The organism is Acidovorax sp. GW835-FHT14B10 (assembly GCF_058793725.1).
On record NZ_JBXAGC010000030.1, the window covers coordinates 1 to 57,396 of the forward strand.

At 66.7% G+C, this 57,396-nt stretch carries 45 protein-coding genes; 22 read left to right on the forward strand and 23 right to left on the reverse strand.

Annotated elements, in window-relative coordinates:
• Positions 1–495: 495 nt before the first annotated feature.
• Positions 496–1,020 carry an OmpA family protein gene (locus tag AC1Q5S_RS18600; RefSeq protein ID WP_303836090.1) on the reverse strand — a complete coding sequence of 175 codons (525 nt, stop codon included), beginning with the start codon at positions 1,018–1,020 and terminating at the stop codon, positions 496–498.
• Between the two features lie 98 nt (positions 1,021–1,118).
• Between AC1Q5S_RS18600 and AC1Q5S_RS18605 the strand changes: the two genes are divergently transcribed.
• The gene (locus AC1Q5S_RS18605) at positions 1,119–1,712 is read left to right on the forward strand and encodes a gamma-glutamylcyclotransferase (protein ID WP_303836088.1); all 594 of its coding nucleotides are present in this window, start codon (positions 1,119–1,121) and stop codon (positions 1,710–1,712) included.
• A gap of 337 nt (positions 1,713–2,049) precedes the next feature.
• On the forward strand, positions 2,050–2,571 hold the full coding sequence (locus tag AC1Q5S_RS18610; protein WP_303836086.1) for a superoxide dismutase family protein: 522 nt from the start codon (positions 2,050–2,052) through the stop codon (positions 2,569–2,571).
• Between the two features lie 8 nt (positions 2,572–2,579).
• Here AC1Q5S_RS18610 and AC1Q5S_RS18615 read toward each other — a convergent pair whose 3' ends face one another.
• The 3 genes from AC1Q5S_RS18615 to AC1Q5S_RS18625 are packed head-to-tail and all read right to left on the reverse strand — an operon-like array spanning position 2,580 to position 5,908.
• Positions 2,580–3,152 carry a nucleotidyltransferase family protein gene (locus AC1Q5S_RS18615; RefSeq protein WP_492239209.1) on the reverse strand — a complete coding sequence of 191 codons (573 nt, stop codon included), beginning with the start codon at positions 3,150–3,152 and terminating at the stop codon, positions 2,580–2,582.
• Complete coding sequence (locus AC1Q5S_RS18620; RefSeq protein WP_492239210.1) at positions 3,152–5,431, reverse strand: xanthine dehydrogenase family protein molybdopterin-binding subunit; 2,280 nt, start codon at positions 5,429–5,431, stop codon at positions 3,152–3,154. The genes AC1Q5S_RS18615 and AC1Q5S_RS18620 overlap by 1 nt, the downstream gene beginning before the upstream one ends.
• Before the next feature lie 15 nt (positions 5,432–5,446).
• Positions 5,447–5,908, reverse strand: a complete 462-nt coding sequence (locus AC1Q5S_RS18625) for a (2Fe-2S)-binding protein (protein WP_303836080.1) — start codon at positions 5,906–5,908, stop codon at positions 5,447–5,449.
• A 176-nt stretch (positions 5,909–6,084) separates the two neighbouring features.
• Between AC1Q5S_RS18625 and pdxH the strand changes: the two genes are divergently transcribed.
• A complete protein-coding gene (gene pdxH, locus AC1Q5S_RS18630; RefSeq protein ID WP_303836078.1) occupies positions 6,085–6,723 on the forward strand; it encodes a pyridoxamine 5'-phosphate oxidase in 639 nt (212 codons plus the stop codon).
• A gap of 108 nt (positions 6,724–6,831) precedes the next feature.
• Here the strand turns inward: pdxH and AC1Q5S_RS18635 are convergent, their stop codons facing one another.
• The 4 genes from AC1Q5S_RS18635 to AC1Q5S_RS18650 form a co-directional block, all read right to left on the reverse strand.
• Positions 6,832–7,779, reverse strand: coding sequence for an AEC family transporter (locus AC1Q5S_RS18635; protein WP_303836076.1), 948 nt, complete (start codon positions 7,777–7,779; stop codon positions 6,832–6,834).
• 123 nt (positions 7,780–7,902) lie between these two features.
• Complete coding sequence (gene chrA, locus AC1Q5S_RS18640) at positions 7,903–9,135, reverse strand: chromate efflux transporter (RefSeq protein WP_492239211.1); 1,233 nt, start codon at positions 9,133–9,135, stop codon at positions 7,903–7,905.
• Positions 9,136–9,152: 17 nt separating this feature from the next.
• Positions 9,153–10,100, reverse strand: coding sequence for a sensor domain-containing diguanylate cyclase (locus AC1Q5S_RS18645; RefSeq protein ID WP_303836072.1), 948 nt, complete (start codon positions 10,098–10,100; stop codon positions 9,153–9,155).
• A 39-nt stretch (positions 10,101–10,139) separates the two neighbouring features.
• The gene (locus tag AC1Q5S_RS18650; protein WP_492239212.1) at positions 10,140–11,060 is read right to left on the reverse strand and encodes a FapA family protein; all 921 of its coding nucleotides are present in this window, start codon (positions 11,058–11,060) and stop codon (positions 10,140–10,142) included.
• Positions 11,061–12,040: 980 nt separating this feature from the next.
• On the opposite strand from AC1Q5S_RS18650, the gene AC1Q5S_RS18655 reads away from it, so the two are divergent.
• The 4 genes from AC1Q5S_RS18655 to AC1Q5S_RS18670 all read left to right on the forward strand — a co-directional run bounded on the left by AC1Q5S_RS18655 (position 12,041) and on the right by AC1Q5S_RS18670 (position 18,822).
• A complete protein-coding gene (locus AC1Q5S_RS18655; RefSeq protein ID WP_492239213.1) occupies positions 12,041–13,591 on the forward strand; it encodes an ATP-binding protein in 1,551 nt (516 codons plus the stop codon).
• Complete coding sequence (locus AC1Q5S_RS18660) at positions 13,588–14,298, forward strand: response regulator (RefSeq protein WP_492239214.1); 711 nt, start codon at positions 13,588–13,590, stop codon at positions 14,296–14,298. Before AC1Q5S_RS18655 ends, AC1Q5S_RS18660 begins: the two co-directional genes overlap by 4 nt.
• Before the next feature lie 76 nt (positions 14,299–14,374).
• Positions 14,375–16,288, forward strand: a complete 1,914-nt coding sequence (locus AC1Q5S_RS18665; protein WP_492239215.1) for a potassium transporter Kup — start codon at positions 14,375–14,377, stop codon at positions 16,286–16,288.
• Positions 16,289–16,473: 185 nt separating this feature from the next.
• Complete coding sequence (locus AC1Q5S_RS18670) at positions 16,474–18,822, forward strand: putative bifunctional diguanylate cyclase/phosphodiesterase (RefSeq protein ID WP_492239216.1); 2,349 nt, start codon at positions 16,474–16,476, stop codon at positions 18,820–18,822.
• A 221-nt stretch (positions 18,823–19,043) separates the two neighbouring features.
• Here AC1Q5S_RS18670 and AC1Q5S_RS18675 read toward each other — a convergent pair whose 3' ends face one another.
• From AC1Q5S_RS18675 to msrA, 3 genes are all read right to left on the reverse strand, one after another.
• Positions 19,044–21,137 (reverse strand): TonB-dependent receptor domain-containing protein, encoded by a 2,094-nt coding sequence (locus AC1Q5S_RS18675; RefSeq protein ID WP_422205450.1) that lies wholly within the window; start codon positions 21,135–21,137, stop codon positions 19,044–19,046.
• Between the two features lie 194 nt (positions 21,138–21,331).
• A complete protein-coding gene (locus AC1Q5S_RS18680; RefSeq protein WP_492239217.1) occupies positions 21,332–21,802 on the reverse strand; it encodes a hypothetical protein in 471 nt (156 codons plus the stop codon).
• A gap of 82 nt (positions 21,803–21,884) precedes the next feature.
• On the reverse strand, positions 21,885–22,424 hold the full coding sequence (gene msrA / locus AC1Q5S_RS18685; protein WP_303836064.1) for a peptide-methionine (S)-S-oxide reductase MsrA: 540 nt from the start codon (positions 22,422–22,424) through the stop codon (positions 21,885–21,887).
• Positions 22,425–22,520: 96 nt separating this feature from the next.
• Here msrA and AC1Q5S_RS18690 point away from each other — a divergent pair, with 96 nt between their 5' ends.
• From AC1Q5S_RS18690 to AC1Q5S_RS18715, 6 genes are all read left to right on the forward strand, one after another.
• A complete protein-coding gene (locus AC1Q5S_RS18690; RefSeq protein WP_303836062.1) occupies positions 22,521–23,201 on the forward strand; it encodes a TetR/AcrR family transcriptional regulator in 681 nt (226 codons plus the stop codon).
• Between the two features lie 5 nt (positions 23,202–23,206).
• Positions 23,207–24,394, forward strand: a complete 1,188-nt coding sequence (locus AC1Q5S_RS18695) for an efflux RND transporter periplasmic adaptor subunit (protein ID WP_492239218.1) — start codon at positions 23,207–23,209, stop codon at positions 24,392–24,394.
• 6 nt (positions 24,395–24,400) lie between these two features.
• Positions 24,401–27,628 carry an efflux RND transporter permease subunit gene (locus tag AC1Q5S_RS18700; protein WP_492239219.1) on the forward strand — a complete coding sequence of 1,076 codons (3,228 nt, stop codon included), beginning with the start codon at positions 24,401–24,403 and terminating at the stop codon, positions 27,626–27,628.
• A 24-nt stretch (positions 27,629–27,652) separates the two neighbouring features.
• A complete protein-coding gene (locus tag AC1Q5S_RS18705; RefSeq protein WP_422203294.1) occupies positions 27,653–28,366 on the forward strand; it encodes a protein-L-isoaspartate O-methyltransferase family protein in 714 nt (237 codons plus the stop codon).
• 21 nt (positions 28,367–28,387) lie between these two features.
• Positions 28,388–28,729 (forward strand): rhodanese-like domain-containing protein, encoded by a 342-nt coding sequence (locus tag AC1Q5S_RS18710; RefSeq protein ID WP_303836054.1) that lies wholly within the window; start codon positions 28,388–28,390, stop codon positions 28,727–28,729.
• 61 nt (positions 28,730–28,790) lie between these two features.
• Positions 28,791–30,113 (forward strand): TolC family outer membrane protein, encoded by a 1,323-nt coding sequence (locus AC1Q5S_RS18715; protein ID WP_492239220.1) that lies wholly within the window; start codon positions 28,791–28,793, stop codon positions 30,111–30,113.
• A 39-nt stretch (positions 30,114–30,152) separates the two neighbouring features.
• On the opposite strand, the gene AC1Q5S_RS18720 is transcribed toward AC1Q5S_RS18715, so the two are convergent.
• The 3 genes from AC1Q5S_RS18720 to AC1Q5S_RS18730 all read right to left on the reverse strand — a co-directional run bounded on the left by AC1Q5S_RS18720 (position 30,153) and on the right by AC1Q5S_RS18730 (position 35,940).
• Positions 30,153–32,843, reverse strand: a complete 2,691-nt coding sequence (locus tag AC1Q5S_RS18720) for a bifunctional acetate--CoA ligase family protein/GNAT family N-acetyltransferase (RefSeq protein ID WP_492239221.1) — start codon at positions 32,841–32,843, stop codon at positions 30,153–30,155.
• A gap of 175 nt (positions 32,844–33,018) precedes the next feature.
• Positions 33,019–34,377 (reverse strand): 3-deoxy-D-manno-octulosonic acid transferase, encoded by a 1,359-nt coding sequence (locus tag AC1Q5S_RS18725; RefSeq protein ID WP_492239222.1) that lies wholly within the window; start codon positions 34,375–34,377, stop codon positions 33,019–33,021.
• A 174-nt stretch (positions 34,378–34,551) separates the two neighbouring features.
• On the reverse strand, positions 34,552–35,940 hold the full coding sequence (locus AC1Q5S_RS18730; RefSeq protein WP_492239223.1) for a phosphomannomutase/phosphoglucomutase: 1,389 nt from the start codon (positions 35,938–35,940) through the stop codon (positions 34,552–34,554).
• A 131-nt stretch (positions 35,941–36,071) separates the two neighbouring features.
• Here AC1Q5S_RS18730 and AC1Q5S_RS18735 point away from each other — a divergent pair, with 131 nt between their 5' ends.
• The 4 genes from AC1Q5S_RS18735 (at position 36,072) to AC1Q5S_RS18750 (ending at position 42,516) form a co-directional block, all read left to right on the forward strand.
• On the forward strand, positions 36,072–37,682 hold the full coding sequence (locus AC1Q5S_RS18735) for a DNA-3-methyladenine glycosylase 2 family protein (protein WP_492239233.1): 1,611 nt from the start codon (positions 36,072–36,074) through the stop codon (positions 37,680–37,682).
• A 62-nt stretch (positions 37,683–37,744) separates the two neighbouring features.
• On the forward strand, positions 37,745–38,275 hold the full coding sequence (locus AC1Q5S_RS18740; protein WP_492239224.1) for a methylated-DNA--[protein]-cysteine S-methyltransferase: 531 nt from the start codon (positions 37,745–37,747) through the stop codon (positions 38,273–38,275).
• Positions 38,272–39,207: a DMT family transporter gene (locus tag AC1Q5S_RS18745; protein ID WP_492239225.1), complete on the forward strand. Its 936-nt coding sequence runs from the start codon at positions 38,272–38,274 to the stop codon at positions 39,205–39,207. The genes AC1Q5S_RS18740 and AC1Q5S_RS18745 overlap by 4 nt, the downstream gene beginning before the upstream one ends.
• Before the next feature lie 9 nt (positions 39,208–39,216).
• A complete protein-coding gene (locus AC1Q5S_RS18750; RefSeq protein ID WP_492239226.1) occupies positions 39,217–42,516 on the forward strand; it encodes a sensor domain-containing protein in 3,300 nt (1,099 codons plus the stop codon).
• 106 nt (positions 42,517–42,622) lie between these two features.
• On the opposite strand, the gene AC1Q5S_RS18755 is transcribed toward AC1Q5S_RS18750, so the two are convergent.
• The 4 genes from AC1Q5S_RS18755 to AC1Q5S_RS18770 all read right to left on the reverse strand — a co-directional run bounded on the left by AC1Q5S_RS18755 (position 42,623) and on the right by AC1Q5S_RS18770 (position 47,931).
• The gene (locus tag AC1Q5S_RS18755; RefSeq protein WP_492239227.1) at positions 42,623–44,602 is read right to left on the reverse strand and encodes a propionate--CoA ligase; all 1,980 of its coding nucleotides are present in this window, start codon (positions 44,600–44,602) and stop codon (positions 42,623–42,625) included.
• A gap of 180 nt (positions 44,603–44,782) precedes the next feature.
• Entirely contained in the window at positions 44,783–45,388 is a 606-nt protein-coding gene (locus AC1Q5S_RS18760; protein WP_303837250.1) for an isochorismatase family protein, read from the reverse strand.
• A gap of 24 nt (positions 45,389–45,412) precedes the next feature.
• Positions 45,413–46,360, reverse strand: coding sequence for a ribose-phosphate diphosphokinase (locus tag AC1Q5S_RS18765; protein WP_303837252.1), 948 nt, complete (start codon positions 46,358–46,360; stop codon positions 45,413–45,415).
• Between the two features lie 2 nt (positions 46,361–46,362).
• Positions 46,363–47,931 carry a thymidine phosphorylase family protein gene (locus AC1Q5S_RS18770; RefSeq protein ID WP_303837271.1) on the reverse strand — a complete coding sequence of 523 codons (1,569 nt, stop codon included), beginning with the start codon at positions 47,929–47,931 and terminating at the stop codon, positions 46,363–46,365.
• A 147-nt stretch (positions 47,932–48,078) separates the two neighbouring features.
• On the opposite strand from AC1Q5S_RS18770, the gene AC1Q5S_RS18775 reads away from it, so the two are divergent.
• On the forward strand, positions 48,079–48,642 hold the full coding sequence (locus tag AC1Q5S_RS18775; protein ID WP_303837254.1) for a C40 family peptidase: 564 nt from the start codon (positions 48,079–48,081) through the stop codon (positions 48,640–48,642).
• A 38-nt stretch (positions 48,643–48,680) separates the two neighbouring features.
• Here the strand turns inward: AC1Q5S_RS18775 and AC1Q5S_RS18780 are convergent, their stop codons facing one another.
• Complete coding sequence (locus tag AC1Q5S_RS18780) at positions 48,681–49,055, reverse strand: hypothetical protein (RefSeq protein ID WP_303837256.1); 375 nt, start codon at positions 49,053–49,055, stop codon at positions 48,681–48,683.
• A 248-nt stretch (positions 49,056–49,303) separates the two neighbouring features.
• On the opposite strand from AC1Q5S_RS18780, the gene AC1Q5S_RS18785 reads away from it, so the two are divergent.
• The 4 genes from AC1Q5S_RS18785 (at position 49,304) to AC1Q5S_RS18800 (ending at position 53,658) form a co-directional block, all read left to right on the forward strand.
• Positions 49,304–49,555: a GlsB/YeaQ/YmgE family stress response membrane protein gene (locus tag AC1Q5S_RS18785; protein ID WP_303837258.1), complete on the forward strand. Its 252-nt coding sequence runs from the start codon at positions 49,304–49,306 to the stop codon at positions 49,553–49,555.
• A 14-nt stretch (positions 49,556–49,569) separates the two neighbouring features.
• Positions 49,570–50,064: a hypothetical protein gene (locus AC1Q5S_RS18790; RefSeq protein ID WP_303837261.1), complete on the forward strand. Its 495-nt coding sequence runs from the start codon at positions 49,570–49,572 to the stop codon at positions 50,062–50,064.
• Positions 50,065–50,224: 160 nt separating this feature from the next.
• Positions 50,225–53,056, forward strand: a complete 2,832-nt coding sequence (locus AC1Q5S_RS18795; protein ID WP_492239228.1) for a DEAD/DEAH box helicase — start codon at positions 50,225–50,227, stop codon at positions 53,054–53,056.
• Between the two features lie 107 nt (positions 53,057–53,163).
• Entirely contained in the window at positions 53,164–53,658 is a 495-nt protein-coding gene (locus AC1Q5S_RS18800) for an EVE domain-containing protein (RefSeq protein ID WP_492239229.1), read from the forward strand.
• A gap of 36 nt (positions 53,659–53,694) precedes the next feature.
• Here AC1Q5S_RS18800 and AC1Q5S_RS18805 read toward each other — a convergent pair whose 3' ends face one another.
• From AC1Q5S_RS18805 to AC1Q5S_RS18820, 4 genes are all read right to left on the reverse strand, one after another.
• A complete protein-coding gene (locus tag AC1Q5S_RS18805) occupies positions 53,695–54,690 on the reverse strand; it encodes a class I SAM-dependent methyltransferase (protein WP_492239230.1) in 996 nt (331 codons plus the stop codon).
• Between the two features lie 188 nt (positions 54,691–54,878).
• On the reverse strand, positions 54,879–55,100 hold the full coding sequence (locus tag AC1Q5S_RS18810) for a DUF3079 domain-containing protein (protein ID WP_303837267.1): 222 nt from the start codon (positions 55,098–55,100) through the stop codon (positions 54,879–54,881).
• 45 nt (positions 55,101–55,145) lie between these two features.
• Positions 55,146–57,005, reverse strand: a complete 1,860-nt coding sequence (lpdA, locus tag AC1Q5S_RS18815) for a dihydrolipoyl dehydrogenase (RefSeq protein WP_492239231.1) — start codon at positions 57,003–57,005, stop codon at positions 55,146–55,148.
• Positions 57,006–57,021: 16 nt separating this feature from the next.
• On the reverse strand, positions 57,022–57,396 hold a 375-nt coding region (locus AC1Q5S_RS18820; RefSeq protein ID WP_492239232.1), incomplete at its 5' end, for a 2-oxo acid dehydrogenase subunit E2.

Here is a 57,396-nt window from a genome sequence, read left to right on the forward strand (position 1 = left end):
TGCTTTGCCGTCATCTCTTGACTCCTTGTCGGTATTTTCAACAAGGCCAAGAACTCCACTGTTCAGGGGCAAGGTCACTTGCGCCCGTTCGGAAGCGATGGGTGCCTCAGCCCTATTTCCCACTTCCCGGATGGCTTCAGTCTGGGTTTTGCCATGTCACATCTCCATCGCTTCAATGAGATGGATCATCGCATGATCTGATCAAGTTTCAGCCGCCATCTTGTGGCGTCTTCAGGTGCTTTTGAGGCGTCTATCAGCCCTCATGCACTCAATAAGTTATTGATTTATATATATTCCAAAGATGAAGGCAAACACAGCAATCAGCTACAAGATTGAACTGATCCAGCGCGCAGAGGGTACGGGCGGCGCTGGTTTACGCTGATTAATTTACTATTAAATAAATAGCGGCTGGGGATTTACCGACAAGCGCTAGCAGAATGTTTGGACCATAAAAAACCCGGCATTGCCGGGTTTTTGTTCAACGCAAGCGCTTGGTCACTGGGCGCTCAGCGCCACTTCCACGCGACGGGCTTCGGCGTTGCTGCCGCTGGCGGTGGTTTCCTCGGGCTTCTTCAGTTCGATCTTGTCTTCTGCCACACCCAGGGCCTTGAGCGCGTCGCGCACGGCAAAGGCGCGTTGCTTGGCCAGCTCGGCATTCAGGGCGGCATCGCCCGTGGTGTCGTGGAATCCCGAAACCACAGCCGTCTTGCCCTCGGCTACACCCTTGACCACATCGGCCAGAGCTTCATTGGCGCCCGCAGCCAGGTCGGCCTTGGCGCTGGCAAAGTAGAACTTCACCACGCCGTTTTCCACGCGCACGCTGGCGCCGTCGGTGGCTGCTGCGTCAGCGGCTGGTGCTGCTGGCGCGTTGCTTGCTACAGCGGTTGCAGCGGGCTTGGGTGCTGCCGAGCCGCCCACGCGCTTGACCACCACGGAGCCCACCACCACGGAAATCAGCAGTGCAATCAGCGCAATCAGGAAACCGAGGGCAAAACGTTCTTGGCTGTCGTCGTCAGACATGGGAAATCCTCGTAAAAATGGTGGTGCCCGTAGCGCGCAACCCACAAGGCGGCGCATCCGGTCTGTTGAAACAAAGCCTTGGATTGTAGAGTGAACGCATGACGAATCTGCCCGCCCCCCTGCGAGATCCTGCACCCATGCTGGAGCGCGCCCTGTTCGAATGGGGCGGCCACGAGGACCTGTGGGTGTTTGGCTATGGCTCGCTCATCTGGCGCCCGGATTTTGACTACGCAGAGCGCAGAGCCGCCAAGGTGCACGGCTGGCACCGCGCACTCAAGATGTGGAGCCGCGTCAACCGGGGCACGCCCGAATGCCCGGGCCTGGTGTTTGGCATGCTCTCGGGCGGCAGCTGCCGGGGCATGGTGTTCCGGGTGGACAAGGCGCATGCCCCGCAGGTCCTGGCCAACCTGTGGCAGCGCGAAATGGTCACCGCCGTGTACGACCCGCGCTGGCTGGCCTGCCAGACCCCGCACGGCCCTGTGCGCGCCCTCGCCTTCACCCTGTCGCGCAAGAGCCCCAACCACACCGGCGTGCTGCCCGACCAGGAATACCGCCGCATTTTCGAGCAGGCCAGCGGGCGCTTTGGCACCACGCGCGACTATGCGCGGAGCACCCATGAAGAGTTGCTCCGGCATGGTATCCAGGACCAGGCCCTGGCCCGTCTGATTGCGCTGACACACCATCGGCACTGAGCCCAGGCCTCCTTCGATAAAGGGCCATGCGCCTGGTTGCCACCACATCCCTCATCGCAGGCCTCGTTGTCGTCAACGTTCGCGATGGTTCGCGGGTCGGAGCCGTGCGGGCGGTGAGGCTGACAGCGGCAGCCAAAGGCAATGGGGGCTGGCGGTGTGAGCCGCTGGCTCTGGCACCGTTGCAATCGCCGGGGATGGCCGTTGTCGTTCCATACCGCAAGATGGAGAATACGCCACGGGGCACGAAGGTGCTGGCCTGCGGCGCCTGTGGCAGGCACCCCACCCTGTGTGAGTGCCGGCCGGTGCTTACCGCCAACCTTTTTCAGGAGTCTCAGGCATGTCATTGCACACCGTTTTCCTATCGGCCGCCCTGGTGGCCTCTCTGGCGGGCTGCGCCGCCTATTCCGCGGGTCCCAGCGCCACCGCCCAACTCCAACCCACGCGCGGCAACACTGCTGCCGGCACGGTGACGTTTGTCCAGTCGGGCGACCTGGTGAAGGTGTCGGGCACCATCAGCGGCCTGAAGCCGGGCGCAGAGCATGGTTTCCACATCCATGAAAAAGGCGATTGCTCCAGCGGCGACGGCCTGGGCACCGGCGGCCACTTCAATCCGGGCGGCAAGCCGCACGGCCACCACGGCATGGGCGAGCACCACACGGGCGACCTGCCCAGTCTCAAGGCCGACGCCAGCGGCGTGGCTGCATTCCGCTTCGAGTCGCGCACCATTCGCGTGGGTGGCAGCGCCAACGACATCGTCGGCAAGGGCCTGATCGTGCACCGCGACCCCGACGACTACCAGACCCAGCCCACCGGCAATGCCGGTCCGCGCCTGGCCTGCGCCGTGATCACGGCAAAGTAAACGCTCCGCTACTGGCGCGCTGCCAGCAACTGCGCGGCGCGCCCCAGGTCCTGCACGGTGTCCACATCGGTCACGGTGCCCACGTCTTGCACCTCCACCCACCGCACCCTGCCCTGCTGCGCCTGCTGGCGCACCACGCTCGCGGCGCCCTGCTCGCCCGCCAGGGCCAACAGCCCGGGCAGGCATTGCGCCGCAAAACCCACGGGGTGACCGCGCTCACCCTGGTGCACCGGCACCGCCACGGCACAGTCGGCCAGGGCGGTGGCGATGGCGCGCAGGGTTTCGGGCTGGACCAGCGGCAGATCCCCGGGCAGCACCAGCCAACCGGGGGCACCCGCCGTGGCGCGCACCGCTGCGGCAATCGAATCGCCCATGCCGGGGTGGCCCGCATCCTCCAGATGCCAGGGCAAACCGCTGGCGCGCACGGCGGCCAGCGTGTGCTCCAGCACCGTCCGCCCCGCCAGCGGAGCGCGCAGCTTGTGCACGGCGCCGCCCGATGCGGCAAAGCGCTCGCCCCGGCCCGAGGCCAGTACCAGCACCACGGGCTGCGCGACGGAAGGAATGCGGTCTTCTCCTGCCATCACGCCAGCTTGAATGGCAGCTCGCGCGGCGTCTTGCCCGTGATCTGGGCAATGGCGTTGGCAAACGCCGGTGCCAGCGGTGGCAGGCCGGGTTCGCCCATGCCGGTGGGTGGGTCGGCACTGGGCACGATGTGCACGGTTACCTGGGGCATGTCGGTGATGCGCGGCACGGCGTAGTCGCCAAAGTTGCTTTGCTCCACCACACCGTCCTTGAGCGTGATGGCAGCGCCCGGCAGGCACATGCCCAGGCCCATCAGCGCGGCACCCTGCACCTGGGCTTCCACACTCTTGGGATTGACCACCAGATTGCAGTGCACGCCGGCGGTGATGCGGTGCAGCCTGGGCGTGCCGTCTTTCACCGACGCCTCGACCACATAGGCCACCACCGAACTGAACGACTCGTGCACCGCGACGCCCCAGGCGCGGCCGGCCGCCAGCTTTTTCTTGCCATAGCCCGACTGGGCCACGGCCAGCTGCAGCGCCGCCTTGTGGCGCGGGTGCTTGTCGCCCATCAGGGCCATGCGGTAAGCCACCGGGTCCTGCTTGCTGGCGCGGGCCGCCTCGTCGATCAAGGTTTCCATCACGTAGGCCGTGTGGGTGGAGCCCACGCTGCGCCACCACAGCACGGGCACGTTCACGTCGGGGTGGTGCACCGACAGCTTCATGGGCACATCGTAGGGCTCCTTCATGCCTTCGATGGCGGTGGCGTCGATGCCGTTCTTGAGCATGAAGGCCTCGAACGGCGAACCCTTGGTGATGGACTGGCCGACGATGGTGTGGTCCCACGCCAGGATCTTGCCCTGTGCATCCAAACCGATCTCGGCGCGGTGCACATGCATGGGGCGGTAGTAGCCGCCCTGGATGTCGTCCTCACGGCTCCACAGGGTGCGCACCGGCGCGCTGAGGCCTGCCGTGCGCGCGGCCTTGGCCACGCCGCAGGCCTCCACCACGTAGTCGCTGGTGGGAATGGCGCGGCGGCCAAAGCCGCCACCGGCCATCTGGGTGTGCACCTTCACGTTCTGCGGTTGCAGGCCCAGCGTCTTGGCGGCAGCCATGGCGTCCAGGCCGGGCATCTGGGTGCCCATCCAGAGTTCGGCCTTGTCACCATCCAGTTTCACGGTGCAGTTGAGCGGCTCCATGGGCGCATGCGCCAGGTAGGGGAACACGAACTCGGCGCTGATCTTGTGCGCAGCCCCCGCCAGCGGCGCCATGTCGGCCTGCATGGCCACGTTGCCCGGCTTGGCCGCCAGTTCGCGGTACTGCGCCAGCAGTGCGGTGGTGTCGGGCTTGGTCACCGCGCTGGTGTCCCACTCCACCTTCAGGGCATCGCGCCCCTGCTTGGCGGGCCAGTAGCCGTCGGCCACGATGGCAACGCCCTCGCCGCCCCGGTCGGTGGGCACGCGCAGCACGGCTTTCACGCCCTGGATGGCTTTGGCGGCGCTGTCGTCCAGCGCCTTCACCCTGGCGCCAAACACCGGTGGGCGCGCCACCACAGCCGTGAGCATGCCGGGCAGGCGCACGTCGATGCCGTAGTCCTGCTGGCCGCTCGATTTGGCCTGGGCATCCAGCCGCCCGGTAGGTTTGCCGATCAGGCGGAACTGCTGGGGGTCCTTGAGCACGGCCTTTTCGGGCACGGGCTGCTGCATGGCGGCTTCTGCCAACTGGCCGTAGCCCAGCTTCTTGCCGCCGGGACCGACCACAAAGCCGTTGCTGGTGCGCAGGGCCGACGCGTCCACACCCCACTGCGCGGCAGCCGCCGAGACCAGCATGGCGCGGGTGCGCGCGCCGAGTTCGCGGTACTGGGTGTACGAGTTCTTGATGGAGTTGGAGCCACCCGTGAGGTGCATGCCCATCATCGGGTCGGCATAGGCCGCGCTGGCATCGCCGTGCACGCTGCGCACCTTGCTCCAGTCGGCATCCAGCTCTTCGGCCAGGATCATGGGCAGGCCGGTCTGCACGCCCTGGCCAAAGTCCAGGCGGTTGATGGTGACGGTGACCGTGCCATCGGCGTCGATGCGCACGAAGGCCGAGGGCTGCTCGAACGGTTTGAGGCCTGCCGGTGCGGCGGCATTGCCCTGCGCGCCCGCCACCAGCGGAAACGCGCCCAGCGCAAAACCCGACGCCGCAGACACCTTGAGGAAGGTGCGGCGCGCCACGCCTTCCGGTGCGTCGGATACTCCTGAATTCGTAGCTCCTTGCGCTTTATCCATCAACGCCTGAAGGTGTTTTGGCATGAAAAGATGGGCCTGACCCTGCAGGGCATGAGCGTCGAAGTGCATGGTGTTCTCCTTCCATCAGGCCAGGGTTTTGGCCGCGTCGTGGATCGCGGCGCGGATGCGCACATAGGTGCCGCAGCGGCACACATTGCCCGCCATGGCGGCGTCGATGTCGGCGTCGGTGGGTTTCTTCTTGCCTTGGAGCAGCGCGGTGGCGCTCATGATCTGGCCGCTCTGGCAGTAGCCGCACTGCGCCACGTCGTGCTTCACCCAGGCCGCGTGCACGGCCTTGCCCACCTTGTCGCTGGTAGTGACGGCCTCGATGGTGGTGATCTTCTGGCCCGCAGCGGCTGAGATCGGCGTGACGCAGGAGCGGATGGGCGCGCCGTTCAGGTGCACCGTGCACGCACCGCACAAGGCCTGGCCGCAGCCAAACTTGGTGCCGGTCAGGCCCAGCGTATCGCGCAGGGCCCAGAGGATGGGAGTGGATTCGTCGGCATCCACAGCCATGTCTTTGCCGTTGATATTCAGGGTGGGCATCGTGGGTTCTCCTGGGGAAAGAGGAAATTCATGGGCGCACGAACAGGACCGCACACAGGGCCGTGCAATCAACCCGTGCGGCACGTTACGCCTTCCGCGCATCCCTGCGCGCGCACAAGGTTACTTGGCGCACCGACAGGGCCGCCGATTGCATCGGGGCGTGCACAATCGTACCCATGACCACCTCCATCGCCGACCTCCGCAAGAGCTACGAGCGCGCCGAACTCAACGAAGACGCCTCGCACGCCGCCCCCCTGCAGCAGTTTGACCAATGGCTGAAAGAAGCCATCAGCGCCGAAGTGCCCGAGCCCAACGCCATGACCGTGGCCACCGTGGGCAGCGACCTGCGCCCCAGCACCCGCGTGGTGCTCATCAAGGGCTACGACGCACGCGGCATCGTCTGGTTCACCAACTACGACAGCCGCAAGGGCCGCCAGATCGCCGGCAACCCCTATGTGGCCCTGCAGTTCCACTGGGTGGAGCTCGAACGCGTGGTGCGCATCGAGGGTGTGGTGGAAAAGGTCAGCGACGCGGAAAGCGACGAATACTTTGCCAGCCGCCCGCTCGATTCGCGCATCGGCGCCTGGGCCAGTCCGCAAAGCCAGGTGATCTCTGGCCGTGGCGTGCTGGTGGCGAATGCCGCCAAATATGGTGCGCAGTTCATGCTCAAGCCCCCGCGCCCGCCGCACTGGGGCGGCTACCGTTTGAAGCCCGAGCAGTGGGAGTTCTGGCAGGGCCGCAAAAGCCGCCTGCACGACCGCCTGCGCTACCGCCAGGACGGCGGCGCCTGGGTGCGCGAGCGGCTGGCGCCCTGAGCGAACCTATTCCATTGCGCAACCCTCCGTGGGGTTGTTGCGTTGCCTTGCCGTGCTGCCGCACTGCCTGCGGCTTCGCGCCTGGACGCGAATGATCTGGACGCGGAATTACAGCCGGGCGGCCAGCAGCAGCGCCACCGGCACCGTGATTAGCGCCAGCGCGGTGGACACCGCAATGCTGGCGGTGACTTCATCCTGCGCCACCCCGTAGCGCTGGGTGAACAGAAACACATTGGCGCCCACGGGCAGCGCCGCCGCCGCCACCATCACGGCCAGCGACAGCCCCGACAAGCCCAGCGCCCAGCCCAGCGCGCCCAGCACCAGCGGATGCACGATGTTCTTGACCAGGGCAATGCGCAGCGCGGCCTTGAAATATGTGCCCACGGTGCTGAAAGCCAGCGTGACCCCCACCAGCAGCAGTGCCAGCGGCCCCAGCGCCTGCCCCAGCAGCTGCAGCGGCTTGCCAAGCACCTCGGGCACCACCAGCCCGGTCTGCGCGAACAGCAGCCCGGCAATGATGGGCAGCGGCACGGGGTGCACGATGCCATTGCCCATGGCCTGCAGCACTGTGCGCAGCAGGGAGTGCTGCGGGCCGTCGCCCGAACGGGCGCGTTCGCGCGCGGCGGCCAGCTCGAACACCACCGTGGCGGCGGTCAGCAAAATCAGGGCGTGCACCGAGATCAGCGTGAACAGCGTGACCAGCCCGGCCTCGCCAAACACCAGCCCCACCAGCGGCACGCCGATCATGATGGTGTTGCTGAAGGTGTGGGCCAGGCCGCGCGCTGCCGCCAGGCTGCTGAAGCCCTGTACCACCAGCGTGGCGGCAAAGATCAGCCCGGCGGCGGCGAAATACACGGCCACGGGGCCAAAGTCGAGGTCCTGCACCTGCACGGTGCTCATGGTGCGAAACAGCAGCGCGGGCGTGAGCACCATGAAAACGAGGTTGGACAGATCCTTCACCGAAGCGGCCCGGATCCAGCCGCGCCGCCCCGCAAAAAAACCCAGCGCAATGAACAGGATGACCGGAACCAGGGACGTGAAGACGGGAGAGTTCAAGGTAGGACGGGCGCGGTGCGCAAAAAGCCGAGAAGAAAGCCCGGCACCCTGGCGCCGAAACTACTGTTTTGATAGCTGACGGCGCTTTTCCATCAAGCGCCAGCGGCTATTTTGGCTTAAAAATCACAGCCACGCGGCCAACAGCGCGCCCCCCGCACCGCAGGCCAGCACCACCGCCCAGGGCGGCGCGCGCCAGAACACCAGCGCCACAAAGGCCGCCAGCGCCAGGCCAAAGTCGGCGCCGCCGTGGATGGCGCTGGTCCACACCGGGTCGTACAGCGCCGCCAGCAGCAGTCCCACCACGGCGGCATTCACGCCCGCCAGCACCGCCTGTGCATGCGGGCTGCGCCGCAGGGGCTCCCAGAACGGCAGGGCACCCGCCACCAGCAGAAACGAGGGCACAAATATCGCCACCAGGCACACCGCCGCCCCCAGCCAGCCGCCCGGCCAGACCTGCATGGACGCGCCCAGAAACGCCGCAAACGTGAACAGCGGCCCCGGCACCGCCTGCGTGGCGCCGTAGCCGGCCAAAAATGCATCGGCAGACACCCAGCCCGGCCCCACCACCTCGGCCTGCAGCAGCGGCAGCACCACATGGCCGCCGCCAAACACCAGCGCACCCACGCGGTAGAACGCGTCCACCATGGCCAGCAGCGAACCGGGCCACAGGCGCACGGCCAGCGGCAACAGCACCAGCAGCGCCGCAAACGCCACCAGCAGCACCGCCCCGGTGCGCCGGTGCAGCGGCACATGCAGGCCATCCGGCGCGCCGATGGCCGGCTCTGGCGCAGCCGCCCTGCCCCGCCCAAACAGCCACCAGCCGGCCGCGCCCGCGGCCAGCATTGCGCCCACCTGCCCCACCACGCCGGGCACCAGCAGCACCCCGCAGCAGGCCAGCGCCATCAACGTGACCCGCGCCCGCCCCACGCACAGGCTGCGTGCCATGCCCCACACCGCCTGCGCCACCACGGCCACCGCCACCACCTTGAGTCCGTGCATGGCGCCTGCGGGCAGCATGGCATACCCGCCGGCCAGGCCCACGCCGAACAAGGCCAGCACCAGCGCCGATGGCAGCGTGAACCCCAGCCAGGCGGCCAGCGCGCCGGGCATGCCCGCCCGCATCAGGCCCAGCGCCATGCCCACCTGGCTGCTGGCCGGGCCGGGCAGAAACTGGCACAGCGCCACCAGATCGGCATAGCTGCGCTCGGTCAGCCACTGGCGGCGCTGCACGAGTTCATCACGAAAGTAGCCCAAGTGCGCCACCGGACCACCAAACGAGGTCAGGCCCAGGCGCAAAAAGATCCAGAACACCTGCCATGCAGAGGTGGTGTCACCGCCAGCACTGGGTGGCGGCATGGGCCGGGCCGGCGCGCTCAAGCTGCCACCTGGACCGTCTCGATCCGGTTCCTGCCGTTTTTCTTGGCCGCATAAAGTTGCTGGTCCACCACCTCGATGAAACGAGAGGGCTTGGTGTATTCGCCTGGCGTGACGGTGCCAACCCCGATGCTGACGGTGACGCGCTGGTCCAGCGGGGATTGCGCGTGCGCTATCGCCTGCTTCTGAATCAGCCGCTGGCAGCGTTCGGCAACTTTCAAGGCCACCGCGGCGTCGGCTTGCGGCAACAGCACGACAAACTCTTCACCGCCAAAACGCGCGACCAAGTCGCGCGGGCCGTCCAGCGCCAGGCTCAGCGTTTGCGCAATCTCGATCAGGCACCGGTCACCGCGCACATGCCCGTAGAGATCGTTGTACTGCTTGAAAAAATCGATGTCGAACAAGAGGATGGACAGGGGTTGCCCGTTGCCGCGTGCGCTTTCCCATTCCACTTCGAGGCTGGCATCAAACCGACGCCGGTTGGCGATGTTCGTCAACCCGTCCTTGAATGAAAGCGCTTCCAGCTCTTTTTGCAGAACGAGCAACTTCTCTTCGGTCTTCTTGCGTTCGCTGATGTCGAACATGAAGCCAATCAGCGCGTCGGGTTCGCCCTTTTCATTGCGCACCACATGCACCACATCGCGCAGCCAGACATAGCCGTTGTCCTTGGTCAGAGCACGGTAGTCCGCCTCGTGATCGATTCCGGCCTGGGACTGGGCCACGCAGAAATTCACCACGTGGTCGCGGTCCTCGGGGTGCATGCGCGCCGCCCAGTCTTCCACGGTCATCCAGCTTTGCGGGTTCCAGCCCAGCAGCGCTTCGATCTGGGGCCCGATGTAGGCAAACTTCTTGGTCGCCCAGTCGATCTTCCAGGGAATGGCCTGGGTCGATTCCAGAAGGGTTCTGTAAACCGCGTCGTCGTTGCTGAGGTCACTCACGTCGGACATGCTCCATCCCTCCGGGGTCAATGTTGCTGAAATTATTGCTTACTGACGTGACGGCATCGCACAAGCCCTGCTTCGGTCGATTTCAGGGTGCAAGGGGCTCGCCCCCAGCCACATGCCACTGCGCAGGCCCTCGGGCCGCTCGCGCGACCATACCTGCGCGCAGGCCTTCCAGGTTTCTTGCTGCACATTCAACCCGGCATACACGCCATAGCCCGGGCCCGCGCATATCTCGCCGCCCGCACACAGGCTTTCGCCGGCCTTGATCGCGCCCTGGGTGTGAATGCACTCGCCCGCCTTGATGCCCCAGCCCGCCTCCAGATGCGCCACGCCGGTGATGGCACCGCCCACCACGATGCCCTGCCCCACCCGCAGGCTCTCGGCACCGGTCAGGTGGCCGCCCACGCGCAGGCCCTTGCCGCACTCCACCAGGCCATGCGCGAGGAGGTTCTGCCCCACAAACCCGCCACCTTTGAGCTGCAATGCGCCGTGGCACACCACATCCCACCCGGCCCGCAGGTCGCCAGCACAGGTGATGCTGCCCTCGGCTTCCACGCCCCATTCGGCGCGCACATCGCCGCCGGCCTGCAACGTGCCCTGGCTGATGATGCCACCCGCCACACGAATGTCTTCCCCCGCCACGATGGCGCGCCCCGCACGCAGTCCGCCGCCCGCGCGGATCGACCGCCCGGCCTGGATCACCGTGGCCACGTCGATGGAGCCGCGCACCTCGACCGTGCCGGCAAACACGATGGCCTCGGCCTCCAGTGCATCCACCGCCAGCACCGCACTGGTGGGGCCAAACTGCGCCAGCAGCCAGCAGGCATCCTCCACCCGCCCGGCGTTGACCAGGGTGTCCAGCGCTTCCTGGTAGCCCGTGCCATCTTCCACATGGCGGCTGAACCAGCGAAAACCGTCCGCACAAGGGCTTTTGGCCCGCAGAAACTTCTTGGTGAATTCCATGGCCATCACTCCGTGCGCCGCGTGGCGGCCGCAACGAAAACCGGGGCGCGCATGGCGCATAAGGCGCAGGTGGACGTGGGGCCGCCGGCAAGGTCCTGGGGGAACATGGATGCATCTCCTGAAGGAGCGGCCCGGCGTGCACGACAAAGCCACCGGCCGCCATCGCGCTGGGCGGGTGCCCGGCGATGGATGTTCTGCGCAGATGTGAGGGAAAGAAGGTTTATCGCCGGGCCAAGGAATGTGCGACCGGCTTGTAAGGCCAGATCTCACGCACCACGGCGCCCCCGCCCACGCACAGGCAGCCGGGTAGCGGGCCGGTGTGGAAGAACGTGGGGGACTGGGAAGGCATGGGTGCGGATGGTATCAGTGCAGGGGTATCGCACTGGAATGGGTGGGTTTGCAGGGGTGCGAGCGGAGCGCCATGTGCTGCGATTGGCGGTTACGGCGCGACGGGAAGCAGCCAGGAGCAGGCCGTCAATGGATTCGACAATGGGTTTCCTGAACCGGCAGGATCCCATGCTTCAGCGGCCACGGATCTTTGATATTGACTCGGATGGCAAGAGATAAGATAAGGAAACCGAATAACGAGGACCAACGATGAAACAGCTTTTAGGGATTTTGGCAGTGGTGATTACTTTGCTGAGCGGGTGTGCGGTGTACACGCCGAGCGGCTCGGTTGTCGTGGATAGCCCGCGCGGTGGAGGGAACTTCTGCCCACCTGGGCAGGCAAAGAAAGGCAATTGCTGAGAATTCAGCGCACCCTCAAAAATCCCGCATTTGCGGGTTTTTTGTTGAACCAACGAAAACAAGCTTGTGAAATCAAGCTATTGCTCCGGCGTTGTTCAACTTTCGGCTTGTGGCTGGAGTTGCCTCCCCACCCACTGCTGCTGGAGACGCCGCTGAACTCGGTCAATTCCTGAATCACGAGTAGCCTTCCGCCCCATACGATTTCCTGACGCAGGCGGCGTTAGGCTCATGCCATGGGCAATAACAATCTCTCGCGCACCATCCTCGCCCTGCTGGCCTGGACCATCGCCTGGACTGGGATGGTCGGGCTGGAAAGCCGGCTGGACCTGGCCAACCTGTCCATGCTGCTGGTGCTGGCCTCGGCGCTGTCCGCCCTTTGGCTGCCCAGTTGGGCCAGCCTGGCGGCCAGCGCAGTGGCGGTAATGGCCTTCAACTGGTTCTTTGTTCCACCAAGGCTGACCTTCTCCGTGGATCTGCGCCAGAACGCTCTGCTGCTGGTGGCCCTGCTGCTGGTGAACTGGATCATCGCAGGCCTGGTCATTCGCCAGCGCCGCCTGGCCGAGGCCGCGCGCACGGTGGCAGCACGGGAAGCGCGGCTGCGCCAGTGGGGCGACATTCTGCGCGATGCCGGGGACCCTGCCGCCCATGCTGCGGCGCTGCGCACAGCTCTGCAGGAAGCCACCGGGAGCGCGGTGGCGGTGTCGGTCCTGCGCGCGTTGGGGAGTCCACCGGATGACGCTGCTGCCCTGCAGGTGGGTGAGCCGGACGACGAGCAGCGCGCCGGCTTGGCCCTGTGTGTGCGCGATGGGCGTGCCATAGGCGCCGGCAGTGGCCGTTACGACGGGCTGCCCGACGCCTATCTGCCCCTGCGCGGCCGTGGCGTCACCCTGGGGGCTGCATTGATCACGGGCTTGGCCCGTCACCCGCAGGGGCACGAACTGCGCCCCCACCTGCAGGCGCTGTGCGACCAAATGGGCAGCGCCCTGCACCGCTCGCTGATGGCGGCGCAGGAGCAGCAGGCGCGCGATCAGGCCCAGCTGCAAGCCACCCGCAACGCCCTGCTGGCGGCCATCTCGCACGACTACCGCACGCCGCTGGCCTCCATCATGAGTGCAGCCTCTGCCCTGCAGGAACAGGGCGAGCGCATGGACAATGCACAGCGCCAGCTGCTTGCCGCCGGCATCGTCGAAGAAAGCGAGCGACTTGCGCAGCTGACCGACAACACCCTGCAGCTGGCGCGGCTGGATACACCGGCGGTGCAGTTGCGCTGTGACTGGGAGTCAGCGGAAGAGATCGTCGGCGCTGTGCTGCGACGCGCCCGGCGCCGGCCCGAGGGTGCCCGCGTGCGCGCCAGGGTGGAACCCGATCTGCCCCTGCTATGGTGCGACGCAACCCTGGTATCGCAGCTGCTGGACAACCTGCTGGACAACGGCCTGAAGTACAGCCCGGCTGATACGCAAGTGGAACTGCACGCTGCGCGCGATGGGGAGCACGCGGTGCTAGCCGTGAGCGACCAGGGACCGGGCATTGCACTCGCTTGGCGGGAGAAGGTGTTCGAGGTTTTCCAGCGCGGCGACACGGGGGCAGCGGGGCCCCATGCGGACGCTGGTCGTGGTGCAGGCGTGGGCCTGGCCGTGTGCCGCGCCATCGCCCGCGCACACCAGGGCGAACTGCTTTTGCGCCCGGGCGCCGAAGGCGGCTGCCGCTTCGAATGCAGGCTACCGCTGCACGGAGAGGGCCCGCCGCCACAGTCGGCACCGGTGGCCCAGGAGACCCGGCCATGAGCCATCGCATCCTGCTGGTGGAGGACGACCGGGTGCTGCGCAGTTCGCTGCGCGAGGCACTGTCCATCGAGGGTTACGCTTTGCGTACCGCGGCCAGCCTGACCGACGCTCGGGCACAGCTACAGCACGCGCCGCACGGTGAGACCATTGACTTGGTGCTGCTGGATCTGGGCCTGCCCGATGGCGAGGGCCAGGCGCTGCTGGCCGAGTTGCGCCGCAGCAGCAACATGCCCGTCATCGTGATTTCGGCCCGCGAGTCCGAGGGGCAGAAGATTCGCCTGCTGGACGAAGGCGCCGACGATTACTTGGTCAAGCCTTTCGGCATCGGCGAGCTGCTGGCGCGCATGCGCGTGGCCCTGCGCCGCAGCGGCCGCGCCAGCGAGCCGGCGCTGCTGCACTACCGCCACGGCCCACTCGCAGTGGACCTGAAGGCCCGCCGCGTGCGGCTGGCCGATGTCGACGTTCGCCTCACACCCACCGAATACGCCCTGCTCGCACGACTGGTACGCCAGGCCGGCCAGGTGGTCACGCATCGCCATCTGCTGGCTGACGTGTGGGGCGCCGAGCACACCGAACAGACCCATTACCTGCGCCTGTACATGGGCCAGCTGCGCGCCAAACTGGAGGCCGACAGCGCCGACCCGCAGCACCTGCTGACCGAGCCCGGGGTGGGTTACCGGCTCGCCGAGCCAGACGCCACAGACTGAGGGCAACTCGGGTTACTTATGCCATCCTGATGTGTGGTGGTGCATCGTGGCAGCCTTGCGCATCCAAGGACCCTCCATGCAGCACCCCGACACCGCCCCCCTGCCCGGTACGGCTTCCCACACAGGCCACAAGCAGGGCCTCGCAGCCCTCACGCTGGCCGCCATCGGCGTCGTCTATGGCGACATTGGCACCAGCCCTCTTTACACCGTCAAGGAGATATTTGCGCCGCACACCGGCGTGCCGCTGGACGCACCGCACCTGATCGGCGCGGTCTCCACCATCATCTGGGCACTGATGCTGGTGGTTACGCTCAAGTACGTGATCTTGATCCTGCGCGCCGACAACCACGGCGAAGGGGGTGGCCTGGCGCTGACCGCACTCGCCGCCCGCGCGGTGGAGCGGCGTCCCGCCTTGCGCCGCGGTCTGCTGCTGCTGGGAGTGTTCGGCGCCACGCTGTTCTACGGCGACAGCCTGATCACTCCGGCCATTTCGGTGTTGGGCGCCATGGAAGGGCTGGAAGTGCTGACCCCGGCGCTCAAGCCCTGGGTGGTGCCGGCCACGGTGGCCATCCTGATCGGGCTGTTCCTGGTGCAGCGCTTCGGCACCGCGGTAATGGGCCGCTTCTTTGGACCGATCATCGTGCTGTGGTTCACCGTACTCGGCGCGGTGGGTGCCTGGCACATCGTGCAGGAGCCGGCCATCCTGGCGGCCCTGAACCCACAGTACGCCTGGAAATTCCTGTCAGCACGCGGCTGGCATGTCTTCGCGGCAGTGGGTGCCATCGTGCTGGCGCTGACCGGCGCAGAGGCGCTGTACGCCGACATGGGCCACTTCGGCCGCAGGCCGATCCAGATCGCGTGGACCGGCCTGGTGCTGCCCGGCTTGGCACTGAACTACCTGGGCCAGGGCGCGCTGCTGATAGGCGACCCGGCGGCGATTCAGAATCCCTTCTACCGCCAGTTCTCCGAGGCTTGGCTGCTGCCCGCGCTGGCGCTGGCCACGCTGGCTGCCATCATCGCCTCGCAAGCCGTCATCTCTGGCGCGTACTCGTTGACCAAGCAGGCGATCCAGCTGGGCTTCCTGCCGCGCATGCGGGTGCGCTACACCAGCGCACGAGAAATGGGCCAGATCTACATGCCCGGTGTCAACTGGGCCCTGCTGATCGGCGTGCTGGCCGTGGTACTGTTCTTCCGCAGCTCCTCAGCGCTGGCCAGCGCCTACGGCATTGCAGTGACGCTGACCATGATGATCACCACCGTGCTGACTTATTTCGTTGTGCGCGAAGGCTGGCGCATGCCGGCACCAGTGGCCATCGGCGCCACCGCGTTCTTCTTGCTCATCGACGCGCTGCTGGTGGCCAGCTGCGCGATCAAGTTCCTCGACGGCGGCTGGTTCCCGCTCACGCTGGGCCTGGCGCTGTTCGTGCTGATGAGCACCTGGCGTCGGGGGCGTGAACTGTTGATGGAGAGCATCCGCCGCGACGGTGTGGTGCTGCGGGACTTTATCGCCAAGCTCGATCCCCGCAGCGTGAGTCGTGCTGAACGCACCGCCGTGTACCCGGTGGCCGCCCCCGACACCGTGCCGCAGGCCCTGCTGCACAACCTGAAGCACAACCAGGTGCTGCATGCGCGCAATGTGATCCTCACGGTGCGATTCCACGACGTGCCCTGGATACCGATGGAACGCCGGGTGGACGTGCAGGCTCTGGACCACGGTTTCTGGCGGGTGCAGGTGAACTACGGCTTCATGAACACGCCCGACATACCGAAGGCGCTGGAGCTGACCGCCTCGCACGGGCTGGCGGTGCCGCTGTTCGAGACCAGCTACTTCCTCAGCCACGAGACCGTGGTGCCCTCACCGGGCGGCGGCATGCCGGACTGGCGCAAAAAGCTGTTCGCCACCATGAGCCAGAACGCCGGCGGCGTCGTGGAGTTCTTCCGCCTGCCGGGCAACGCAGTGGTGGAGCTTGGAACGCGGGTGCCGATATGACGGCCGGGTGGCGGTGGAATTTGGACCTGGGCCAAGGGTGTGGCAACCTGGTCAGCAGGTCGCATAAGCTGTCATCGTCGCTTGCTTGAACGCGCCGACAATCTGCTTTGGTGACCACAGTGTTCGCAACTTGTCCGATAGGCCCTGCGCGGTTTACAGTCGATCAATAGGGAGCCGAAGGGACGATGAAAAAAAATATTCTGAGTGCACTGTCGCCATTCCGAAGTGTCCGGACCCGTTTCTCGGTGGCCATGGGTGTGCTTGGTTTGGTGTTTGGTCTGTTGCTCACGGGCATCATCGGCTGGCGGACCGAGAGAGATCTACGGGCCGCAGCGCATGACAGCCTTAATTCCATTGCCTCTAGTATTGCGCACCGACTCAATGAGGACCTGGCCAACCGCCACACCGAAGTGGCCATGATGGCAGACCTGTTGAACAGCAAGCTGTTATCGCCTGATTCCATCGGGCAGGTGATTGATGGACTCAAGGGCCGTCAGCCGGTCTACGCTTGGATTGGCCTCGCAGACAGGCAGGGCGTGGTGTTGGCTGCTACTGACGGCCTGTTGCTCGGCCAGAACGTCAGTACAAGGCCCTGGTTTAACACGGCTCTGTCGGGCGGGTTTGTGGGTGATCCGCACGAAGCCAAGCTGCTGGCACCGCACATGAAACGCGGGGCGAATGGTGAGCCCCTCAGATTCGTCGATGTGGCAGTGCCCTTGCTCGACCAAAGCCAGCAAGTGGTGGGGGTTCTGGGGGCCCACTTGTATTGGGACTGGGTCAACAGTGTGGTGCGTAACTCCATCGATCAGCGCGATCGCCAGGGCTCTGTGGAGGTGTTGATTGCGCACAAGAACGGCCACTGGCTGCTGACGCCGCGCCAAGAGATCGCCGCCGACCTGTCTGCGCTGAAAGCCGGGAATACCAACGGTGAATATGTGATGGCCCGCAAAATGGTGCCGCCTGTGAACAGCACCAGCGGTCTGGATTGGACCATCGTCGTCATGGAAGACGTGAAGTACGCCCATGCGGCCATCCGCGAGAGCCGCACCTTCATGTTGCTGTTTGCGGCTGCGCTGGCGGGGACGTTTGCGGCGCTTACTTGGGTGGTCGGTGGCAAGGTGGCGCAGCCAATCGTCAAGCTGGCGCGTGCCACCCAGAATCAGGCTGCATTTGCCGATTACGCCAAAGAGTCCAGTCAGGGCGAAGGCACCGATGAGACGCGGGCGCTGGGCCAGTTCATGCACCAGCTCGCCCACTACGATTCGCTCACCGGCCTGTCCAACCGGAAGGAATTCACAGGCCGCATTGGCCAAGCGATAGCGCGCACCGCCTCCACGCACTCACACAGTGCGCTGCTGCTGCTGAACATCGACAATTTTGGTGTTTTCAACAATATCAAGGGCTACGAAGCCGGCGACCAGATGCTGATTGCCGTAGCCCAGCGACTGCGCGGCCTACTGGAAGAAGACACAGCGCTGTCCCGCATCAGTGGCGACGAATTCGTGATCGTGCTGGAAGATCTGGGGCATGAGACGGCACATGCCGTGGCCCAGGCGCAGGCTGTTGCACACCGATTGCTTCTCAGCTTCAACACGCCGTTTGCCCTGGAAATCGGCACCTACAGCACGCACGCCTCCATAGGCATCTACCTGATCACACCTGAGCCGCGACGCGTGAGTGATGCCGTTTTGTACGCCGAGCTGGCAATGCGTGAAGCCAAACGACTGGGCAGGAACCAGATCGCGGTGTTCACGGACAGCATGCACGCCCAGTTGGCGGAGCAGGTCAAGTTGAAAGAAGACTTGGCGGCGGGCATTCCGAGCCAATTGGTTCTTCTGTACCAACCGCAAGTGGACCGGGAGGGCAAGGTCGAAGGCGCAGAGCTGCTGGTGCGCTGGCGTCACCCAGAGAAGGGTCTGGTATCGCCGGCGCTGTTCATTCCCGTAGCGGAAGAAACGGGGCTGATCATGCCTGTCGGCCGGTGGGTCATGGAGAACGCCTGCCAGCAGATCAACCGCTGGAAAGGCGACCCGCGCCGACAACATCTGGTGCTGTCGGTGAACGTCAGTGCCCGGGAGTTTGCCTCCAAGGACTACGTCTTACAGGTTGGCAGCATCCTGGCCGAAACGGGCGCCAATCCTGCCCGACTCAAGCTGGAATTGACCGAGAGCATCTTGGCCACTGATATCGAAGATGTCATCTCCAAGATGTATCAACTCAAACAGATGGGCCTGACTTTCTCGCTGGACGATTTTGGCACCGGTTTCTCATCGTTGAGCTACCTCAGACGCATGCCTATCGATCAACTCAAGATTGATCAGTCTTTCGTGCGAAACCTAGCGAGTGACCACAATGACGCGTCCATCGTTCGGACCATCATTTCCTTGGGCCAGAACCTGGGTGTGGGGGTGATTGCGGAGGGTGTAGAGGAGTGGTCGCAAAGAGCGCTATTGGAACAACTGGGATGCATCCACTACCAAGGATATCTGTTTGGCAAACCAATGCCACTGATCGAATTTGAGAATACGGTCTGAGCGGCACTGTTCGGTTGGCGGCCGCCAGCGTGAGTTCGGCCACAGCGGCTGAAAAGCAGGAGACGCTGCTTGGCGCGCAGTCGCGGTTTGCCGGCGTACTTACGCAACAGGTCGCAGGGCGTCATCCAAACCCCAAGATCTGACCCAAAAATAGCGACCGGACGGGCAAGGCTCCCACTGCCAGCACGGTCGCTTTACGTCACATCAAAACTCCAGCAACGTCAAAACGCCACCTTCACCCCCACCGTCACATTCCGCCCCATCAGCGGCGCGGCATTCTTGATGAACGAGGTGTGTGCATACGCCAGCCGGTCCGTCAGGTTGTTCGCCTTCAGATACACCTGCCACGGCGCGCCGCTGCTCAGCTGGCCGTTGTAGCTCACGCCCAGGTTCAGCATGCCGTAGCCGGGCGTGGCGGTTTCAAACTCGGCCACGCGGTTCTGGCGCGCCACCTGCACCCATTCGACCTGGCTTTCCCAGGCCTGCCAGCTGGCGTCCAACCGCACCCCTGCGCGGGTGGCGGGGATGCGGGGCAGCAGACCGCCGCCGTCCTGTTTGGCGCGCACGGTGTCGCCAAAAAGGGTGATGCCCAGATGGCGGTTCAGGCGCTGGCGCACCTGGCCTTCGATGCCGGTGAAGGTGGCATCCTGCTGGCTGTATTGCAGCAGTTGCAGGCCATCTACCTCGTCGAGTGTGCGGCCGTAGATGTAGTTGCTGATGCGGTTCCTGAAGAGGCTCACACCAAAGGTGGTGTCGCCGCTGGTCTTGCGCAGGCTGAGGTCGATGTTCTGCGAGATCTCGGACTTCAGGTCGGCGTTGCCGCGTTCGTAGGTGCTGGTGGCCATGTGCAGGCCCTGGGCGTACAGCTCTTCGGCGGTGGGGGCGCGGCTGGCGCGGGTGAACGAGGTGCCCAGCTGGTAGCCGGGCGTGAACTTCCACACCGCGCCCAGCGATGCGGACGTGCCGTTGTGGCTGCGCTCGATGCCACTGGTCTGGGCCTCGGCCGTCTGGCGGTCGTGGCGCAGGGCGGCTTCAAGGCGCCAGTCGCCCAGGCGGACTTCCTCCAGCGCAAAGAAGCCCAGCTTGCGGGTGATGGTGGGCTCGACATAGGCCTCTTCGCCGTCGGCGCTGAACTTGCGTTGCGAGGTTTGCAGGCCGATCACGCCCTTGAAGCCGGCCACGGGTGCGTGCTGCAGCTCGATGCGGGTGTCGTAGGCCTTGTTTTTGAAGGTGGTGCCGATGGCGCCGTCCTCGATCTCGTCGTGCCTGTAGTCGGTAACGCCCGCCCGCAGCCGCAGTGCCGTGAAGCCGGCGAACGGATTGCGCAGCTCGCCCCGGATGTCGAGGCGCTCGCTGCGCAGGTCGACCACGGGCACGTCGCCAGGCGCTTCGGCGCCATGGTCGTCGTCCTCTTCGCCTGCGTGCGCGCCGCAGTGCAAGTGGTCGCCATCGGCGTGGCAGCCGTCAAGGCTGTGGTTGTGGCCTGGCAAACCGTATTTGGCGGTCTGGCGGGTGTAGGCCGCGCCCAGGTAGCCCTGGTCACCCACCCACGACAGGCCCACGCTGCCGGTGTCCGTGCGGTTGAAGCTGCCCGGCACTTTGCTGCCGCCCGACCAGCCCTTGCCCACGCGGTAGTCTCCCGCGTCCCGCGCCACGCCTTCGACGTGCACGGCCAGGTTGCCAGCCCCGCCGGTGAGCGAGAAGGCCCCTGCCCCCTCGCCCGCGCCCGAGTTGGCACGCAGCTCGGCACTGCCCTCGTAACCCTTTTGCGGGATGGCGGTGGGCACTTTGCCATCCAGCACATTGACCACGCCGCCCACGGCGCCGTTGCCATAGACCAGGGCCGAGGGGCCGCGCAGCACCTCGATCTGCGTGGCCAGCAGGGGTTCGGAGACCACGGCGTGGTCGGGGCTGATGGTGGAAGCGTCGTGCAGTTCGGCACCGTCGCTCAGCAGCTTGACGCGCGGGCCGTCCATGCCGCGAATGATGGGGCGGCTGGCACCGGCGCCAAAGTGGCTGCTGGTGATACCGGGCTCGCTGCTGAGCGTTTCGCCCAGGGTGGCCTCGCGGCGGCGCACGAGTTCGTCGCCTTCCAGCACGGTGGTGGGGGTGGTCATGTCGCTGGCGCCCAGTTGCAGGCCGCTGGCGGACACGGTGACGGGGGGCAGGCCGGGTGCTTCGGTGGGTGGCGCGGCCTGCGCATGGGCCAGGCTGGTGCCCGACAGCGTGAGGATGGCGGCCAGCGCGACGGGGCGCAGGGCCGGGTGGCGGCGGCTGCGGCTGCGGGTGCTGTGTGCGTGTGCAAGGAGGTTCATGGTGTTTCTGAAAAGAGGTGCGCGCACCGGCGCGGCCTGGGCCTGGCGCAGGGGCATGGTTTCATGCGTCGGGGCATGAAAATGGAATAAAAAGCGGCTGTAGCGCCTGATCATCAAGCGCCAATAGCTATGAAATAAGAAGTAAACAGCGCGTGCTGCGGTGCAGCCGGGCCGCAGTGTGGTGGCTGCGGGTGTCAGGCCGCGGGGGGGCCGCGTGCCTGGAGCGGCGTAAACCACCGCAGCAGGACGGGTTCGGAGCGGTAGGCCCGCCGCGCTTGCGCGGGCACCACAGCTGGCAGCGCCATGGGGGCGCTGTGCAAGGCATCGCCCAGGGCCAATTGGTCGAGCAAAAGGCAGTCGGGCGCGGCATGGTCGCCCCAAAGTGCCTGCAGCAGGCCTGTGTCGGCGTCTGCCACATGTGCCCTGACCGTGCCGCCTTGGGAGGCCGCCACCTGCGGGGCATGCCCCGCGTGCACCGGGTTGCTGCGCCCACCGTGGGCCACCTCGTGCAGGCGGCCCACGGTGGGGGCGATGACCAGTGCCAGCAGCAGCCAGGTCAAGGCAGCCCGGGCCGAGAGCTGCTGCCGCCAGCGCCCGTGCATGCCCACCCGGCGGGCCATGGCCTGCAGGGTTGAAAGGGCGGTGGGGGCTGCTGGCAGACTCACTTTGATATTACTTTTATAGCTGCTCGCGCTTGCGGGTCGAGCGCTATAGCCCGATTTTATTCGGATCTTTGCCAGCGTCGGTTCAGTCGGGCTTTAGATACCGTGCAAACGTCTTGCGAAACTTCTCCACTTTCGGTCCCACCACAAACGCGCAATAACCGGCGTTCGGATGGTTGGCAAAGTAGTCCTGGTGGTAGGCCTCGGCCACGCTGTAGTTGGCCAGCGGCTGCACCTCGGTGGTGATGGGCGCGCCAAACAGCTTGTCTTGCGACATCTGGCGAATCATATCGTTGGCAATCTTGCCGTGCTCGGGGGTCTCGTAATAGATGCCGCTGCGGTATTGCGTGCCCACATCGTTGCCCTGGCGATTGAGGGTGGTGGGGTCGTGGGTGTGGAAGAAGATTTCGAGGATCTCCTGCAGGCTGATGGCGTCGGCATCAAACGCCAGGCGCACCACCTCGGCGTGGCCGGTGTCGCCTTGGCAGATCTGCTCGTAGCTGGGGTGGATGGTGTGGCCGTTGGTGTAGCCGCTTTCCACGTCGGTGATGCCGCGCACGCGGACAAAAACCGCTTCGGTGCACCAAAAACAACCGCCGCCGAGCGTGATGGTTTGCTGTGTCATGGAAGTTTCCTTGCCTCAGTGGATGTGCAGCGCCGCATTATGAATTGACGCTGTTGCGAGCGCTGGCTACATTACTAACCAGTCAGTCATTAACAGATGCAGTCCGAATCTTCCCCTCTTCCCGGCACGGTGGCCAAACGCGAACGGCGCAAGCAGGCGCGCCCCGGCGAACTCATCGAGGCCGCGCTGGATCTGTTTGTCGAAAAAGGCTTTGCGGCCACCCGGGTGGATGAGGTGGCGGCGCGTGCGGGGGTGTCCAAAGGCACGCTGTTTCTGTACTTTCCAAGCAAGGAAGAGCTGTTCAAGGCCGTGGTGCGCGAAAACATCGCGGGCCGTTTTGCCGAATGGACGCTGGAGCTCGACGCCTTCGAGGGCAGCACCGACGACCTGCTGCGCTACTGCTATCAGGTGTGGTGGGAGCGCATCGGCAGCACCAAGGCCTCGGGCATCACCAAGCTCATGCTGAGCGAAGCGCACCATTTTCCTGAAATCACCCAGTTCTACCAGCGCGAGGTGATGGGCCCGGGCCAGGCGCTGATCCGCCGCATCCTGCAGCGTGGTGTGGACCGCAACGAGTTCCGGCCGCTCGACATGGACTGCGCGGTGTATCTGGTGCTGGCCCCGATGATCTTCCTCATGCTGTGGAAGCACTCCATGGGCGCCTGCGTGCCGGATACCCAGAGCCTGGACCCCGAAAAATACCTGGCCATGCAGGCCGACAACATCCTGCACGGCCTGTGCGCGACTGCGCCCTCCTCCGGTCCTTCAACGACCTGATCGCCATGAAACGCTGGATTGTCTGGATGGCTGTTGCCACCACCGTAGTGCTGGTGGGCGGCGGCGTCTGGCGCGCACTGGCCGCGCGGCAGGCGCAGCAAAAGGCCCTGACCGAATCGAGCGTGCAGGGCAAGGAAGCCGCGCTGGATCTGGCGCCGGGCGAGATGGTCATTGTGCGGCGCCAAAGCCTTGCCCTCGCGGTGCCGGTGTCGGGCGCGCTGCGCGCCGTTGAATCCGCCATGGTCAGGGCCCGCGCGGCGGGCGAGCTGCAGGGCCTGACCCTGAGCGAGGGCGACAGCGTGCGCGCCGGGCAGGAAATCGCCCGCATCGACGCCACCGAGGCGCGGGCCCGTCTGCGCCAGGCCCAGCAGCAGGCCGATGCCGCCAAAGCGCAGGTGGATATCAGCCAGCGCCAGTTCACCAACAACCGCGCGCTGGTGGACCAGGGCTTTATTTCTGCCACGGCGCTGGCCACCTCGCAGGCCAGCCTGGAGGCCGCGCAATCGACCTACCAGGCGGCGCTGGCCGCTGCCGATGTGGCGCGCAAGGCGCTGGACGACACCGTGCTGCGCAGCCCGCTGACGGGCCAGGTGTCGCAGCGGCTGGCACAGCCCGGCGAGCGCGTGGGGGTGGATGCCCGCATCGTCGAGGTGGTGGACCTGTCGCGGCTGGAACTCGAAGCCCTGCTGAGCCCGGCCGACTCATGGGCCGTGCGCGTGGGGCAAAAGGCCCGCCTGCACATCGAGGGCGTGGCCAGCCCCATCGTGGCCACGGTGGCCCGCATCAACCCCAGCGCCCAAGCCGGCAGCCGCACCGTGCCGGTGTACCTGGTCATCGAGCAGGGCGCGGCGGCATCGGTGCTGCGCCAGGGGCTGTTTGTGCAGGGCGCGCTCGACACGGGGCACGCCGAGGTGCTGGCACTGCCACTGGATGCCGTGCGCACCGACAAACCGGCGCCCTACGTGCAGGTGGTGCAAAGCGGCCGTGTGGCGTATCTGCCGGTCAAGACCGGCCAGCGTGCGGTGGTGGGGGGCGACACGCTGGTGGCGGTCGAGGGCGTGCCCGAGGGCACGGCGGTGGTGGCCGGGCGCATGGGTTCGCTGCGCGCGGGAACGCCCGTGCGCATCCACGAGATCCAGGAAAGCACGCCCGCCACCCCGGCCGCAGCTTCTGCATCGCGCGCCGCACCGTAAGCAGCCATGTGGTTCACCCAGGTCAGCCTGAAAAACCCGGTGTTCGCCACCATGGTGATGCTCGCCATCGTGGTGCTGGGCCTGTTTTCTTACCAGCGCCTCAAGGTCGACCAGTTTCCGGACATCGACTTTCCGGTGGTGGTGGTCACGGTGGACTACCCCGGTGCTTCGCCGGAAATCGTGGAGAGCGAGGTCACCAAGAAGATCGAGGAAAGCGTCAACTCGATTGCCGGCATCAACGCCCTCACCTCGCGCAGCTACGAGGGCACCGCCGTCGTCATCATCGAGTTTCAGCTGCACATCGATGGCCGCAAGGCGGCCGAAGACGTGCGCGAGAAGGTGGCCATTGTTCGCCCCACCCTGCGCACCGAGGTGAAAGAGCCGCGCGTGCTGCGGTTTGACCCGGCCAGCCGTGCCGTGTGGTCGCTCGCCGTGCTGCCCGACGACAAGGCTGGCACAACGGCTCCCTCCGCGGTCAAGCTGACCACCTGGGCCGAGCAGATCCTGAAGAAACGGCTGGAAAACGTGCGCGGCGTGGGCGCCGTGAACCTGGTGGGTGCCACCCGGCGCGAGATCAACATCTACCTGAACCCGCAGGCGCTCGAAGCCTTCGGCGTGACCCCCGACCAGGTGGTGGCTGCCGTGCGCAACGAAAACCAGGATCTGCCCGTGGGCGCCATCCGGTCCCTCGCGCAGGAGCGCGTGGTGCAGATCGACGCGCGCATGCAGCGCCCCGAAGATTTTGGCCGCATTATCGTGGCGCGCAAAGGCACAGGAGCCGCCGGTCAAGCCAGCGGGGGCGCCCCCGTGCGGGTGGAACAGGTGGCCCGCGTCAACGACGGCGCGCAGGAAGTGGAAAGCCTGGCGCTATACAACGGCGAACGCACGCTGCTGCTGTCGGTGCAGAAGTCACAGGGCGAAAACACCATCGAAGTGGTGGACGGCCTGAATGCCGCCGTGGCAGAACTCCAGCGCCAGCTGCCGCCCGGCGTGCGCCTGGAAACCATTGGCGACAGTGCCCGCCCGATTCGCGTGGCCGTGAACAACGTGCGCCAGACGCTGATCGAGGGTGCCCTGCTCACGGTGCTGATCGTGTTTTTGTTTCTGAACTCGTGGCGTTCCACCGTCATCACGGGCCTCACGCTGCCGATTGCGCTGATCGGCACGTTTTTGTTCATGAACCTGTGCGGCTTCACCATCAACATGATCACGCTGATGGCGCTCTCCCTGTGCGTGGGCCTGCTGATCGACGATGCCATCGTGGTGCGCGAGAACATCGTGCGCCATGTGCAGATGGACAAAAACGCCTACCAGGCGGCCATGGATGGCACGCAGGAAATTGGCCTGGCCGTGCTGGCCACCACGCTGTCCATCGTGGCGGTGTTCCTGCCCATCGGGTTCATGGGCGGCATCATCGGCAAGTTCTTCCATGAGTTCGGCATCACCATCGTGGCGGCGGTGCTGATCTCGATGTTTGTCAGCTTCACGCTCGACCCCATGCTGTCGAGCATCTGGCATGACCCCAGCATCCATGCGCATGGGCAACACACCGAGCCGGTCACGTTCTACGACAGGACCATCGGCCGCGTGACGGGCTGGTTCGACCGCGCCACCGATGCCCTGGCCGAGGCCTACCAGGGCATTCTGCGCTGGTCGCTGGTGCACAAGCTCGCCACCCTGGGCATTGCGCTGGCCATTTTTGTGCTGAGTGTCTTCATGGTGCCGCTGCTGGGCACCGAGTTTGTTCCCAAGGCCGATTTTTCGGAGACCACCGTCAATTTCTACACACCCGTGGGCTCGTCGCTCGAAGCCACCGAGGCCAAGGCGCGCCAGGTGGAGGGCATTCTGCGCGGGTTTCCCGAGGTGCGCTACACGCTGTCCACCCTTAATACCGGCACTGCGCAAGGCAAGATGTACGCCAGCATCTACGTGCGCCTGGTGGACCGCAAGGACCGCAGCCGCAGTGTGGACGCCATGTCGGGCGTGCTGCGCGAGCGCCTGGCGCAGGTGCCGGGCATCACCGTCACCCATGTGGGCCTGCTCGACCCGGTGGGCGGCCAAAAGCAGGTGGAGTTTTCGCTGCAGGGGCCGGACCTGCAGGAGCTGGAGCGCCTGACAAGAATCGTTTCCGAAAAGATCCACGGCATTCCGGGCCTGGTGGACCTCGACACCAGCGCCAAGCCCGACAAGCCCGTGATCGCGCTCGATGTGCAGCGCGATGCGGCCTCGGACCTGGGGGTGTCGGTGGCGCAGCTGGCCGCCTCGCTGCGCACGCTGGTGGCGGGCACCACGGTGGGCAACTGGCGCGCGCCCGACGACCAGACCTACGACGTGAACGTGCGCCTGGCCCCCGAGGCCCGCACCACGCCGCAGGACCTGGAGCACCTGCCCTTTGCGCTGGCGTCAGCCGATGGCGGCACGCGCATCGTGCGCCTGAACCAGGTGGCCCGGGTGAGCGAATCCACCGGCGCCAACCAGATCAACCGGCGCGACCTCACGCGCGAGGTGGCCGTGACGGCCAACGTGGCCGACCGATCGGCGGGCGAGGTGTCGAATGACATCAAGAAAGCGCTCGACAGCGTGGCCTTTCCCCCCGGTTACCGTTACCAGTTTGGCGGCTCCACCAAGAACATGGCGGAGTCGTTCGGTTACGCCATCTCGGCGCTGGTGCTGGCCATTGTGTTCATCTACATGATCCTGGCCAGCCAGTTCAAGAGCTTCCTGCAGCCGCTGGCGCTGATGACCTCGCTGCCGCTCACGCTGATCGGCGTGGTGCTGGCGCTGCTGATGTTCCGCTCCACGCTGTCGATGTTCTCCATCATCGGGGTGGTGATGCTGATGGGCCTGGTCACCAAGAATGCCATCTTGCTGGTGGACTTTGCCATCCGTGCCCGCGCGGAACATATCGACGATGCCGGCCACACCGTGCCCGGCCTGCCGCGCGCCGAGGCCCTGCTGCTGGCCGCCCGCGTGCGGCTGCGCCCCATCCTCATGACCACGCTGGCCATGATTTTTGGCATGGTGCCACTGGCGTTTGCGCTGTCCGAGGGCTCGGAGCAGCGCGCGCCCATGGGCCAGGCCGTGATTGGCGGCGTGATCACCTCCTCGCTGTTGACGCTGGTGGTGGTGCCGGTGGTGTATTGCTACATGGACGATCTGGCCCGCTGGGCACTTGTCCGCCTGGGCCGCGACCAGCCTGCGTCCGTGGCCCCTAAAATCAAGGGTTTGTCCTGACCCGTCTTCCCCTGGAGAGATTCCATGAACATGCCTCTGAACACGTCTGCCAACATCAGCGATCCCGTTGAACAGGCCCGCTACAACATGATCGAGCAGCAGATCCGCCCCTGGAACGTGCTCGATGCCGACGTGCTGGAGCTGCTGGCGGTGGTACGCCGCGAAGAATTCGTGCCCCCGGCCTGCCGCAGCATGGCCTTCATGGACATCGAAATCCCCTTGCTGGGCAGCGACGCCACGGAAGCCGTTCGCCTGGGCCACAGCATGCTGCAGCCGCGCCTGGAAGCACGCATGCTGCAAGACCTGAAGATCTTGCCCACCGACCGCGTGCTGGAAATCGGTGCCGGCTCGGGCTACATGGCGGCGCTGCTGGCCCAGCGTGCGGAGAGCGTGGTCTCGCTCGAAATCGTGCCCGCGCTGGCCGAGATGGCGCAAGACAACCTTCAGCGTGCCGGCATCGCCAACGCCCATGTGCGCGTGTCAGACGGCTCCCGCGATGCCGTGCCCGAAGGCCCGTTCGACGTGATCGTGCTCAGTGGCTCCGTGGCCAGCATTCCGCAGAACCTGCTGTCGATGCTGCGCGAAGGTGGCCGCCTGGCCGCCATCGTGGGCCAGGAGCCCGTCATGCGCTTCACGCTGGTGCGCCGCACGGGCGACCGTTTCGACACCACCCAGCCCTGGGACACCGTCGCGCCGCGCCTGGTGGGCTTTGCCGAACCTTCGGACTTTTCCTTCTGATTGGGCGGCGAGGAGTTCTGCATGATCGACCATGTCCGCCCCGCGCAGCTGTCCGCCTGGTTTGCACAGGCCTCTGCCGCGGGCCAGCCGCTGGTGCTGGACGTGCGCGAGCCCTGGGAGCTGCAAACCGCCAGCGTGCGCACGGACGGGTTTGAACTGGTGGCGATTCCCATGGGGCAGCTGCCTGGCCGGCTGGCCGAGCTGGACCCTTCCCGCCCCCTGGCGTGCCTGTGCCACCACGGTGCCCGCAGCCTGCGCGTGGCGGCTTTCCTGGCGCAGCAAGGTTTTGGCACGCTGGCCAACATCACGGGCGGCATCGATGCGTGGTCCCGCGAACACGACACCAGCGTGCCACGGTACTGAAATGCGTTGGCCCACCTTGTTCGCGCCACCCCTTGCGCCCAGATCGACCTGAAGGACCTCCATGAACCTGCTTCGGCTACTTCCCCTGGCCCTCGCCACCGCCCTTTGCACACCGGCGCAGGCCCAGAGCCTTTTGCAACTGGTGGACGCAGCGCGTGGCTACGACACCGTATGGCAGGCGGCCAAGCTCCAGCTGGATGCGGCCTCCAGCCGCGCCGAACAGGCCCGCGCCGGCCTGCTGCCCAGTGCCGGCCTGTCTGCCGGCGTATCCCGCACCAGCACCGAAGTCACCCGCCCCAGCGTGGACTTCAACGGCAGCTCGCAGAACCTGGGGGTGAGCGCCTCGCAGCCTTTGTTCCGTCCGGCCAACCGCATCAACTTCCAGCAGGGCCAGCGCGGCGTCGATGTGGCCCTTGCGCAGCTGGACGCCGCAACCCAGGACCTGCTGGTGCGCGTCAGCCAGGCTTACTTTGATGTGCTCGCGGCCCAGGACACGCTCACCTTCGTGCAGGCGCAAAAAGCGGCCGTTTCCGAGCAACTGGCTTCCGCCAAGCGCAATTTCGAGGTGGGCACCTCCACCGTGACCGACTCGCGCGAGGCCCAGGCCCGCTACGACCTGGTCATCGCCCAGGAAATTGCCGCCGAGAACGACCTGCGCGTGAAAAAACTGGCCCTCGACCAGCTGGTGGGCGTGACCGGCACCCGGCCCCTGCCCCTGGTCCAGCCGGTGACGCTGCCCACCGTGCAGCCCGACAACGTGGTGCAATGGGTGCAGACGGCGCAAGAGCAGCAGCCGGGTTTGCGCCAGGCCCAGATCGCCCTGGACATTGCGCGCCTGGAAACCCGCAAGGCCGGCACCGGGCATCTGCCCACGGTGGATCTGCAGGCCGGCTATAACGTCGTGCGCAATCCCAACGGCACGGTCACCGCGCCGGGCATGAACGGCCGCACCAACAATGCCAGCGTGGGCGTGGCCCTGAACCTGCCGCTTTTTGCCGGTTTTGCCGTGCAGAACCGCATCAAGGAAACGCTGGCCCTCGAAGAAAAGGCCGCTGCCGACCTCGAAACCGCGCGCCGCAACGTGGCGCAGGCCACCCGGGCCGCCTTCTTTGGCGTGCAGTCCGGCCAGGGCCAGGTGCATGCCCTGGAAGCGGCCGAAGCCTCCAGCCAGAGCGCGCTCGACGCCAACAAGCTCGGCTACCAGGTGGGTGTGCGCATCAACATCGACGTGCTCAATGCCCAAAGCCAGCTCTACCAGACCAAGCGCGATCTGGCGCAGGCGCGCTACAACGTGCTGCTGGGCACCCTCAAGCTGCGCCAGGCGGCCGGCACCCTGGCGCAAGAGGACGTGGAAGCCATCAACCGTTTGCTGCAGCAGCCGTAGCCACCACACAGTCCCTGCCTGAAAACAAGGGGCGCGCGCCTACAAGGTGTGGGTGACCAACCTGAAATCTGCGTCGTCTGAATAGGGCTTGACCACAAAGCCCAGGCTGCGCATGAGCTTGAGCATGCCGGGGTTGTTGGCCAGCACCAGGCCTTCCATTTCGGCCAGGCCCTTGTCGCGCGCCACATCCATGATGCTCAGCATCAGGCGCGAACCCAGACCCTTGCCATTGAAGTCGTCGGCCACCACCAGTGCGAATTCGCAGCTCGACTGGTCGGGATTGGTGACGTAGCGCGACACCCCCACGATGCGCTCGGTTTCGGTGCTGTCGCCGTCATCGCCCACCGTGCGTTCGCGGAATACGGCCACCAGCGCCATTTCGCGGTCATAGTCGATCAGGGTGAAACGTGCCAGCATCGAGGCCGGCAGTTCCACCATCGACGAGATGAAACGGAAATACCGGCTTTCGGGCGACAGGTGCTGCACGAGCTGCTGCAGCATCTGCGCATCGTCGGGATGGATGGGGCGCACCAGGTATTCGCCGCCCCCGCGCATGGGCCACCGTTGTTCGTAGCGTGCGGGATACGGCAGGATGGCCAGGTGGCTGAAGCTGTCGGCCCGCCCGCCCGAAGTGTTGGCCGCGTGGTCGATGGCAATGCGCGCATCCACCGCCACGACGCCCTGCTCGTCCACGATGAGCGGATTGATGTCCATCTCGCGCAGCTGGGGCAAGGCACACACCATTTCCGACACGCGCAGCAGCACTTGCTCCAGCGCGTCATGGTCCACCGCGCTGGCGCCGCGCCACTCACCCAGCGTTTCGGCCACGCGTGAGCGCTCGATCAGCCGCCGTGCCAAAAACTGGTTGAGCGGGGGCAGCTCCATGGCGCGGTCGTTGATCAGTTCGATCATGGTGCCGCCCGCTCCAAACGTGATCACCGGGCCGAACGGGTCGTCGGTGACGAGGCCGATGCAGATCTCGCGCCCGCGCCGGGCGCCAGCCATGTTCTGCACCGTCACGCCGTTGATGCGGGCATCGGGTTGTAGGCGGGCCACGCGCTGCACCATGTCGGTGTAGGCATCGCGGGCGCCGGTGCCGTTGTGGATGTTCAGGGCCACGCCGCCGACGTCGGATTTGTGGCTGATGTCGGGCGAGTCGATCTTCAGCGCCACCGGAAAGCCCATCTGCGTGGCGATCATCATGGCTTCGTGCGCGCTGCGTGCCAGGATGGTCTTGGTCACAGGAATGTGGAACGCCGCCAGCAGCGTCTTGGACTCCATCTCGGTCAGCACCTTGCGCCGCTCGGCCAGCACGCTTTCGATGACCAGGCGCGCGCCCTCAATGTCGGGCTTGGCCAGCGTGGACAGCGGTGGCGGCGTCTGCTGCAGCAGTTGCTGGTTCTGGTAGAACGACGCGATGTTGCCAAAGGCCCCCACGGCGGCCTCGGGCGTGCGAAAGCTCGGGATGGCGGCCTCCAGCAAGATGGCGCGCGCCGGCACCACCGAGGTGTCGCCCATCCAGCAGGCCAACAGCGGCTTGCTCATGCTGCGCTTGACCTCGGCCAGCGCGGTCGCCACCGCACAGGCGTCCGAGCCAGCCTTGGGGGAGTGGATGGCCAGCACGCCATCCACCTGCCGGTCTTTGCAGGCCGCTTCGATGGCCAGGCGATAGTGCTCGGCGCTAGCGTCTTCCGACAGGTCGATCAGATCCGACAGCGACGCCAGGGGCGGCAACTTAGGCGCCAGCGCACGCGCCGATTCGGGTGACAGCTTGCCCAGGCTCAGCAGGATCTCATTGACCCAGTCGGCCGCCAGCACGCCGGGCCCGCCGCCGTTGGTGACGATGGCCAGGCGCTTGCCCACCGGCCGGTAGCGCGAAGCCAGGCACTTGGCCGCCGAGAACAACTCGACGAACGAGCGCACGCGCACCGCGCCAGCGCGGCGCAAGGCGGCGTCGAACACATCGTCGCTGCCCACGATGGTGCCGCTGTGCGTCTGGGCGGCCTCATTGCCCGCCGGCTTGCGCCCGGCCTTGAGCACCACCACCGGCTTGGCATTGGCGGCCGAGCGCAGCGCACTCATGAAACGGCGCGCGTTGGAGATGCCTTCCATGTAGACGACGATGCTCTGCGTGCGCGCATCGTGGGCCAGAAAGTCGAGCACCTGGGCAATGTCCACGTCGGTGTTCGGCCCCAACGACACCACGGTCGAGAACCCTACGGCGTTGTTGCGGGCCCAGTCCAGGATCGACGCCGTGAGCGCGCCCGACTGGCACACCAGTGCCAGCGAGCCATCGCGCGCCAGCGGGCCGGCCGCGCTGGCATTGAGCTGCAGGTGCGGCCGCTGGAACCCGAGTGAATTGGGGCCCAGCAGGTACAAGCCCTCGCGGCGCGCAATTTTCTTGAGGCGGGCGGCCCGGTCGGCATCCATGCCGCTTGACAGCACCAGCGCCGCGCGGCAGCCGATGCGCCCCGCCACTTCCAGCGCAGCCGGCACCTCGGCGGGCGGCAGTGCGACGATGGCCAGATCGGCCTTTCTTTGCGCCAGGTCGGCCAGCGTGCCGCTGGTGTGGGTATCGACAAACTGCAGGCTGCCGGCAAAGCGCTGCGCGCGCAGGGCCGGATGCAGCGCTTGCGCATACGAGGTGAGGTTTTCGGGTTCGTCGGCCTTGCCCGCCAGTATGGCAATGGAAGCGGGGGCAAAAAGCGGCGTGAGGTAGTGTTTGTCCATGGGTCTTGCAGCGGCGTCGGGCCGCCCATCAATGATCAGCCAGCGGTGGGAGGAACTGTGGCACAGCTGCGGGCGTGTCGGCACAAAGCCGAGTACGCAAGGTGACATTTCCGGCAGGCACGGGCCTGAAACACAGTTGCGGGCCCGGCATTTTTTGCCCCCACTGCGTGCCGTTTCATGGCGCCGCAGCAAGGCCCAGCATGGCCGCGATGGCGGCGGCGGTCAGCCGCGCTGCGCCGCGATGCTGCTGCATGAATTCCTGGGCCAGGTCGCGGGCGACGGCCAGCCGGGGGGCGTCGGTGGCCAGGTCACAGGCCAGCGCCACCCCCTGCCCGATATCTTCCGCGCGGTGCGCCACGCCCTGTTCACAGGCCAGCGTGGCTGCCTCGGCAAAGTTGAAGGTGTGTGGCCCCAGCACCACGGGGCAGCCGCAGGCAATGGCCTCGATCAGGTTCTGCCCGCCCAGCGGCGCAAAGCTTCCGCCGAGCAAGGCCACATCGGCCAGGCTGTAATACAGCACCATTTCGCCCAGCGAGTCGCCCAGCCAGACATCGGCGGGCCCGGGGCCGTCGGCCCACTGGCTGCGGCTCGATACGGTCAGGCCAGCGCTGCACAGCTGCTGCTGCACTTCGGCAAAGCGCTGGGGGTGGCGCGGCACTACCAGCCATTGGACCGGTTTATCCACTCGATTTGCTTCACTATTGATAGCTTCGAGCGCTTTCCCATTGAGCGCTGGAGTGCTTTTGTGCTTCAAGGCAGCCAGCCACATCGATTCTTCACCGTCGCGGCTGCTGGCCAGCATGACCACGGGCCGGGCACTGCCTGCGCGCCATGCACGCCCCCGCGCCCGTTGCCCGGCATCGGGCGCCACGTCGAACTTGAGGTTGCCAAAGACACCCTGCACCGGCGCGCCGATGGCTTGCAGGCGCTCGGCGTCGGCATCGGTCTGGGCCCAGACGGCCGCCAAGCCGCCATAGGCCGGACGGGCCAGCGCCGCCAGCCGCAGCGACTTGCGCAGCGATTTTTCATTGAAGCGTGCATTGGCCAGCACCAGCGGTATGCCACGCTGCCGGCAGCCCGCCACTAGGTTGGGCCAGACCTCGGTTTCCATGAGGATGCCGATGGTGGGCCGGAACTGGCGCAAGAAGCGGCGCACTGCTCCCGGCGTGTCCCAGGGCTGCCACACCTGCACGTCGCCGGGCAACAGCAGTTTCTCGCCCTCGGCCCGGCCCGTGGCGGTGCCATGGGTGAGCAGCAGGCGCATGCCGGGCAGCTGCCGGCGCAGCTCGGCCAGCAAGATGGCGGCGGCCCGGGTTTCGCCCAGCGATACGGCGTGGATCCACACAAACCGGCCCAGCGGGTCGGTGCTGCTTTGGGGAATCAGGCTGTCGATAGGCCGCGCATAACGGCCAAAGCGCTCGCCCACCGCGTGGCCGTAGCCGGGCTCGGCGATGGCGCGGCGCCGCAGCTTGCGCCGCACCAGCGGCTGGGCGGCCCAGGTCAGGGCGGAGTACAGCCAGAGTGCGAGGCTCATCTCTGCGTTCCAGGATGCCGCATGCCACCCGGATCGGATGAAACTGGCGCGGCCCAAGGCCAAGGCAGCCAAGCAAGGGCCGCCCCGCAGCGAGGGCTGCGTCCCCCTGCCCGCAGCGCGCAGCGCTGCGGGAGCGGGGGGAAGCGACGAAGTCGCTCAGGGGGGTGTTTCACTTCAGTGCGCCGCGCTGCCCACCTGGGCATCGGGCTTCACACGGTGCAGCAGGGCCAGCATGGCCGCCTCGATGCGTGCCAGCGCCTCGGGCGTGTGACCCTCGAAGCGCAGCACCAGCACGGGCGTGGTGTTGCTGGCGCGGATCAGGCCAAAGCCATCGGGCCAGTCCACCCGCAGGCCGTCGATGGTGTTGATCTGCGCCGGGGCCGCAAAGCTCTCGGCGGCCAGTGCCTGCAGCTCGGCCGTCAGGCGGTGCGGTTCGCCTTCGGCGCAGGCCACGTTGAGCTCGGGCGTGCTGAAGCTGGTGGGCAGGCCGTTGAGCACGGCGCCCGGGTCGGCACTGCGCGAAAGGATTTCGAGCAGGCGGCAGCCGGCATAGGTACCGTCGTCAAAGCCGAACCAGCGCTCCTTGAAGAAGATGTGGCCGCTCATCTCGCCGCCCAGGGGTGAACTGAGCTCTTTCATGCGCGCCTTGATGAGCGAATGCCCTGTTTTGTACATCACCGGCTGGCCGCCTGCGGCGGCAATGGCCGGCGCCAGGCGCTGGGTGCATTTCACGTCGAACAGGATGGGTGCGCCCGGCACGCGGCTGAGCACATCCTGCGCGAACAGCATCATCTGGCGGTCGGGGAAGATATTGGAGCCATCGCGCGTGACAATACCCAGCCGGTCGCCGTCGCCGTCGAAGGCCAGGCCCAGTTCGGCGTCGCCGGCCTGCAGGGCGGCAATCAGGTCGCGCAGGTTTTCGGGTTTGCTGGGGTCGGGGTGGTGGTTGGGGAAGTTGCCGTCCACCTCGGAAAACAGCTCGGTCACCTCGCAGCCCAGCGCGCGGAAGATGGCCGGGGCCGAGGCGCCGGCAATGCCGTTGCCGCAATCGACCACGATCTTCAGGGGGCGGGCCAGCTTCACATCGTCCACGATGCGTTTGCGGTAGGCCGCCAGCACATCCACATGGCGCACGCTGCCGCCGGGCAGCAGCTGCCAGCTCTCGGCTTCCATGGTGTGGCGCAGGGCCTGGATTTCGTCGCCATAGATGGCACGGCCGTTCAGCACCATCTTGAAGCCGTTGTAATCACGCGGGTTGTGGCTGCCCGTGACCTGGATGCCGCTGGCGCACAACGTGCTGGCCGCGAAATACAGGAGCGGCGTGGTGACCAGGCCGACGTCGATCACCTCAATGCCGGCTTCGACCAGGCCGCGTACCAGGGCGCCGCTGATGGCCGGGCCGGACAGCCGGCCGTCGCGCCCCACGGCCACCGTGGTCTGGCCTTCGGCCCGTGCCGCGGTGCCAAAGGCCCGGCCCAGGCCCAGGGCCACTTCTTCATTCAGGGTGGAGGGGACGATGCCGCGGATGTCGTAGGCCTTGAAGATGGCGGGTGTGGGTTGCACGGGAGGGTCTTTCGCTGGGAGAGAGGTCGAATGTTCGCTCCATTGTAGGGGGGCTCACCACTGCCCTGGCATTGCAGGCACAGGTCCGAAAATGGCCAGTGCGGCGGCGCCGCAGGCCTATCATGGCCCCCATGACCTCGCCCGCACCACGCCCTGCCACACCGGCCGACACCCTGATCGATCCATCGATCGACCTGTCGGCCGATGACGGCTGCTACCGCGCCCTGCAGGCCCGGGATGCGCGCTTTGACGGGCGGTTTTTCACCGGCGTCACCTCCACCGGCATCTATTGCCGCCCGGTCTGTGCCGTGCGCACGCCCCGGCGCGAAAACTGCCGCTTCTTCGCGCTGGCCGCGCAGGCCGAGGGCGCGGGTTTTCGGCCCTGCCTGCGCTGCCGGCCCGAACTGGCGCCGCAGGCGCTGGTGTGGTCGGTGCAGGACGCCAGCGGCATTCTGGTGCAGCAGGCCGTGCGGCTGCTCGATGCCCCCGAGGCCTGGTCCACGGGCGATGAGCGCGGCGCCACGGTGGCGCGGCTGGCCGCCCGCCTGGGCGTGAGCGACCGGCACCTGCGCCGCATCTTCGAGGCGGCCCTGGGGGTGTCGCCGCTGCAATACCTGCAGACGCGGCGGCTGCTGACCGCCAAGCAGCTGCTGACCGACACGCCCATGCCTGTCACCCAGGTGGCCCTGGCCAGCGGTTTTGCCAGCGTGCGCCGTTTCAATGCCGCCTTTGCCGGGCACTATGGCCTGAGCCCGACCCAGTTGCGCCGTGGCGGCGTCCGGCCCGCGGGCGAGCCAGCAGGCGTGGCTGGAGCCACGCTGCGGCTGGCCTACCGGCCGCCGCTGGATGTACCGGCCCTACTGGATTTTTTTGCCCGCCGCCAGTTCCACGGCGTGGAATGGGCGGGCGATGCCGCCACCCCGGTGCTGCGCCGCACGGTGCGCCTGCCAAGCCAGGGCGCTGCCGGGCAAGAGGCGCATTGCGGTTGGCTGGACGCACGCTTCGACCCCGCCCGCCACCAGGTGCTGGTGCAGACCAGCGACAGCCTGTACCCCGTGCTGCCGCAGGTGATACGCCGTGTGCGCGCCATGCTCGACCTGGACGCCGACCCGGCGGCCATCAATGCCGTGCTCCACCCCTTTTTCCCCGAGGGCGATGGCTTGCGCGTGCCGGGCGCCTTCGATGGCTTCGAGCTGGCCGTGCGCGCCGTGCTGGGCCAGCAGATCACCGTGGCGGCCGCGCGCACGCTGGGGCAGCGGCTGGTGGAGCGCTTTGGCGAGCCCATCGCCACGCCCTGGCCCGAACTCACCCGGCTGTTTCCCGCCCCTGCGGTGCTGGCGCAGGCACCCGGCGAGGCGCTGGGGCAGCTGGGCATCGTGCGCCAGCGCCAGGCAGCCATCGTGGCGCTGGCACAGGCGGTGGATGCGGGCCGGCTGCAGCTGCAGGGCGGCGCGGATGTGGCCACCACCACGGCGGCACTGTGCGCCCTGCCCGGCATTGGCGACTGGACGGCGCAGTACATCGCCATGCGCGTGCTGCGCTGGCCCGATGCGTTTCCGGCCGGTGACGTGGCCTTGCAAAAGGCCATGGGCGTGCAGGCCCAACCCCAGCCGGCCCGCGCGGCCGCCCAAGCCTCGCGGGCCTGGCAACCCTGGCGCAGCTACGCCGTGGTGCGTGCCTGGACGGCGGGTGGCAGCGCCCGCGCCAGCAAGGTAGCAGCAGTGCAAACTGCTATTAAATAAATAGCTATAGGCGCTTATTTAATAGGTACTTCAAGGCAATTTCACTCTAAAATATCATGGCCATGCAGTTTCACCCCTCCACCGTGCAGACCCGCACCGCCACCCGCCTGGGCACCGTGCGGCTGGCCGCCTCGCCCCAGGGCCTGGCGGGCCTGTGGTTTGATGGCCAGCGCCATCTGCCCCCGCAACTCGACGGACCCCGTGCCTGGCCGCAAGACCCACAGCACCCGGTGCTGGTGGCGGCCGTCGAACAACTGCAGCAATACCTGCGCGGCGAGCGCACCCGGTTCGAGCTGCCGCTCGACCTGGCGGGCGGCACGCCGTTCCAGCGGGACGTGTGGCAGGCGCTGCTGTCCATCGGTTGCGGCCACACCACCAGCTATGGCGCGCTCAGCCAGCAGCTGGGCCGCCCGGATGCCGTGCGTGCCGTGGGGGCCGCCGTGGCGCGCAACCCGGTCAGCGTGGTGGTGCCCTGCCACCGGGTGCTGGGCAAGGACGGCGCCCTCACGGGCTACGCCGGCGGCCTGGATCGCAAGAGCGCGCTGCTGCAGCTGGAGGGCGCCGCGCTGCGTCCGGCGCAGGCGCTGGCATGAGCGTGCCGGCCACCCAACCCATGTCGGCCTGGCTGGGCGAGTTCCTGCTGCTGGCGGCCCTGTGGGGTGCATCGTTTCTGTTCATGCGGCTAGGGGCGTCCGAATTCGGGCCGCTGCCCACGGCCGGGCTGCGCGTGCTGCTGGCCACGGTGTTCCTCTGGCCCCTCCTGCTGTACCAGGGCCAGTGGCCGCAGCTGCGCCGGCACTGGAAGCCGGTGCTGCTGTCGGGCGTGGTGAATTCAGCCATCCCGTTCGCCCTGTATTCCTGGGCGGTGCTGCACATCACCACGGGGCTGGCCTCCATCCTCAACGCCACGGTGCCGCTGTTTGGCGCCTTGGTCGCCTGGGTCTGGCTGGGCGACCGCATCAACCGCCTGCGCTGGCTGGGCCTGGGCATCGGTTTCGTGGGCGTGGCGCTGCTGGCATGGCGCGCACCGGGGGGCGCGGGCCTCCCATCGGATTTCGCCCCCTGGGCCATTGCCGCCTGCCTGGGGGCCACCACCTGCTATGCCATTGCCGCCAGCTTTGCCCGGCGCTACCTGGCAGGAGTGCCGCCACTGGCTGCGGCCACGGGCAGCCAGCTCGGGGCGGCGCTGGGTCTGTTCGTGCCCATGCTGTGGTTCTGGCCCGCCACCATGCCGGGGCTGCGCGCCTGGGCGGCCATCGTGGCCATCGTGGCCATCGCCATCCTCTGCACGGGCATTGCCTATATCCTCTACTTTCGCCTGATCGCCCACGCCGGCCCCAGCCGCGCGCTGGCCGTGACGTTTCTGGCGCCGGTGTTTGCCCTGGTGTATGGCGCGGTGTTTCTGCACGAGGCCATCACGCCCTGGATGATCGGTTGCGGGCTGGTCATCGTGTGCGGAACCATGTTGTCCACCGGCCTGATCGGGACCCCAAGCACCGCCGCGCAGGCCGCGAAACGGACCTAAACTCGGCGCATGGACCTTGCGCCAGTCCCCCACGACAGCCTTGCCACCTTGCAGCAGGCCACCCAGCACCTGCGCCAGCGCGAACAGCAGATGCGCCTGGCGTTGGAGGCCCTGGGCGGCGGGCACTGGGAATGGGACATCCCGCACCAGAAGCTGGCATGCCGTGGCCGCTTCTATGCCGCCTTCGGCATGGATGCCATCGACACCGACGATGCCTGGGACCGCTGGCACGCCCGGCGGCACCCCGACGATGCCGCACGCCTTGCCGACAAAATAGAGCGCGCCATGCGCGGGCAACTGGACACCTACGAAGCCGAGTTCCGTGTTCTCGACATGGCGGGCCGCTGGCGCTGGGTCATCTCGCGGGGCCTGGTGGGCGAACGCGATGCAGCCGGCCACCCTCTCACCCTGCTGGGCATGGCCGTGGACGTCACGGCCCAGCACGATGTCGAAGATGCGCTGCGCGCATCGGAGGCCCGATACACCACCATCTACCAGACCTTGCCCGACCCTGCGGGCATCTCACGGATATCGGACGGGCGCTATCTCGACGTGAATCCGGCGTTTTGCGAACTGCTGGGGGCAGAGCGCAGCGCCGTGGTGGGGCGCACTTCTGGCGAACTCAACATTTGGGCGTCGAGCCAGGAGCGCGCGCGCATGCTGGAAACCTACCAGCGCGAAGGCAAGGTGGACCGCCTGCCCATGGTGGCGCAGCGCCAGGGTGTGCGCGTGCCGGGCCTGATGTCGGCCCGGCCCATCGTGGTGGACGGTGAAAACTGTTTCCTGTTTGTCTTTCACGACATGACAGAGGCGCAGCGCACCAGCGATGGGCTGCGGGCGCTCAACAACCTGCTGCAGCAGGCCGGCCGCATGGCGCGCCTGGGCGCGTGGGAGAACACGCGCGGCAAGGGCACGGGATATTGGTCGGAGATCTGCTGCGAAATCCTTGGTCTGCCCCCCGGCACCCCGCCGCCGAAGAACTATATCCAGCAGTTCGTGGTGCCCGCCTGGCAGGAGACCCTGCGCAGCAAAATGCGCGACTGCTTCGTGCACCAGGCCGACTGGAGCCTGGTGCACAAAATCATCCGTGCCGATGGCCGCCAGGCCTGGGTGCGCGCCAGTGGCGAGCCGGTGCTGCAGGACGGCAAGGTCATCGGCATGCGCGGTGTGGTGCAGGACATCGATGCGGCCAAGCGCTCCGAACAGCAGCTGCGCCAGTCCGAAGACCGGTTCTCGCGCATCTTCCGTCTCATGCCCTACCCCATGGGTATGACGCGCCAAAGCGACGGCGCCTATGTGGAAGTGAACCCCGCGTGGGAGCAATTGCTGGGCTTCACGCGGGAGCAGGCGGTGGGCAGCTCGGCCATCAAACTGGGTATTTTCCAGGTGCAGGAACGCGCCCGCCTGATGGAAGCGATCCGGCAGACCGGCCAGATCAACGCCTTCGAGGTCAAGATGCGCACGCGCACTGGTGAGGAGCACACTGCACTGCAATCGATGCTTGCCACGGAGTTCGATGGCGAGGCTTGCTGGCTGTTTGCGCTGCAGGACATCACCGACCGCAAGCGCAGCGAAGAGCAGGTGCGCGAACGCGAGGCGCTGCTGTCGCTCACCCTCTCGGCCGCTGCGCTGGGCTTGTGGGACTGGGATCTGCAAACCGGCATGGTCAGCGGCGATGCGCGCTGGCGTGAGCTGCGCGGCGTGGCCTCCGACGAGGCCGGTGCGCCGGCCGTGCAATGGACGACGGCGGTGGCCGCCGATGCGCTACCCGGCATTGCGGCGGAAGTGGCGCGCCATGCCACTCACCCGGCCACCCCGTTCGATGCCACCTGGAAAGTGATGCTGCCCCAGCAGACAACCCGCTGGATCCGTAACCTGGGCAAGATCATCGGCCACGACGGCGCCGGCACCCCCGCGCGCATGCTGGGCGTGGCCATTGACGTCACACCACAGCGCGAGCAGGAAGAGCTGCTGCAGAGGCTGGCCCATTACGACGCACTGACGGGCCTGCCTAACCGCGTTCTGCTGGCCCACCGGCTGCAGAACAGCATGGCCCAGGCCCGGGCCCACGGCACCCAGCTGGGGGTGGCCTACCTGGACCTGGATGGCTTCAAGCCCGTCAACGACCGCCTGGGCCACGGCGCAGGCGACCGATTGCTGGCGGTGGTGGCGGGTCGGCTCGCGCGTGCGCTGCGCCCGCAAGATTGCGTGGCCCGACTGGGCGGTGACGAATTCGTGATCCTCCTGCCGGGTCTGGCCTCGCACACCGATGGCGAAGGCTTGCTGCAACGCCTGATGGAAAGCATTTCCTCGCCCTACACGCTCGATACCGAGCGGGTGGCCGTGACGGTCAGCATCGGCTACACCATGTTCCCCTCGGACGATGCGGACGCCGACACCCTGCTGCGCCACGCGGACCAGGCCATGTATGCCGCCAAGCAGGCGGGGCGCAACCGGTTTCACCAGTTCGACGCGGCCCAGGAACGCGCCCAGCGCGAACAGCACGAACAGGGCCTGCGTCTGCGCGAGGCATTGGCGCAAGCGCAGTTCGTGCTGTTTCTGCAGCCCAAGGTGGTCATGCAGACGGGCCAGGTGGTGGGTGCCGAGGCACTGGCGCGCTGGCAGCATCCCGAGCGCGGCCTGCTGCCGCCAGGTGCCTTTCTGCCGCTGCTGGACGGGACCGAGCTGGAAATCGTTTTTGGCCAGTGGGTGGTCGAAGCGGCAATGGCCCAGCTGGAGCGCTTGCTGGATGCGGGCCTGAATATGCCTGTGAGCGTCAACATCTCGGCGCTGCATCTTCAACACCCCGATTTTTCGGCCTGGATGGTGCAGTGCCTGGCCCGCCACCCCCGGGTGGCACCCAGCCTGCTGGAACTGGAAATCACCGAAAACGCGGCGCTGTATGATCTGCCCGCTGTGACCGGAACACTGGCCCGGCTGCGCGCGCTGGGCGTGGTGGTCTCGCTGGATGATTTTGGCACCGGCTATTCATCGCTCACCTATCTGCGCCGCCTGCCCATGGACACGCTCAAGATCGACCAGAGCTTTGTCAACGGCATGATGGGCGATCCCGGCGACCTGGCCATCGTGCAAGGCGTGATCGGCCTGGCCCGCTCTTTCGGCCACCGCGTCATTGCCGAGGGGGTGGAAACCGTCGAGCAGGGCCAGCTGCTGCTGCAGCACGGTTGCACGCTGGCCCAGGGCTACTGCATTGCCCGGCCCATGCCACTGGAGGACTTCATTGGCTGGGCCCGCCGCTGGAAGCCGCCCGTGCAGTGGCAGCAACATGCCGAGGAATATTCGATATGAAAATGGCTGAAGCGCCTGTCCATCAAACGCTTGCAGCTATTGGTTTTTAAAAAATCAAGGCCACGGCAGGCCTGGGCGTAAGCCGGCTGCCGCGCTATCAGCGCTATCAGTTACCCACCAGGTCTTTGACCTGCTGCAGCGCAGCCGGATCGTCCATCGTGGTCAGATCGCCCGGATCGCGGCGTTCGGCCACGGCCTGCAGGGCGCGGCGCAGCAGCTTGCCGCTGCGCGTCTTGGGCAGCACCGTCACGAAGTACACGCGCGCGGGGCGGGCCACGGCGCCAAGCTGGCTGTCCACCTGCTTCATCACCTCGCCTTCGAGCTTCAGGCGCGCGGCATCGTCCACCAGACCCGAGGTATCGCGCGGCACGGCAAAAGCCATGGCCACCTGGCCCTTGAGGCTGTCGGACACGCCCACCACGGCCACTTCGGCGATATTGGGGTGCGACGAGATGGATTCCTCGATCTCGCGCGTGCCCAGGCGGTGGCCGGCCACGTTGATCACGTCGTCGGTGCGGCCCAGGATGAAGTGGTAGCCATCGGCATCGCGGATACCCCAGTCAAACGTGCTGTAGATCAGGCGGCCGGGAATGCTCATCCAGTAGGTGTTGACGAAGCGCTCGTCGTCGCGCCACACCGTCTGCATGCAACCGGGTGGCAGAGGGCCTTCGATGGCCACCACGCCCTTCTGGTTGGGGGCCGTCAGTTCTACGCCGTTGGATTCATCGATCAGCTTGACGTTGTAGCCATACATGGCCTTGCCGGGGCTGCCAAAGCGGGTGGTCTGCTGCTCCACGCCGTTGGCCAGCGTGAGGATGGGCCAGCCGGTTTCCGTTTGCCAGTAGTTGTCGATGATGGGCACCGAGAGCGCATCGCTGATCCACTGGGCCGTGGGCTCATCGAGTGGCTCGCCGGCCAGCCACAGGGCCTTGAGGGTGGAGACGTCGTATTTCTGGAGCCACGAGGCGTCGTGCTTTTTTAGCACGCGCACCGCCGTGGGGGCCGAGAACATGTGCGTGACCTTGTATTTCTCGACAATGCTCCACCACACGCCCGCATCGGGCCGCGTGGGCAGGCCCTCGTACATGATGGTGGTCATGCCGGCGATCAGCGGGCCGTAGATGATGTAGCTGTGCCCCACCACCCAGCCGATGTCGCTGGTGGCGAAAAAGACCCCCGCGCTCCCCCGCTCACGCGGGTCGCTGCCCCCGGAGGGGGCAGCGTTTTCACCTTGGGGCGGCCCGGCGGTGAAAACATCCTCGCCCGCCTGGGCATCGAAAATGTGCTTCATGCTGGCGGCCAGCGCGACGGTGTAGCCACCGGTGTCGCGCTGCACGCCCTTGGGTTTGCCGGTGGTACCGCTGGTGTAGAGCGTGTAGCTGGGGTGGGTGGATTCCACCCACTCGCAGGGCACGGTGGCGCTCAGGTGCTGCGCGCGCAGCGCCGCCCAGTCGTGGTCGCGGCCAGCGCGCATGGCCATGGGTGCCAGGCCCCGGTCCACCATGAGCACGGCGGCCGGCTTGTGTTTGGACAGCGCGATCGCTTCATCCAGCAGCGGCTTGTAGGGCACGCTCTTGCCGCCGCGCGAGCCGGCATCGGCGCTGACGATGGCCACGGGTTCGGCATCCTCGATGCGCGAAGCCAGAGAACCCGAGGCAAAACCGCCAAACACCACCGAATGCAGCGCACCGATGCGCACGCAGGCCAGCATGGCAAAGGCGGCCTCGGCGATCATGGGCATGTAGATGAGCACGCGGTCGCCCTTCTTCACCCCCAGGCTCTGCAGCACGGCGGCCATGCGCTGCACTTCGGTGTGCAGTTCGGCAAAGCTGTAACTGCGCTCGGTGTCGGTTTCGGTGGAGATGGTCACCAGCGCCGGCTGGCTGGCGCGGTCTTTCAGGTGGCGGTCGATCGCGTTGTGGCACAGGTTGGTGGTGCCGCCGACAAACCACTTCGCAAACGGCGGGTTGCTGTAGTCGCAGACCTGCCGGGGTGGCGTCTGCCAGTCAATCAGTTGGGCCTGCTCGGCCCAGAAGGTGTCGCGTTGGTCGATGGACTGGCGGTAAAAGTCGGCATAGCTGGGCATGGGGAGTCTCCTCGGCATCTCTCGCCCTGCAGGGGCTGCAGGTTTTGAATTCATAATTATTCATGACGGGCTTGCGGGAAGCTGACGCACAAACGAAATCAATACGCTATTTATTTAATAGCTAGCAGCGCCTTCTGTATGGGCGCAGGAGGCCGAGAAGAGGTTAAATGATCAGCCGCCCTATTTCACCAGCGCCAGAACGTCCTTGAACACCGGGTTTTCGCAGCTGCGCAGCCACTCAAACGCCACCATCTCGGTGGTCACCAGCTCGGCACCCGCACCGGCCAGCCGGTCGAAGGCGGCATCGCGGTTGCGCTCGGTGCGCGCGCTGCAGGCGTCGGTCACCACCCACACTTCGAACTCGTCCTCGATCAGGTCCAGCGCGGTCTGCAGCAGGCAGACATGGGCCTCGCAGCCGGCGATGACGATGGTGCCACGCTCGGGCGCCTGCTGGGCGGGTTTTTGCAGGTGACGCGGCAGGCTGCGGGCATTGCCGCCCTGCTGGGGCTTGGCGGGTGGACGCAGCCATTCGCCCAGGCCTTCTTCCGCGGCGCTGAAGTGCATCTTGGCCAGCGTGTTCTGGCACAGGGCGCGCAGCGCGGCGTCGTTGGGGCCCAGGCGCGAGGGGTTCTGCTCGGTGCCCCATACGGGCACCTCCATGAGCCGGGCCACCTGGGCCAGGCGCAGCGCATTGGCCAGCACAGCGGGGCCTTCAAAGATGGCGGGCATCAGGCGTTCCTGGTAGTCCACCAGAACGAGTTGGGATTCAGAGGCGTCGAGCAGCATGGTGTCCTTCAGAAACGGGCCAGTTCACGGCAAAGGTGCTGATTGTCGCAGCCCACCTCGGCGCTGCAGCAGCGACCGGAGCGCCTGCGCCAGGGGTTCGGCCATGGCCACTGCGTTGCTGGCATGGGGAATGCAGTCGGTGCTCCAGACCTCGCCCACCCCGGCGTCGTGCAGCGCCTGCAGGGCATCGCCGGCAAACAGGGCATGGGTGACAGCCACGTCCACCGACGCCGCCCCTGCCGCCCGCAGCAGCCGGGTGGCCAGCGCCAGGGTGCGGCCGGTGCTGGCCATATCGTCGAGCAGCACCACGGCGCGCCCTGCGGCGGCGATGGGTGGCAGCTCGATCGTGACATCCCGGTCGCCGTGGCGCACCTTGGTGCAGACCGCGTGGTCCAAGCCATGGCGCGCGGCGGCCCGGGCTATCCACTGGGCCGACTCGCCATCGGGCCCGACCAGCAAGGCGTGCGGGCGCCGCTGGGCGATCAGGTCGGACAGCGGCTCGGCGCCACTGAGCGCGATGGCATCGGGCACGGCCATCGCCTCCTGCAGCGTCGCCACCCGGTGCAGGTGCGGATCGACCGTGATGACGGCATCCACCAGCCCGGCCAGAAACCCGCCCACCACCTGCTGGCTGACCGCTTCGCCGGGCGAAAAGGCAATGTCCTGCCGCATGTAGGCCATGTAGGGCGCCACCAGCGTGATATGCCGGGCGCCCAGGGCGCGCGCGGTGCGGGCCGCCAGCAGCAGCTCGACCAGTTTCTCGTTGGGATCGTGCAGGCTGCGCAGCAGCACCACCTGGGGCGGCAGGTGCCCTGCCCCGTCCACCGGCAGCCGCAATTGGAGCTCGCCATCGGGGAAGCGGTGGCGCTCGATCATCTTGACGGGCAATTGTGCAGCCTGGGCCAGTCGCCCGGCGGCATCGGTTTCGTCCTCAAAATGCAGCAGGCAGGCCTGCAATGGGTCAGCCAGCACGGTCAGAACTCCACAAACACCTGAGGCACGGCGTCGGCGCTGCCCAGGCGGTAGCCAATGTCGCGGGCGCTGGCCTGCCGGGCAAACTGCAGGTCGGCGGGGTAGCTGGCGTGCACGCGGTACAGCACATCGCCCTGCGCCACCGTGGCGCCCAGCTTGTGCACCAGGTCCACGCCCGCGCCCTGCACCTTGGGCGCACCCGCCAGCCGCGCCACACGGGCGATCTGGAAGTTGTCGATGCCCACCACGGTACCGCTGGCGGGTGCGCAGACCTCGAAGGTCAGCGGCCCCAGTTGCGGGTGCAGGTAATCGAACCCCTTGCTGCCCTGCGCAGCGATGATCTCTTCCATGCGCCGCAGGGCCCGGCCCGAATCGAGAATGTCGCGCGCAATCGCGTAGCCGTCGCCACCGCGCACGTCGGGGTCGCATTCGATCAGGCGGCCCGCCAGCCGCAAGGATTTCTGCCGCAGGTCGTTGGGCGCATCGGGGTCGTTTTGCAGCACACGCATCACGTCGCGCGCCTCCAGCACCGGGCCGATGCCGTTGCCCACGGGCTGGCGGCCGTCGGTGATGACCACGTCCAGCGACAGGCCCATGCGCCGCGCCACATATTCAAACAGGCGGCGCAAGCGCTGGGCCTCGGGCATGGAGCGCACCTTGGCCGTGGGGCCGATGGGAATATCGAGCACCAGGTGGGTGGCGCCGGCGGCCACCTTCTTGGACAGGATGGAGGCCACCATCTGCCCGGCCGAATCGATGGACAGCGGGCGCTCCACCGAAATCAGCACATCATCGGCCGGCGAAAGATTGGCCGTGCCGCCCCAGGCCAGGCAGCCGCGGTAGTCGCGCACGATGTCGGCCAGCTGCTCGGACGGCAGCTCCACCTTGGCCAGCACCTCCATGGTGTCGGCCGTGCCGGCCGGCGAGGTGATGGCGCGCGACGATGTCTTGGGACACAACATGCCATGGGCCGCCACGATGGGCACCACCAGCATGGTCGTGCGGTTGCCTGGGATGCCGCCGATGCAGTGCTTGTCGACCACCAGCGGCTCGTGCCAGTCGAGCCGCCGGCCGCTGGCCACCATGGCGTCGGTCAGGAAGAACACCTCTTCGCGGTCGAGCTCATCGCGGTGGCAGGCCACGACAAAGGCCGTCAGCTCGATCTTGGAATAGTGGTGGCCCGCAATGTCGCGCACGATGGCCGCGTAATCCGCCCGCGTCAGGCGCTCGCCAGAAATCTTGCGAAACAGCGCCCCCATGGACTCGGGCGGCTCGGCCTGCGTGACCGACACGGTGTGGCCGTTTTGCACATCTAGCTGTGCAAAGGCGTCTTCTGACAGGCCCAGCTCATGGCAGCCCACGATGGCGGTGTCGTCCACCACGTTCACGGTGGCCAGGATGTGGCGGCCATTGGCGCGCACCTCGATCTTGGACAGCGCCTGAAAGCCCTCGGCCCGGTACACCGCGCAATCGCGGTGCAGGTAGGCAACGTTTTCGTGCCAGGTGTCGATGGCTACGCGGCGCAAGGCGAGTTGGGCTGGAATCTGGGTGGAAACGGGTACAGCAGGCATGTCCCCGGGTTCGCTGGTCTCGATGTGCATGGGCAGCAGCCTACACCGTAAATGCCGCCGCCGAAACGGGAAAACGATTCAAATCAACAACTTGCGCAGAGCACCCGATTCCGGGCCTGTAAGAAAAGCGTGTTACCCTTCGCGCCCATGTCCCGTTGGTTCATCGCCTTACTCCTCACCTTTGCCTCTGCCGCCCAAGCTGCCCCTGCAGCGGCATCCCCCGAAGATATCGAGCGTTTTCTGGCCGATAAAGGCCTGCTGACCCAGCTCGATGACGTGCGCCATTCCGTCGCAGACAAAGCCCATGTGGTCGCCGACCGCACCGCAGACCTGCTCAGCAACGCCATGGGATTCATTGGCGTGCCCTACCGCCGCGGTGGCACCAGTGCGGCAACCGGCTTTGACTGCAGCGGCTTCGTGCTCGCCGTCTACGAGAAAACCGTGGGCAAGATCCTGCCCCGCAGGGCCGATGAGCAAGCTGCCAGCACCCAGGTGATCGACAAAAAGGAACTGCAGCCCGGCGATCTGGTGTTCTTCAACACCATGCGCCGCGCCTTCAGCCACGTGGGTATCTATGTGGGCGACGGCAAGTTCATCCACTCGCCCCGCACCGGCAGTGAAGTGCGGATCGAAGACATGCGCCAGTCCTACTGGCAGCGCCGTTTCGACGGGGCCCGCCGGGTCACCGCGGAAGCCAAAGCCCAGCCCTGAGCGTTGCGGCGCTGCAAGCCTGCGGCGCTCATCCCTGGTCAGGGTTTGATCACAGTGATCGTTTCAGTGCTTCGAATGGGTCCACCCGTGATATTGACAGGTCCCTTGTCGGGGTTGCTGCGCATGGCACGGGCGTCGGCCATGTCCTGCTGGTAACGCGACCGTGCCTCGGCTTCACAACCCTTGCGTTCCTTGCCTTGGGGCATGGCCTTGCATTCCTCCAGACTGATCTTCAACCCGCCACCGGCTTCGCGGATGGCCGACTGGTAGCGCTGCTGGGCCGTGGTGTCGGGCACAGCACCCCGCATCAGCGATGCCTCTGCGCCACCCTGCGCAAAGGCCGATACCGACATAGTGCCTGCAACCACCCAGGCCGCCGCGGCCAACAGGCCAGATGCCGAATAGTTCTTCATACGATTTCCTTTCGAGTTCATCTGAACGAAGAGGTCAATTTAGAAGCGGGGCACAGACGCCGCCATAGGCTGGCTCCCAGGCAAGGCGCAAGTACCGAGCGCGCCCGGGTGTCGGACAACGCCCACACGCGTGGGCCTTGCCTGCCCTGGACGCTTCTCGCCATGGCGCCAACACAAGGCCCTGTCTGACACACGCACCAGGGTCATTTGGCTTACATTGGCACCCATCTTTGCTACCAGGTGCCTCCATGCTTTCAATCCTCGGAACCCTCATTATCGGACTCGTCGTTGGCTTCATCGCGCGGGCGGTCAAGCCGGGCGACGACAAGCTCGGCTGGATCATGACCGCCTTGCTGGGCGTGGCCGGCTCGTTTCTCGCCAGTTACGTGGGGACGGCCATGGGCTGGTACCAGCAAGGCGCCGCTGCAGGCTGGATTGCCTCGGTGGTGGGCGCGGTGGTGTTGCTGGTGATCTACGGGCTGGTCAAAGGCAAGACCTGATTGCAGGCAGGCCCATGGCAAGCGCCCGGCAAATGGCCGCAGGCAACCCCGAACTGGCAGCGGCCGTACAGCGCAGCCGCCGCCTGCTGCACCGCCGCGCCCTGGTGGCAGCGGCGGCCAGCACGGTGCCGGTGCCAGGGCTGGACTGGGCGGTGGATGCCGCCCTGCTCTCGCGGCTGCTGCCGCAAATCAATGCCCAGTTTGGGCTCACGCCTGCGCAACTCGACCAACTCGACCCGCACAAACGCGAGCAGGTGCAAAAAGCGGTGACCCTGGTCGGGTCCGTGCTGATCGGCAAATTCATCACCAAGGAACTGGTGCTGCGCGCCGCCCGCGCGGTGGGACTGCGCCTCACGACAAAGCAGCTGGCCAAGTATGTGCCGCTGGCAGGCCAGGCGGTGGCCGCCGCCGTGGGCTACACCACCTTGCGCTACCTGGGGGAGCAGCACCTGCGCGATTGCGTGCAGGTGGTGCAACAGGCCCAGTTGAGGTTGCCGGCACCGCGCTGATTGCGCCTGAAAAAGTAGCTGCTTGCGCAGCTGCAATAAAGGTAAACAGCGGTTTTCATCCTATTTCTCAACCCCATCCGGGCGTGCACCACGCGCGCCACGCCACCAGCCAGCGCCCCTTTTGCTGTAGCCGCCCTCTTCCGAGGCAAAATTGCGGCCCATGGCTTCCGCTGGCGACAAGGCCCCCTCCCCCAAGCGCCCGACACCTGCGTTGCGTGAGCAGGGGGTGGCAATGTGGCTGGAGGCCCTGCGCAGCCACGCCGATCCGGCAGCGCTGCAGCGGCTCCCGCCGCTGGCCGATGCGGACGCGGCCCGCGTCATGGCCTTGCTCCGCCAGGACGGCGCCGCCTTGCCCCCGGCCCGCCCCGCCGAGCCAGCGCAGACAGCCGCGGCAGAGCCGGGCCAGTTTCGCCCCCGGCTGACGCTGCAGACCCTGGGCCGGGGCGACGGCCTGCTGGGCCTGCAGCCGCACGGAAAGCTCGGCCCGCGCAGCGGCAGCGTCACCCTTGCACGCATTGACTGGACCTACCGCACCCCCAGTGGTGCCGCCTGGCAGACACCAGCACCCACCACCGTGCTCAACAGCCGCCCGGCGCTGGAAGAAGCGCTTTACGACACCGGCGGCCCCGTGGTGCGCCTGCAGCGCAACCTGGCCGCCGAGGCCGATGCCATGGACCGCGTGTGGGAACTGGGCCTGATCCCCGTCGATGCGCGCAAGCTGCAGTGGCGCCACCGCGCTGCCGCAAGCAGCCTCGGCCCCGTGTGGACGCTGGCGCAGGAGGCACACTTTGGCGACTTCTGGACCGAGCAGATCCCCCCGCTGCGCGCCGAAGGCTGGAGCGTGGTGGTGCTCCCCGGCTTTGCGCACGAAAGCGTGCCCGTGCAGCGCTGGAAGCTGCGGATTGCCCCCGACACCGGCGAACTGCTGGACAAGGAGGTGGATGGTCCGCTGAGCGAACGCCAGCGCTCCGTGCAAAAGCCCATGCTGCCCGAGCGCGACGGCGCCTGGCTGCTCAGCCTGGGCATCGAGATCGATGGCGAGGCGCTGGACCTGGCCCCCCTGCTGGCCGACCTGCTGCGCCGCGACGCCCTCTGGCTCAACGCCCGGCAGATGGCGGCCATCGACGACATCGCCATCATCTCGCTGCGCGCACCCGGCGGCAAACGCATCGACGCGCCCGCCGGGCCGCTCAAAGCCATCGTGGGGGCGATGGTGGACCTGCTGACCGACCCGACCCGCAACCAGCGCAAGGACGGTGACCCGCTGCGCCTGGGGGCGTGGGAGGCCCGCCGCATCGAAGCGCTGCGTGCCGGGCTGGTGCAGGCCCACCGCGTGGGCACGGTCAATGGCTGGAACAACGACTGGCAGCTGCAGGGCGACGCGGGCCTGGCGCAGCTCGCAAAGCGCCTGCGCGCCATCGGCACGCCCCAGCCGGTGGCGGCGCCGCAGGGCCTGCAGGTGCAGCTGCGCCCCTACCAGCTCGAAGGCCTGGCCTGGCTGCAGTACCTGCGCGCCCAAGGCCTGGGCGGCATCCTGGCCGACGACATGGGCCTGGGCAAGACCGCGCAGGCCCTGGCCCATGTGCTGACCGAAAAGGTAGCCGGGCGCCTTACCCGCCCGGCGCTGGTCGTGCTGCCCACCTCGCTGCTCTTCAACTGGCAGGCCGAGGCCGCGCGCATGGCGCCGGGCCTGCGGGTGCTGGCCCTGCATGGCGCAGACCGTGGCAAACGCTACCTGCACATCGCCGACCACGACCTGGTGCTGACCACCTACCCGCTGCTGTGGCGCGATGTGGACGCCCTGGCCGAGCAGCCGTTTCACCTGCTGATTCTGGACGAGGCGCAGATGGTGAAAAACGCCGGCAGCCGCAGCGCCCGCGCCCTGCGCCAACTGCAGGCGCCGCACCTGCTGTGCCTGACGGGCACGCCGCTCGAAAACCACCTGGGCGAGCTGTGGGCCCAGTTCGACTTCCTGATGCCGGGTTTTCTGGGCGATGTGCGCAGCTTCACCGCCCGCTGGCGTAAACCCATCGAGGAAAACGGCGAAACCCTGCGCGCCCAGCTGCTGGCACAGCGCGTGCGACCTTTCATCCTGCGCCGCCGCAAGCAGGACGTGGCCACCGAACTGCCCCCGCGCACCGAGACCGTGCTGCGCGTGCAGCTGCAAGGCCAGCAGCGCGAGCTGTACGAGGCCGTACGCACCACGGCCGACCAGCAGGTGCGCCGCGTACTGGAGCGACAGCGCTTCGAAGGCGCGCAGATCACCATTCTGGACGCCTTGCTCAAGCTGCGCCAGGTCTGCTGCGATCCCCACCTGGTGAAGGGAGCGAAAGTCCACCCCGGCACCGAACGCGCCAAGCTGGAGCTGCTGGCCGACCTGCTGCCCGCCCTGGTCGATGAAGGGCGCCGCGTGCTGGTGTTCTCGCAGTTCACCGCAATGCTGGCGCTGGCGGCCGAGTTGCTCGACACCCTGGCCCTGCCCCACCTCACCCTCACCGGCCAGACACCGCCACGCCAGCGGGGCGCGGTCGTCAAGCGCTTTCAGGCGCAGGACGATACCAGCGCCCCCATCCTGCTTGCCAGCCTCAAGGCCGGCGGCGTGGGCCTGAACCTCACGGCGGCGGATACCGTGATCCACCTCGAACCCTGGTGGAACCCCGCCGTGGTAGAACAGGCCACCGCCCGCGCCCACCGCATCGGGCAAAACCAGCCCGTGTTTGTCTACCAGCTGGTGGTGCAAGGCAGCATCGAAGAACGCATGCTGGAACTGCAGGCCCGCAAGGCGGCGCTGGCCCAGGGTGTGCTGGGCCACGACGCCGAGGGTGCGGTCAAATTCAGCGAAATCGACCTGCACGCCCTGCTGGCCCCGTTGACCGAGCCCGCCAACAACCCGCTGGGGATACCGGGCGAAGACACTCAGCGCTGGGGCGGCACGGGCCAACGGCGGCCCCGGCCCATGCAGCCCCAGGATTTGAATGATTTTGGCCCTTAGCGTACGATGGGAATGCGCCAATAGCTATCAAATATGAAGCGAATAGAACACCCGGCACACCACCCGCACAAGAGCCAGCCCACCATCGCATTTGCCACAATGGCGCCATGACCGCACCGCCCATCGCTCCAGCCCGCTCCCTGCGCTACTGGCTGATGAAATCCGAGCCCGACGAATGCTCCATCGACGACGCCCTGGCCGCGCCCCATGCCACCGTGCCGTGGACCGGCGTGCGCAACTACCAGGCCCGCAACTTCATGCGCGACGGGATGCAGGTGGGTGACGGCGTGCTGTTCTACCACTCCAGTTGCCCCGAGCCCGGCATCGCCGGCATTGCGCGCGTAGCCAGCGGCACGCGGCCTGACCCCACGCAGTTCGACCCGGCATCGCCGTATTACGACCCCAAATCCTTGGCGGACAAGCCCCGCTGGCTGCTACTGGACGTGCAGGCACTGCGCAAGACGCGCCTCGTCAGCCTGGCGGATCTGCGCGGCGCGCCGGTGCTGGCAGGCATGCGCGTGCTGCAAAAAGGCAGCCGCCTGTCCATCACGCCGGTGGAGCCCGAAGAGTGGCGCGAGATTACCGAACGGTTGCTGGCCTGACGCAGCCCGGCGATACCCGCACACCGCGCCCGCAGGTCAAGTGGGCGGCTGCGGAGGCGGTGCGGTGGAGCCCGTCAGCTCCGGCAGCGTGTACACCAGCACTTTCAGCGCCCTGTCCTCGTCCACATCCGCAAACACCGCCGGGTTGGCCACGCGTTCCACCAACACCAGCTCTGGCGCCAGCGCACGCATCTGATCGCGCAAGAAATCCACCCCCAACTCGGGCGCGTTCAGGCACAGCAGCACGTGGCCGCCCGGCGCCAGCAGGTCGGGCAGGCGGCGCATCAGGCGGGCGTAGTCCTTGGTGGCCACGAAGCTGCCCTTCTGGTAGCTGGGCGGGTCCACGATCACCAGGCCATAGGGTCCGCTGCGGGTGATCTTGCCCCAGCTGCTGAAAATGTCGTGCGCCAGAAAGCTCGCGCCCGTGCTGATGCCGTTGAGCTGGTGGTTCTGCTGCCCGATGGCGATGGCGCCGTGACCCATGTCCACGTTGACCACATTCTTGGCCCCCGCCTGCAATGCCACCACCGAAAACGCGCAGGTGTAGGCAAACAGGTTGAGCACCTTGAGGCCATAGCGGTCGGCGCTGCGCGCGGCGGCGTAGTCGCGCACCCAGCGGCGGCCCTCGGCCATGTCGAGAAACAGGCCGTGGTTCTGGCCGCGCAGCACATGCACCTTGAATTGGCTGCCCTGCTCGGTCACGGCATGCGGCTCTGGCACGCCGCCGGCCATCAACCGCGTTTCGGTGCGGCCCTGGGTGCGCAGCGCCTCATTGCGGCACTGGAACACCCAGTTCAGCGGCAGACCGGGCGCCAGCACCTCCCAGCGCCGGGCCAGCGCAGTGCCGATGGCAAGCAGCTGCGCCTCGGTCTCATCGCCCGCCGGCAAGAAACTGGTGAGCACGAACACGGGCGGATAGGCATCCAGCGTCCACTGCTCGCAGCCGGGGTGCATGCCACCCCGGCCATGGAAGATGCGCTGGGCGTCGGTGGGGAGCTGCATCTGGGCGATGGCGTCGAGCAGGGCTTGCATGGGGTCCAATGGGCGCGTGGTTCCACGCGGAAAAGGGAGCGGAGAGCGGAGTGGCCGCGTGATGCGGACAAGCCCCATCCGCGCTCAGAAATCTCTTGAACTGTCAGAAGCGCTGTATTTTCAACCGCTTGTAGCTGCTATTTTAATAGCGCCTCAAAGCAGCCTGGTAACAGCAACCGTTTCCGCAGTCAGGACCGGGGAGGGGTGCTTTCCCCCGTGGCTGGCGCTACCGGTTCCGCGTCAGCCCCCAGGCCCCACTGGTCCCAGTCGTCTCCAAACAGCTCCGCAGGGTGCTGCGTGCGGTCCGAGCCGTTACCGCAGCGCATGTCCTTGGCGGGGCAGTACAGGTCGCAGCCCCAGCACACCCGCTCGGGGTGGGCGGGGGCCTTGGGGAACTTCTTGACTGCCATGGCATTTCTCCAGAATCTGTTACCGGGCTCCTGCCGTAATGCGCGTTACTTGCGCGCTGGTGGCACGTCGGTGCAACTGCCGTGCGCAATCTCCGCCGCCATGCCGATGCTTTCGCCCAGCGTGGGGTGTGGATGGATGGTCTTGCCGATGTCCACCGCGTCGGCACCCATTTCGATGGCCAGCGCGATCTCGCCGATCATGTCGCCCGCGTGCGTGCCGACGATGCCGCCACCCAAGATCCGGCCGTGGCCATGGGCCTCGGGCGAGTCGTCGAACAGCAGCTTGGTCACGCCTTCATCGCGGCCATTGGCGATGGCGCGGCCGGAGGCCGTCCAGGGGAACAGGCCTTTCTTGACCTTGATGCCCTGGGCCTTGGCCTGGTCTTCGGTGAGGCCCACCCAAGCCACTTCGGGGTCGGTGTAGGCAACGGACGGGATCACGCGGGCGTTGAAGGCGCTCGATGCCAACTCCTTGTTGCCCTGCAGTTCACCGGCGATCACCTCGGCCGCCACATGCGCCTCGTGCACCGCCTTGTGCGCCAGCATGGGCTGGCCCACGATGTCGCCGATGGCGAAGATGTGCGGCACGTTGGTGCGCATCTGGATGTCGACGTTGATGAAGCCGCGGTCGGTGACGGCAACCCCCGCCTTGTCGGCGGCGATCTTCTTGCCGTTGGGCGTGCGGCCCACGGCCTGCAGCACCAGGTCGTACACCTGGGGTGCTGGCGCGGTGCCGCCCTCTTCCGCTGGGGCGAACGTCACCTCGATGCCTTCGGGTATGGCCTTGGCGCCCACCGTCTTGGTCTTGAGCATGATGTTGTCGAAGCGCTTGGCGTTCATCTTCTGCCAGATCTTGACGAGGTCGCGGTCGGCGCCCTGCATCAGGCCGTCCATCATCTCGACCACATCCAGGCGCGCGCCCAGAGTGCTGTACACAGTGCCCATTTCCAGGCCGATGATGCCGCCGCCGAGGATGAGCATGCGCTTGGGAACTTCCTTGAGCGCCAGGGCGCCGGTGGAATCGACCACGCGCGGGTCGTCGGGCATGAAGGGCAGGCGCACGGCCTGGCTGCCGGCGGCAATGATGGCTTTCTGGAAGGCGATGACCTTCTTGGTGCCCGTCTTCTCCTGGCCGGTGCCGGAGGTTTCTTCCACTTCAAGGTGGTTGGCACCTACAAAGGCTCCATAGCCGCGCACGGTGGTCACCTTGCGCATCTTGGCCATGGCGGCCAGGCCGCCGGTGAGCTTGGCTATGACTTTCTCTTTGTGGCCGCGCAGCGTGTCCACATTGACCGTGGGAGCGCCAAAGTCGATGCCCGCCGCGGACAGGTGCGATACCTCGTCCATCACGGCGGCCACATGCAGCAGCGCCTTGGAGGGGATGCAGCCCACGTTCAGGCACACGCCGCCCAATTGGGCGTAGCGTTCGACCAGCACCACCTTCAGGCCCAGATCGGCTGCGCGGAAGGCGGCGCTGTAACCGCCAGGGCCGCCGCCGAGCACGAGCACGTCACATTCCAGATCGGCGGTACCCACCAAGCTGGACGCCACTGGGTTGATCGCTGCTGGCGCTTGTGGGATGGGCGCTGGATTCGTTTTTTGTTCAGCTGCTGCCGCCACGGGGGCCGCAGGGGCCGGTGCGACTGCCGGGGCCGCAGCACCTGCGCTCGCGACCTCCAGTGTCAGCACCACCGAGCCTTCGGCGATCTTGTCGCCCAGCTTCACTTTCAGCTCCTTCACCACCCCAGCGTGGCTGGAGGGGATCTCCATCGAGGCCTTGTCGGACTCCACGGTGATCAGGCTTTGCTCGGCCTTGATGGTGTCGCCGGGCTGGACCAGCACTTCGATGATGGCCACTTCGGCGAAGTCGCCGATGTCTGGCACCTTGATGTCGATGATTGCCATGGGTGTTGCCCTCGCGTTACATCACGATGCGGCGGAAGTCCGCCAGCAGCGAGGCAAAGTACACGTTGAAGCGTGCGGCGCTGGCGCCGTCGATCACGCGGTGGTCCCAGCTCAGGGAGAGCGGCAGCATCAGGCGCGGGGCAAACTGCTGGCCGTCCCATTGGGGCTCCAGGCTGCTCTTGCACACGCCCATGATGGCGACTTCAGGTGCGTTGATGATGGGCGTGAAGTAGCGCCCGCCAATGCCGCCCAGCGAGCTGATGGAGAAACACCCGCCGGTCATGTCGGCCGGACCGAGCTTGCCGTCGCGCGCTTTCTTGGCCAGCTCGCCCATCTCCTGGCTGATCTGCACGATGCCCTTCTGGTCGGCGTCGCGGATGACGGGCACAAC

Coding starts and splice junctions, on each gene's coding strand:
- AC1Q5S_RS18600 (WP_303836090.1), bottom strand. CDS start 1,020: ATGTCTGACGACGACAGCCAAGAACGTTTTGCCCTCGGTTTCCTGATT.
- AC1Q5S_RS18605 (WP_303836088.1), top strand. CDS start 1,119: ATGACGAATCTGCCCGCCCCCCTGCGAGATCCTGCACCCATGCTGGAG.
- AC1Q5S_RS18610 (WP_303836086.1), top strand. CDS start 2,050: ATGTCATTGCACACCGTTTTCCTATCGGCCGCCCTGGTGGCCTCTCTG.
- AC1Q5S_RS18615 (WP_492239209.1), bottom strand. CDS start 3,152: ATGGCAGGAGAAGACCGCATTCCTTCCGTCGCGCAGCCCGTGGTGCTG.
- AC1Q5S_RS18620 (WP_492239210.1), bottom strand. CDS start 5,431: ATGCACTTCGACGCTCATGCCCTGCAGGGTCAGGCCCATCTTTTCATG.
- AC1Q5S_RS18625 (WP_303836080.1), bottom strand. CDS start 5,908: ATGCCCACCCTGAATATCAACGGCAAAGACATGGCTGTGGATGCCGAC.
- pdxH (WP_303836078.1), top strand. CDS start 6,085: ATGACCACCTCCATCGCCGACCTCCGCAAGAGCTACGAGCGCGCCGAA.
- chrA (WP_492239211.1), bottom strand. CDS start 9,135: ATGCCGCCACCCAGTGCTGGCGGTGACACCACCTCTGCATGGCAGGTG.
- AC1Q5S_RS18645 (WP_303836072.1), bottom strand. CDS start 10,100: ATGTCCGACGTGAGTGACCTCAGCAACGACGACGCGGTTTACAGAACC.
- AC1Q5S_RS18650 (WP_492239212.1), bottom strand. CDS start 11,060: ATGGAATTCACCAAGAAGTTTCTGCGGGCCAAAAGCCCTTGTGCGGAC.
- AC1Q5S_RS18655 (WP_492239213.1), top strand. CDS start 12,041: ATGGGCAATAACAATCTCTCGCGCACCATCCTCGCCCTGCTGGCCTGG.
- AC1Q5S_RS18660 (WP_492239214.1), top strand. CDS start 13,588: ATGAGCCATCGCATCCTGCTGGTGGAGGACGACCGGGTGCTGCGCAGT.
- AC1Q5S_RS18665 (WP_492239215.1), top strand. CDS start 14,375: ATGCAGCACCCCGACACCGCCCCCCTGCCCGGTACGGCTTCCCACACA.
- AC1Q5S_RS18670 (WP_492239216.1), top strand. CDS start 16,474: ATGAAAAAAAATATTCTGAGTGCACTGTCGCCATTCCGAAGTGTCCGG.
- AC1Q5S_RS18675 (WP_422205450.1), bottom strand. CDS start 21,137: ATGAACCTCCTTGCACACGCACACAGCACCCGCAGCCGCAGCCGCCGC.
- msrA (WP_303836064.1), bottom strand. CDS start 22,424: ATGACACAGCAAACCATCACGCTCGGCGGCGGTTGTTTTTGGTGCACC.
- AC1Q5S_RS18690 (WP_303836062.1), top strand. CDS start 22,521: ATGCAGTCCGAATCTTCCCCTCTTCCCGGCACGGTGGCCAAACGCGAA.
- AC1Q5S_RS18695 (WP_492239218.1), top strand. CDS start 23,207: ATGAAACGCTGGATTGTCTGGATGGCTGTTGCCACCACCGTAGTGCTG.
- AC1Q5S_RS18700 (WP_492239219.1), top strand. CDS start 24,401: ATGTGGTTCACCCAGGTCAGCCTGAAAAACCCGGTGTTCGCCACCATG.
- AC1Q5S_RS18705 (WP_422203294.1), top strand. CDS start 27,653: ATGAACATGCCTCTGAACACGTCTGCCAACATCAGCGATCCCGTTGAA.
- AC1Q5S_RS18710 (WP_303836054.1), top strand. CDS start 28,388: ATGATCGACCATGTCCGCCCCGCGCAGCTGTCCGCCTGGTTTGCACAG.
- AC1Q5S_RS18715 (WP_492239220.1), top strand. CDS start 28,791: ATGAACCTGCTTCGGCTACTTCCCCTGGCCCTCGCCACCGCCCTTTGC.
- AC1Q5S_RS18720 (WP_492239221.1), bottom strand. CDS start 32,843: ATGGACAAACACTACCTCACGCCGCTTTTTGCCCCCGCTTCCATTGCC.
- AC1Q5S_RS18725 (WP_492239222.1), bottom strand. CDS start 34,377: ATGAGCCTCGCACTCTGGCTGTACTCCGCCCTGACCTGGGCCGCCCAG.
- AC1Q5S_RS18735 (WP_492239233.1), top strand. CDS start 36,072: ATGACCTCGCCCGCACCACGCCCTGCCACACCGGCCGACACCCTGATC.
- AC1Q5S_RS18740 (WP_492239224.1), top strand. CDS start 37,745: ATGCAGTTTCACCCCTCCACCGTGCAGACCCGCACCGCCACCCGCCTG.
- AC1Q5S_RS18745 (WP_492239225.1), top strand. CDS start 38,272: ATGAGCGTGCCGGCCACCCAACCCATGTCGGCCTGGCTGGGCGAGTTC.
- AC1Q5S_RS18750 (WP_492239226.1), top strand. CDS start 39,217: ATGGACCTTGCGCCAGTCCCCCACGACAGCCTTGCCACCTTGCAGCAG.
- AC1Q5S_RS18755 (WP_492239227.1), bottom strand. CDS start 44,602: ATGCCCAGCTATGCCGACTTTTACCGCCAGTCCATCGACCAACGCGAC.
- AC1Q5S_RS18760 (WP_303837250.1), bottom strand. CDS start 45,388: ATGCTGCTCGACGCCTCTGAATCCCAACTCGTTCTGGTGGACTACCAG.
- AC1Q5S_RS18770 (WP_303837271.1), bottom strand. CDS start 47,931: ATGCCTGCTGTACCCGTTTCCACCCAGATTCCAGCCCAACTCGCCTTG.
- AC1Q5S_RS18775 (WP_303837254.1), top strand. CDS start 48,079: ATGTCCCGTTGGTTCATCGCCTTACTCCTCACCTTTGCCTCTGCCGCC.
- AC1Q5S_RS18780 (WP_303837256.1), bottom strand. CDS start 49,055: ATGAAGAACTATTCGGCATCTGGCCTGTTGGCCGCGGCGGCCTGGGTG.
- AC1Q5S_RS18785 (WP_303837258.1), top strand. CDS start 49,304: ATGCTTTCAATCCTCGGAACCCTCATTATCGGACTCGTCGTTGGCTTC.
- AC1Q5S_RS18790 (WP_303837261.1), top strand. CDS start 49,570: ATGGCAAGCGCCCGGCAAATGGCCGCAGGCAACCCCGAACTGGCAGCG.
- AC1Q5S_RS18795 (WP_492239228.1), top strand. CDS start 50,225: ATGGCTTCCGCTGGCGACAAGGCCCCCTCCCCCAAGCGCCCGACACCT.
- AC1Q5S_RS18800 (WP_492239229.1), top strand. CDS start 53,164: ATGACCGCACCGCCCATCGCTCCAGCCCGCTCCCTGCGCTACTGGCTG.
- AC1Q5S_RS18805 (WP_492239230.1), bottom strand. CDS start 54,690: ATGCAAGCCCTGCTCGACGCCATCGCCCAGATGCAGCTCCCCACCGAC.
- AC1Q5S_RS18810 (WP_303837267.1), bottom strand. CDS start 55,100: ATGGCAGTCAAGAAGTTCCCCAAGGCCCCCGCCCACCCCGAGCGGGTG.
- lpdA (WP_492239231.1), bottom strand. CDS start 57,005: ATGGCAATCATCGACATCAAGGTGCCAGACATCGGCGACTTCGCCGAA.